Raw genomic sequence first — 56,253 nt, forward strand, 5'->3', positions numbered from 1 at the left:
CTCTTCGATTACATCAAGCGGTAACGTTAATACGCTATGAGGCAAATATAGATTTTGTACGTAATAGTCTTTTGGTAAATATTCTTGTTTTACTCCCGTACTTGCAAAAAGCGCTCTAATATTCGGATGCCCTTTTTCTTCGATTTGGTTGTAAATTTTAATAGCGTTAAAAAATCCGACTCTATCTTTTGCAAGATTTTGCATTGCAAGTTGCGGATTTAGTTTTCTATCGAATCTACTCACAAAAATTGAAATAACTCCGTCGATAGTTCTCGGACCTTTGCTTATCGCTTCAAGAGCTCTCATGGCTTGGTTCGGTGAAAAGACAAGAGTTGCGTTGATATTGATACCTCTTTTTGCAAGCTCTTCCATTGCTTTATACCCGGCTTCGTTTGCCGGAATTTTAATCATAACGTTATCTCTTTGTATTTTATCATAAAGTCTTAGAGCTTCGTCAATAGTTCCTTTTGCATCGTTAATAAGTCTCGGGTCAACTTCTATACTCGCATATCCGTCATCACCCTCTTCGTATTTATCTTTTAAAATATCGCAAGCAAGTTGAATATCTTTTACGGCAATCTCTTCATATTTTTCTTTTGGAGATTTTCCTTTTAGTCTTTCAAAATCCTCTTTATAAATATCTTTTTTTAAAGCGTTTGCAAAAATAGCCGGATTACTCGTAAGCCCGTTTACCAGACCGCTATTTACCAAATCTTTGAATTCGCCTTGCAAAAACTCCCTATCAAGATAATCAACCCAAATACTCGTACTCATTATTACTCCTTATCATTTTTTCGATTTTATCAAATTTACATTATAAAAAATTAACCCTCTCAACAAAAGAGCAAATTTCTACAATTTCACTAACTAACTCACAAAAACTCAAGTATTTTCGTCAAATCTTTTTCTTCTATAATTATATTGGCTTCTTTTTTCAAAACTTCTTTAGCACAAAAAGCAACTCTTGTATTCGCATGTTTAAACATGCTCAAATCGTTCGCACCATCACCAACTACCATAGTCTCTTCAGGACTTACCCCCAAAATATTTTGAATTCTAACAAGCATATCGCCTTTTGAATGACTAAACATCATCTCACCGCCTACAAGACCTGTGAGTCTTCCGTCTTTTGCGTGTAATGTATTACTAAAATCGGCATCAAATCCCAATTTTTCTCTTGCATAAGAAGTCGCGTTTCTAAAGCCGCCGCTAAAAACAACCACTTTTATATTATCTTTTTTTAAAGCCTTAATCGTCTCATCGGCTCCGGGCATAAACGGAAGATTATGACAAATTTCATCTACTTTTTTCTCTTCCAAGCCTTCAAGAAGTTTTACTCTCATAATAAGACTTTCAAAAAAATCAAGCTCGCCTCTCATTGCCATTTCGGTAATTGCGGCAACTTTATCTTTAAGTCCTAAAGGTTCGGCTAAAAAATCTATAGTCTCGCCGTCCATTAATGTCGAATCGAAATCAAAAACAGCCAATTTCAACATTTATCGCCTTTTTTTATTCAAATTTTATCAAAGAATGCCACCATTTAATCATTTTATGTTAAAATTCTCTAAAATCTCAATTTAAAGGAAACAAAATGGGTGTAAGTACTTGGCAAATTATCGTAATTTTATTAGTGGTATTACTTCTTTTCGGTGGTAAAAAAATCCCTGAACTTGCTCAAGGTCTCGGAAAAGGTATCAAAAACTTCAAAGACGCTGTAAAAGAAGGCGAAGAAGAAGCGTCTGTAAAACCTACTGAAAAAGTAGAAGACAAAGCAAACACTACAACTACTCAAAATACTCAAAACACAACACAAAACAATGCTTGAAGATTTAAAACCGCATATTGCCGAGCTCCGCTCTCGGCTTATTAAAATAGTAGTAATTTATTTCATATTTTTCATATTGGCGTTCGTATTTTGGAAAGAGATATTCCAATGGATGAGCCAACCTCTATTAGAAGCGCTTAAAGTATCCAAAAACAGCGAAATTATCTTTACCGGACTTGCCGAGCCGTTTTTTACGGCTGTGAAGATTTCGCTTTTTGCGGGACTTTTTATGTCGCTTCCTTTTATCTTATATCAAATATGGGCTTTTATTGCGCCCGGATTATACGAACACGAAAAAAAACTTATCATTCCGTTCGTTTTTTGGGGAACGGTAATGTTTGTAGCCGGAGCGGCGTTTGCGTATTATGTCGTATTTCCGGTCGGGTTTAAAATGCTTATTCAATTCGGTGGTAGCGAATTTACGGCAATGCCGAGAATGAGCGAATACGTAAGTTTTTTCGGCAAACTGATGCTCGGATTCGGTATAGCGTTTGAAATGCCGGTAGTAACGTATTTCTTGGCAAAATTGGGTCTTGTTACCGACAGAACGCTAAAAGATTTTGCAAGATATGCAATTGTTATTATTTTCATCTTAGCGGCCGTTTTAACACCGCCGGATTTATTCTCACAACTTGCAATGGCAACTCCTTTGCTCGTACTTTACGGGGTATCGATTATTATCGCTAAAATCGTAAACCCTGAAAAAGAAGCGCCTCAAGAATCTCAAGCCCCTAAACAAAAAGAAAAAGAATAATTTTTCTTCTTTTTTTCTTTATTACATTAAATATTATTAAACTATACTTTTTTGCCGATTTTGGTTAACATTTCACTTTAAATCCTCCGACCTGCTCTAGCCAAAACAAAAGTTTAGTCATATTGACTAAATAAAAATTATATGTTAAAATTGCAAAAAAATTAACAGGAGGCGCGCAATGATTATTAAGAAAGAAGCAGCAAAAATTATATTGGAACTGCTTAACAGCGACACAAAAACAATTAAAACGGAAGCTTTAAACAATGAAGCTGTAGAAGAGTTAAACCTTGGTGGAATTATCAGATTCCCAATGCCGGCGGTAGCTGAATTTACATATTCGGGTGCGATTGTAGCCGATGTACTTAACAGAGTTAAAGACAAAATCGAAAACATCGACGAATGGAAAGATAACTTCAAATGGGTAAGTAGTGAAGTTATCGCAATGATTGATGCTGCTGTAAAAAACAAAAACAAAACGACAAAAATTTCAAACGACGAACTTGAAAAAAGAGGATTTGCAGAAAATGGTGAATTAACTCAAGAAGCACTTGATTTATACGAAGCATACAAAATTACAAATCCTGAGCTTGTAATTGATGCGGAGCTTGCAGAATACATAAGAAAATCACCTATGGGTCCGACAGATGCTCATTATCTACCGGTAGAAGGTAATAAAAAAGACTTACTTGAAGCGATGAGACTAATCGCATACTCTATTCCAAACGGAGAATTCTTCACATTCACCGAACTTGGACAAGCGGTAAAAGAAACATTAACTTACGGTGGATGGGCAAGTGAAGGAAGCGTACTTGATTTATCAATTTTAGAAGATATCGCAAAAGTAGCTGACGGAGAAGAAATCGACCTTGATAGTCTTGCGAATCTTGAAGCTTTAGGATATGTTGCCGATGTAGACGAATTAACAAAAGCCGGAGAAAAAGCTCTTGAAGTTTACAGAATCTACAAAGACAAAACAGAAAAACCTTTAAAAACATTCGCAATTTCTGAAGAAGAAGTTGAAACACTAAAAACTATTAAACATATTTGGGATGAAAAAGTTCCTGAAAACCCTGAAGAAACACCGACATTTAACGAAATTAAAGCGGAATTACTTGAAAGAAAAATCAGAGAATATAAAAAACTCCTTGAAAAATACGGTAGAAGACTTGATGAAATGCCTAAGAAAAAACAAGAAATCGCTAAAAAATTCGCTGATTTGGCTGATAAGAAAAAATGGTTTGATGAAAACTTCGATTTAAGAGAATACCTATACAGCCTTGAAGCGTTCGGACTAATTACTGAGGGTGTTGATGAAAAAGGAAAAGCCGTTTATTTCGTAACACCTGACGGAGAAAAAGTAATCGAAGATCAAAACTATGACGAAAGAGCGATTCACAGCTGGTCTGTTAAAACACTCGCTATTTCAAACAAAATCTTCAGCGCTCCGAATAGAGAGTGGGTGGAAGAAGCAAGAAGAGAAAGAATTCTCGGTACATATGAACCAAGCAAATCTGGACTTATGTATGAAGAACTTGCAACTCATCCGAAAATGCCTTATATGACAAGATATGAAATGGATATTTTCAAAATGATTCCGGATGCGGGAATTGCTTGTGAAAACATTCTTGAAGGTAAAGATGAAGACGAAAGAAGAAAAATTCTTGAAGCTATCGACAAACTTGAAGCAAAAGGATTCATCGAAGTTATGCCTGACGGACATATCGTAGAGACTGAATATGGAAAAATGATGGATGAAGCGATGAGCGGTGTTCCTGAAGGATTCGGAGCTCCTATTAATCCGACAATTTACAGAGTTGTAAAAGCAATTGCGGATACGGGAAGTATGTATGTAAAAGAACAAAAAGTAAGAATTCTTCCTGAAAACATTAAAAAAGCCATTAAAGCTTCAGGACTTAGCAAAGAAACATTCGATAAAGCGTATATCGCAGCAAGAGAAGCGAAATATCTCGGAAGAAATAGCGTAAACGAAGCTGGATTATTAATGCTAAAAGCGGTAGAAGCACTAAACGCTTAATCTTCTCCGCTTTTTTTTATTAAACAAAATATATCTCTGACACCACTTTCAAGGCGAAAAGAGGCAAAAAGCCAAAAGGCTATTCGCACTCTTCAAGAAGTTTATTTATATGAGAGTCGTCATACGGGTCTGCATGAATATTTATAATCCACTTTTTATCAGGGTCGATTGCTCTTATCTTATCCTCTACGTTTTCGATTATCGTATGGGCGAGTTTGAGTTTCATATCCGGAGTCAATACCAAATGAACGTCAACAAAGTTTCTATTTCCGGCTTTTCTGGTTCTTAAACAATGATAATCAAGCACTAAAGGCTCTTTTTTTATTATCTCTTTTATCTTTTCAACCGTCTCAAAATCCAAAGACACATCAAGAAGTATCTCAAATCCCTCTTTTACGATTTCACTTGCTTCTTTAATAATATAAATACCTATCAAAATAGACAAAATAAAGTCGATATAATACCAACCGGTAAGTTTTACAACGATTAAAGAAACCAAAACCGCACCGTTTGTTAAAAGGTCCGTTTTGTAATGAAGTAAATCGGATTTAATTACCAAATGATTTGTTTTTTTAACCACATAAGCCAAAAACAGCACCAAAGCAAGAGTGGCCAGCATAGAAAAAAGCATTACGTAAATAGAAATATTTATTTCGGTAATAGCTTCGTGGTGAATTATTTTTCTGATACCTTCATAAATAATAAAAAGACCGCTTGCACTAATAAAAAGCCCCTCGAAAAGTGCGGCAAGCCCTTCAATCTTACCTTTTCCGTAATTAAATTTATGGTCGGGCTTACTCTCACTTACCCTAACGGCGATATTGTTGAAAATAGAAATCACCATATCCAAAATCGAATCAAGAGCACTTGCAATAACAGCCACACTTCCGCTCATAAAACCTACAACAACCTTTGCAACGGCTAAAACCAAAGCGGTAAGAGTGGCTACCGTAGTAGCCAAACGAGGTAAACTCATCAAAATCCTTTTTTGCGTGAAATATTATTTATTAAATCGTTCCAAGTCAAGATAATTTAATACCGTTTTTTAAAATATCTATTAAAACGGTAGCGTAAGAGCCTTTTGGAAGCGTAAAAACTATTTCGTATTGTGCATAATCTTTTAGATAATTTTTCTCTAATATTTCAGGAAAAATCCACGCAGCTCTTCTATCGCCTTTTGCCGGAATAAGCTCGTCGTATTTTTCTTCTATTTCTCTTGCTTTGTCCTTAGCTCTTAGAGCTTTTTTACCCGGCAAAAGACCCGTTACGGTAATGTCTTTATTTAGAAATCTTTCGGTATCTTCTACATTTTCCAAATAAAAGAATTTACCCACCGGATAGTGACTCATCACGTCTCCCGGTAAAAGTTTAAACGGATGTTTTTGAGCTTTTACAAACTTTATAAGCTCTTTATCATATCCGGCAAACTGAAGCTCTTTTTCGCTTAAATCAAAAATGTTACTAAGTTTTATTCTCTCATTTAGCCAATCGTTAAAGAGTTTTGATTGATAAGCGCTTATTAAAAATTTTTCAAGTTTTCTGTTCTTTACGAATTTGTCACCTTCGATTATAGCCTTGCCCTCTTCCCAGTTATTTCCGAATTTTCCGAATCTTTGATATCCGAAAAAGTTCGGAATTCCGTATTTTTTAATCTCTTTTAACACATTATCAAGCTTCTTTGCATCCACAGGAAGTACTTTTTTTAACCTAACAAAAAACTTATTACCTTTTAAATGTCCAATTTTAAGCTTATTTCTATGCAAATCCTGCTCGACGATTTTAATTTGTTTATCTTGAAATTTATTTATTTCGTCTCTATATTTTCTCGGCACGCTTATCCATTGAATAGTCATACCTTCTTTATCTTTAAGACCTGCATAACCCATCTCTTTTAGTTTGATACCTGTAGCACTTGAGATTCTTTTTAACATCTCATCGGTTGTTAAACCTTTTTTTCTAACCTTTAGCATAAGCCACTCGCCCGTATGAGCGAACGGATAAAGAGGTATCTCCTCAACAACGAAATTTTCGCTGTTTTTATTAAAATGAAAGTTTATCGGTGCATGAGAATATATCATTTCTCTTCCTTTAATTTTTTTAGTACGAAGTGCGTCATAAACACTAATTGAAAAGTATATCCAAATAATGAAACAATAGGTATGAAATAAACGATTGAGGTTAAAAATACCAAAGCCCAAATTCTGGAATTATATTTTTTCTCTATTTCATCCGGATTTGCAAAAAGATAACTACTATCAAAAACAAGAGGCTTTTTATTTAGCAAACTCCACATAAAAAGCTGATAAAAAATATTTACAACCGGAATAAATAAAAAGAAAAACGTAAAAATAAAAATAACAAAATAGATTAAAAATGATTTTATAGAAACCAAAACACCTTTTAAAGTATCATTAAAAGTCGGTTTTTTAGGTGTGAGATTATAGTGTTTTTCGTTAATTCTAAGAACGATATGATCGATAAAAAAGCTTGAAAACACTCCTAAAGTCGAGATTACAGCCAAATAATAAAAAATAAAAATCACTAAGCCGCTACCGATTGTAGCAAGAAAATTTTTTATACTCTCACCAAAAGGAATATAAGAGACATACCCTTCTAAAAAAGCGTAAATATTATCGCTGAAAAAATAAAAAACCACACCCCAAAATAGTATCGACAAAATAAATGGTAAAAAAGTGTATTTTAAAATTTTTCCGTCAAACAAATCGACAAGAGCTTTCATAAACTTTCCTTAAAAATGATTTTCTTTACAAATACTTTTGTATTTTCCTCTTTTCGTTACGGCAAAAACGGTTATTTTTGTTTTTGTCAGTTTCGCAAGGTTTGAAATTATAGACAAGTTTCTTTTAGGGAATGTGAAAAGTATTTCATATTCTTCGCCGCTACACCCCATATTTTTAGGAATTTTTTTTAAAAACTCATATCCGACATTCGAAATATTAGATATTCTCTCAAGCTCTTTAAAAAGCCCGTCGCTTATATCGCAAGCCGAAGTGATGTATTTTGAAGCTTTGTAAAAAAATTCATCTCTTAATTTAGGTGTTATAAATTTAGAAGTTTTAGGGATTTTTCCACCTCTTAAAAGAGTCTTCAAATCCCTATCAACACTTCCTAAATCTCCCGTAAAAGCTACGTATTCGTTTAGTTTCGCTTTTCTAAATACAGGTCTTTTACTCTCACCTATAAAAGTCATCGAAATTGCTATTTTTTCATTTTTTATAGTATCGCCGCCTATTATTTCATATCCGAACTCTTTTGCGGCTTTGTTAAATCCAGAAGCTAAAAGTTTAATTTCATGCAAACTAAGACTTTTTGGAAAACCTATATCAATAAGAGCATATTTAGGCTTTGCATTCATTACGATTAAATCGCTTAAATTAACAAGAGAGGCTTTGTAACTTATCTCATCAAGCTCAAACCACTCTCTTTTAAAATGTATATCTTCAAAAAAACTATCGCTCGCATAGACTTTACCGTCTATAAAAGCTCCGTCATCACCGATATGTTTAGAGTTTATCCGTTTTATAAAAAACTCTTCTTTCATAAAAACGCATCCGCACTATCCGGTAATTTATCTAAAATATCCAGCAAATCTACTTCCCAACTTTTAAGCGTATTTTTTGCTAAAAGTTCCGCTTTTCTCATACCTTTATATAATTTATAAGCTTCTTGAACTTCTTTTCTTGTCGGTTCGCGTCTAACGGCAACATATCCCGCAATTTTCGAAGGATCATTTACTACATTTCCATTTTCATCAATAGGATCAACATGAACGTCAACCCAATAATGTTTTCCGTCTTTTCTTAAATTCATAACCATACCGCTCCAGTGTTCGCCTCTCTCAATAGTATCCCACATATCTTTAAATGCAGCTTCGGGCATAAATGGATGTCTAACGATAGAGTGAGGACTACCTATCAATTCATTTTTATCAAATTTAGTCATTTTTCTATATGCAAGAGAAGCGAATGTAATAATACCTTTTAAATCGGTTCTTGTAATTAGCGCCCTTGCATCAAGACCTTCACTTTGAAACGTTGCTTCTTTCCATATCGGTGTAACTTTTGGTGTTGCAGCCATTTATTGAATCCTCCCAGCTTTTATTACTATTATTTTATCTAAAAAAAACCATTAAAATCCACTCCACCCATATTAGCACCGAACGATTCGCTAAACGGAGGGTTTTTATCTTTTGTCTGAAGCATTTTAATGTCGTTCATCGACGAAATGCCCTTCGGACATACCATAAAACATTTTTGACAACTAACACATGAATAAAGCGATTTATCTTTTGCAAGCTCTATTCTTTCTTGAGTATCGCGTTTATCTCTACTGTCATATACAAAACGATAAGTTTTAGTAAAAGCAAAAGGCCCTGCGAAGTTTTTATCATAATCAAGCGCTTCACATTCACTATAACACGCCATACACATAATACAATCGGTTTGTTTGTCATAAAGTTTTAAAAGTCCGGGGCTTTGTAAATTTTCCATATTTTCATCAATCTCATCGACAAACCAATTTTCAAGCTCTTTTATTGACTTTTCCAAATAAGAATGATCAACAACCAAATCTCTTAAAACTTTAGTATTTTTTAAAGGTTCGATTACAACTTCGTCTCCGAATTTAGAAAGTTTTTCTTTACATGCAAGCACGCTTTGTCCGTTTACTCTTATAGCACACGTACCGCATATACTGCTTCTACAAAAACTTCTATAAGTCAAACTTCTATCTTTGTTTCTTAATTTATCGAGCACTTCAAGAATGGTTTCGTCTTCTTTTACTTCAATTTTATATTCTTGAGTAAACTCTTTTTCTCCGTCAAATCGTTTTATCAATAACTTCATCAAGCACCTTTGTAATTATCTCTAATGATTTCTTCGGGTTTTCTTTGTATAAAGAAATAAGATAATTCAAGTCCTTTTTATCAAAATTCGAATCACGATGCAAGTAATATCCGATAATTTGTAAAAAATTTCGAGGATTTTCACTAAAAACGGCTCTTTCAAAGTCTAAAAACTTTACCGAATCTTCAGTTTTAATAATATGATAATATCTACCGAGCTGTTTATGAAACACTCCTAATCTATCAAGCTCGTAAGCTCCTTTTAGTGCTTCTTTTATCGTTTCGTAATACTCTTTTTTTCCTATAAGTTCTTTTAACGGCTTTCCCTCAATCAATTCCATAACCAAATATTTTTTACCCCTAAAAATAGGTTTTGGAGCAAACGTGCCTTTTAGATAATTTAAAATTTCCCACTCTTTGTCTATCTCGTAAGACTTAGACCATTTTAAAGCTGCAAACACCCCGTTTTCAAGACGAACTTTATAAACTTCGCCCCTATTACCTTCGCCTATTTTCTCAATAACGTCATATCTCATTAAAAAACAACCTTAAAAAATTTTTGGAATTATATAAAAAGAGGAGAAAAAAGAATTAAGAGAAAGTAATTTTTACTTTAGTTTTATTTAAATCCCAAAACGCATCTTTAGGATCGGTTCCGCAAGCTACGTTTATAAGCTGAGTAACTTGTAAAATTGGCTCTTCATATCCGTCCATAGCTTTATGACATAAAGGACAAGGAGTAGCCACTACGTCCGCTCCCGCTTCTTTTGCTCCCTCAAGTGGTTTTACTGCAAGTCTTTCTTTTTGTTCAGGGTCAGTAAATCTTGCGTGATATCCACAGCAAGTGTTTTCGTTTTGATACCCTTCTACAAGCTCACAACCAAGAGGTTCTAAAATTTCTTGAAGAACGGTAGGATTTTCCGGATCGTCAAGTGCAACTTCATTAGGTGCCAATACGTGACATCCGTAGTAAGGTGCGATTTTTACTCCGTTGAATTTTCTTTTGATTTTACTTTTATAAGTATCCATACCGATAAAGTCTCTAATTAAATTCAGAGTATGATAAATTTTTGCAGTACCTTTATATTCAAGCCCTTCTTCAGCCAAAATTTCATTTATTTTAGCTTTTAATTCAGGATCGCTGTCAAGTGCAAGTTTTGTTTTTGCGATAATCATATAACATGTATTACAAGGAGTATATAAATCTACTCCTTTTTCTTCTGCAAGTGCGATATTTCTTGCATTTAAACCATAAACAATATTTTTGTTAGTTTCATCAATCACTCCACCTCCACAACACGCACTTCTTTCGAGTAATACGCCTTCAACTCCCATTTTTTCTAAAAAATCGGTAGTGATGTCATAGTTATGAATATCAGCTCCCTGGAAACAACATCCCGGATAAATTCCTATTTTTTTCATGAAAGTTCCTTTTGAATTTTTTTGATGAAGTTTTGGAATTTTTTAATATCTTCAAACGGTTGAGGGCCAAATTCTTCTTCTTTCATACCTCTACTTCTAAACTCTTCTTCAAGTTTCTTAGTAACCGCTTCACCTTTTTCGTCTCCAAATGCAACTTCAGGTAAGTGCCATTTATCGATTTGTCCTGTTTCAAATACAGTTTGGAACCAGAATTTCGCTCTTCTTGTAGCGATATTATCTTCACCCGTTACGTCTTTTGCAATACGTCTAAGCTCAAGAATATCATCTCCCGGTGCAATACCTTTAGGACACGCCGCAAGACACATTTGACATTGTACGCATTCCCAAATTCCGTGATCTTCCGCTAATTTTATTCTCTCTTCTACATCCATACCGTCTCTTGTATCCATTATAAATCTGAAAACTTTAGTAAGTTGGAACGGTCCTAAATATTTTTCATCACCTTCAAGTGCGTTACACTGACCGTAACACGCCATACATAAAATACAATCGGTTTGTTTATCGTATCTCGCAAATTCTTCAGGTAATACCAAAGATTCGCTTCTATCATTATCAGGTACCACTTTTGGATCCGGCTCAAGATAAGGTTTGATTTTTTTGAGTTTATCAAATGCCGGTTCTTGATCAACCACCAAATCTCTAACAATAGGTAAATGATGTAAAGGCTCTATTTTAATTACGCCGTTTTTAATTTTATCTTTCGCTTGAATTTTACATGCGAGTCCCGCACGACCGTTAATAATCATTGCACAACTACCGCAAATCGCACTTCTACAAAAAGCTCTAAAAGTTAAAGAAGCATCGATTTTATCTTTTATATACATTAAAAGTTCAAGAACAGTTAAGCTATCCTCAACCTCAACTTCAAAACTTTCCCAATAACTCTCATTCGTATCGGGATTATATCTTTTAATCTTTGCTGTATACGCGATTTTTTTCATTTTCCATCCTTTTGATGTCTATTTATTATAGCAAAAATTTTTCAAAATCAGATAAATTTTATCTTATATAATTTTTACTTATGATATGATATAATTTCATCTCTCTCCCGGTAGCTCAGTTGGATAGAGCGTCGGATTCCTAATCCGAAGGTCGTGGGTTCAAATCCCGCCCGGGAGACCATGTTAAGTGAAAAGTGTAAAGTGAAAAATGTAGAAGTTCACTTTTCACTCTTCATTTTTAACTTTTCACTAATATTTTCTTTCTGCCGGCTCATACAAGCTTAAATCAACTTCACCTTTTTCATAATTGAAACTACCATCGCTGTTTTTAGTAATCATTGAGTGATACAAGAAGTTCTCATCGTCTCTTTTCGGATAATCGTCTCTGTAAAAACTACCTCTTGATTCTTTTCTTTGTAATGACGCATAAGCAAGTACGTCGGCAATTTCAAGCAAGTTGAAAAATTCAAGAGTTGCTTGCAAGTCAAGGTTAAATACTTTTGATTTATCTTCAACTCCGAGGTTTTTATGAGCTCTTTCGATTAAGTTTTTAAGTTTTTCATACCCTTCTTGCATCTCTTTTTCATTTTTAAATACACCGAAATGTTTAAACATAATCTCACCGAGTTCGTCTCTTAAATCACCGAGAGTTTCTTTAGATTCTTTGTTCATTAGTTCCGTAATAAATTTAACGTCGTCTTGAAGCTGCGCTTCTCCTCCTGATGCGAAGTTTGTAGCTTCTGCGTATCTTACGGCCTCTTTTCCTGCTACGTTTCCGAAAACTACGATATCAAGAAGTGAGTTTCCTCCAAGTCTGTTAGCTCCGTGAACACTGACACATTGCGCCTCACCCGCAGCATAAATACCTTCTATAGGAGTTTCGCATTTTACGTTTGTATGAATACCACCCATAGCATAGTGAGCAGTTGGCTTAATTGGAATCGGCTCTTTTATAGGATCGATACCTTCAAAATCTATTGCAAGTTCTCTAATTTGAGGTAGTCTTTCTTTAATTTTTTCAGCTCCTAAATGAGTCAAATCAAGATGAACGTATTCTCTTCCTTCTTCGTCTTTAAACCCTCTACCTTCTCTAATTTCGGTCATAATACTTCTACTCACCAAATCTCTTGGCCCTAATTCCATTTTTTCAGGGGCGTATTTACTCATAAATCTCTCACCCTTATTATTCAAAAGATGTCCGCCCTCACCTCTTGCCGCTTCCGATACTAAAATTGCCGATTTTCTAAGTCCTGTCGGGTGGAATTGTAAAAATTCCATATCTTTAAGCGGAAGTCCGGCTCTAAGTGCCGCAGCTGTTCCGTCTCCTGTACATCCAAGAGCGTTTGAAGTATATCCCCAATAAATTCTACTATGACCGCCCGTTGCTAAAATAATTGATTTTGCTCTAATAAGTTCAATTTTACCGGTAGCAATATTAATCGCAGTAACTCCGATAGCTCTTCTTCCGTCATGAACGATATTTAACATAAACCATTCGTTTAGAAAATTTACGCCTTCTTTTATACATTGTTCGTATAAAGTATGAAGCATTACGTGCCCCATTTTATCGGCACTATAACAAGTTCTGTCTTTACTTGCCCCACCAAAAGGTCTTTGTGCGATTTTTCCGTTGTTAAGTCTTGAGAAAGGTACTCCCATATGCTCCATTCTTCTGATAATTCTCGGAGCTTCGTAACACATATATTTTACAGCTTCTTGGTCCGCTAAATAATCGCTTCCCTTAATCGTATCGAACGTATGTAACTCTTCGCTGTCACTCGGGTCTACGTTTGCAAGAGCGGCGTTAATACCACCTTGCGCCGCACCAGTGTGCGAACGAGTCGGATAAACTTTCGTCAATACAGCCGTATTCAATGCTTTGTTTTCTTTTGCCGCGCTTAACGCCGCATATAATCCGGCACCGCCGGCACCTACGATTAATACATCAACTTTCATTGTGCCCCTTTAAGTGAATTTATCAGCATTATATCTAATAAGTTTTACTTATATCTAAAAAATAAAATAAAAATTAAAAGGGAAAAAGAGAGTTGTTACTATATGAAACTTTATTAAAATTTAGAGGTTACCTGATAGTAAAGATTCAATAGAAGTTTTTGAATTTGAAGGTCAATAATTTTTTGATTAATTTGCATAACTTTATATGAGTTTTCTAAAATCTTAAGATCTAAAACTGTCGCATTTCCGGCTTTTATTGATTCTTTTGTAGATTCTATAAGATTTGCATACGCTTTTTCGTTCTCTTTATAAATCTCCTTTTTCTTTTGTAAGGTTTTAATTTGAGAAATTATCATTGCATAAGTATTTAAAAGATTTCGTTTAGTATCGAGTGTTTCGTATCGTGACTTAATATAACTAAGTTTTGTTTGTTTGACTTTATCCGTAGACGTCACATCAATCGGCAATGTAACGCTTAAACCTACATTATAATAATTATTTGTATCATCCCTATATTGAGGAGTGTTGTCAGTATAATCGGTATTTTGATAATTATAGCTCGCATTAAATGCTATAGTCAACAGTTGATTTCCAAGCTGCATTTTGTAAAGGTCGTATTTGATTTTATCGTTTATTTTCGAACTTATAAGTTGTAAATTGTTATTAATAAAGTCATTTTTCGAAATAATTTTAAAATACGGAAGTTTTACCTTTTCAATATCCAAATCCGAAAGATTTTTAAAAGAAAATTTTAGTTGTTTTTCATTAAATTTTAAATCTTCGTAGCCTAATTTTATATTGTTTAAGTTTATAATCGCCTGGTTTAAAAACGTAGAATCGCCCGTGCCGTTTAAAAAGTCCTCTTTTTTCTTTTTGACATCTATTTTTGCATTTTGAATATTTAGCAGTGCAATTTCTTCATTTAATTTATTGATTTTATAATCATACACAAGTTCGTATGCTTGTTTGATTAAAGCTCTTTTTTGAAGTTCTATCTGTTTTAGATTATAGTTTTTTAGATTTTTTGCATATTTAATCGAATAATAAATTGCCCCCGTTTTAAAAATCGGCTGGTTTATCGAAACGGAAAAAGTTTGAATATTTTGTTTTGTGATATGTAAAGAGTTGTTTTGAGATATCGAATATTGAAGAATTATAGGATTAATCCAACTCTTTTGAGTCTCTTTTGCCGAATAAATAGACCTTTGTTCGTCTAAATTTAAAAGTTTTAGCTTCAAATCCGAAAGGATATTTTGATTGGCAAAAAGAAAAACGGGAATTAAAAAAGCTGTTTTTTTCATCTACTTCCTTATTTAATCGATTCTTTTAATCTGTCAAAACCTTCGTCAATCTCTTCTTTCGTAATTGTTAAAGGAGGTAAAAATCTTACCGATTTTTCACCGGCTTTGAGTACTAAAACTCTGTTTTCAAACGCTTTTTTCACAACTTCGTCTCTAACTTCCACACTATGAGCTCTAAGCGCTCTCATAAGCCCGAATCCGCTTACACTTTCGAACTTATCAGGAAACTCTTTTACAATCTCAAGCAGTCTGTTTTCAAAATATTCCGTAGTCTCTTTTAACATACCGCTTTCATAATATTCATCCAAAATCTTAATTACCTCAAGCCCGGCTCTTGTGGAGAGATAGTTCCCACCAAAAGTACTTCCGTGGTCACCAGGCTTTAGTACGTCACTAAGCGTTGTAATCACCGCACCGATAGGTACGCCTCCTCCAAGACCTTTTGCTAATGTTACTATATCAGGATTAATTTTATATAAATTACTCGCTAAAAATTCCCCCGTTCTATATATTCCCGTTTGTACTTCATCTACGATAAGTAAAATATCTCTTTTTTTAAGCTCTGCACTTAATTTTTGAATCTCTCGGATATCAAAAGGATTAACCCCTCCCTCTCCTTGAATAAGTTCGATCATAACGGCTATCGTTTTATCATCGATTTTATTATAGATATCTTCTATATTTTTCGCATACGTAAATCCGTCGGGAAAAGGTCCGAAATATTGATGAAATTTAGGCTGTCCTGTAGCTTTTAGAGTCGAAATGGTCCTTCCGTGAAAAGAGTTTTCAAGAGTTATGACTTTATATCTTTTAATCTCCCCGTTTATTTCTCCGTATTTTCTTGCGATTTTAAGAGCCGTTTCGTTTGCTTCCGCACCGCTGTTACAAAAGAAAACGCCCCCGTTTTCAAGTCCGCTTTTTTTTACCAAAATTTCAGCCAATTTTTCTTGAGGCGGAATTCTATATAAATTCGAAATATGAATAATATTTCTTGCCTGTTCGCAAATTGCGTTTGAGAGTCTAACGTTTCCGTGTCCAACGCTTACAACTCCGATACCGCTTGTGAAATCTATATATTCGTTATTGTCTTTATCCCACAATGTCGCACTCTCTCCTCTTACGAACTCAACGTCGAATCTTGCGTATGTGTTTAATAGGTATTGCATTTTCTCTCCTTATCTTTCGTAAAAAGTTATTTCGAATTCACTAATATCGTTTTTACTAAAAACGCCTATTTCTTTATTTTTAAGCATTGCAAGAAAGCTCATTAAATTTTCAATCTCTTCTTCTTCCGCATCACCCAAAAAAAGGCTGATTTTCTTTGCGGAATCGATAAGATAAAGCACTCCCGCAACTTCTTCAAGAGTCGTATCGTGATTTTGTATCTCTTTTTTAACTCTTAAAGATTTTAGGGCGATTTCCACAAAATCTTCAAAATCCATATCCTCTTTTAACTCTTCGTCGTATATATCAAAAACATATGCGAGTCTTCCGAGCAGTAAAGGAAGTTGTTTTGAGGTTTTAGGAATATCCACTTTTGAAAATTCGTCTCTTCCGCCAAGTACGACATAATCTTTTAAAACGTGTTTTGGGGTTTCGTTATAAAATATAACCAAGTCGCTTTCATTCAAAAAATTTTCGTCTTTATTGGTAAAAAAATCGCCTTTTTTTTCAAACATTTTTATGTCCTTTAATTATGGTATAATTCGCGCCCTAAAAATTTATAAAGGATTATACTTGTTTTCAAAAATTTTACAAAATTATAACGCAAAAAACACTAAAAACGACATTTTAGCGGGTATTGTGGTATCCGTCGCATTAATTCCGGAAGTTATCGCTTTTAGTTTCGTAGCGGGTGTTTCTCCGATTGTCGGGCTTTATACCGCTTTTATTTTAGGACTTATTGCGGCAGCATTCGGTGGAAAACCGGGAATGATAAGCGGGGCTGCGGGAAGCGTAGCGGTCGTGGTAGTTGCACTCGTTCAAAAATACGGAGTGGAATATCTCTATCTTGCGGCGATACTTGCCGGAATTATTCAACTATTAATCGGTATTTTAGGGTTTGCAAAATTTATACGTCTCGTACCGATGCCCGTAGTTTACGGATTTGTAAACGGACTTGCTATCGTTATTGCCTATTCTCAGTTTCAGTTTTTTAAAGGCGAAAGTTATATTATTTATATTTTAGTAGCACTAACAATGGCGATAATGTACTTTTTACCGAAATTTACAAAAGCCATTCCGGCAGGACTAGGAGCTATTATCGTAATAACCGCAATAGTTTGGGGATTCCACCTACACACCAAAACAATCGGCGATTTGGCTCATATAAAAGGTGCTTTTCCTACTTTTCATTTGCCGGACGTTCCTTTAAATCTTGAAACGTTAAAAATTATACTTCCGTATTCTATCGTTATGGCTCTTGTAGGGCTTATCGAATCGCTCTTGACATTGGAAGTTTTGGAAGAGATGAGCGGTGAGAGAGGAAACGGAAACAAAGAAGCAAAAGCTTTAGGTGCCGGAAACGCACTAAGCGGAATGTTCGGAGGAATGGCGGGATGTGCTATGATAGGACAGACGATAATCAACCACACTTCCGGAGGACGCGGAAGACTTAGCGGAATAACGGCTGCCGTTTTAATTATTTTGTTTGTCGTTTTCTTTTCAAAATATATCGAAAAAATACCTCTTGCCGTGCTAATCGGGATTATGTTTATGGTGAGTATAGCTACTTTTGAGTGGGCAAGCCTTGATAAATTAAAAAGAATCCCCAAAGAAGACGCATTTGTCCTAATAGTAACCACTTTAATTACGATTTTTACCGACCTTGCGGTTGCGGTAATCAGCGGCGTAATAATCTCAGCACTTGTTTTTGCATGGAAACACGCAAAAGTATATTTTAAAACGAAAATGGAAGGCGATAAAAAAATCTACGAATTCGAAGGACCTCTGTTTTTCGGAAGCACGAGAAGTTTTCTTGAGAGTTTTGATGTTAAAAACGACCCGAAAGAAGTTGTAATGGACTTTAAAAACGTAAGAGTAATGGACGCAAGCGGGGTTGAGGCGATAGATAAAATAACAAAAAGATATCTTGAAGCAGGTAAAAAATTAACAATCAGACATCTAAGTAACGAATGTAAAAAACTGCTTGAAGTGGCAGGTCCTTATTGTACCTATGAAGAAGACGACCCGAACTACAAAGTTGCTATCGACCCTGAAAAACTTAAATAAAACTCACCGGGTCCATATCCGCTTTTGCGACTTTTAAATCTATACACGGATAGATTATTTTGTGAAGATTTTTTCCTTTAAAAAGAACTTGGAAACGATATCTGTTTTGAAGTTTAAATATTGGAGCTTCTCCATATCCCATAAGCTCTTCTTTTTCTCCTATACAATTGACGAATCTCATCATATTTTCTTTTGCAATTTCCAATTTTTTATCACTAAATTCAACTTTACACATCCTAACAAACGGAGGATATCCCAAATCTTTTCTAAACTCAATCTCTTCTTTATAAAATTCTTCATAACTCCTATCAAAAAACTCGGGATTTAAAGTCTGAATAATAACTTCTCCGTCTTCCTTTCTTCCGGCCCTTCCCTCAACCTGCCTCGCAAGCGCAAAAGCTCTCTCTCTTGCTTTGTAATCGGCACTATTTAACAAAAAGTCGATATCAAGTACGATAGATAATGCAACATCCGGATAATCGTGTCCTTTTGCAAGCATTTGAGTACCGACCAAAATATCAATCTCTTTATTGGCGAATCTTTTTAAAAGTTTATCGATTCTGCTTTTTGAAGTTACTATGTCTCTATCGAATTTTTCAATTACGGCATCAGGAAAAAGCTCTTTAAGCTCTTCAACTATTTCACTCGTACCTTTTCTTTCGTTTAAAAACTCTTCACTTCCGCAACTAGGACAAACATTAGGAATAGGAGAAGTAAAATTGCAATAGTGACATTTTAAAGCCAATTTATCTTTATGAATACTCATTGCCACATCACAATATTTACATTTAACCGCTTCCCCGCAGTTTTTACAAATCATATACTTAAAATGAGCTCTTGTCGGTACGAAAATAATAGTCTGTTTTTTTTGTTTTAGTTTTTCTTCGATTTTAGAAAGAATAAATCCGTCAAAATGCTCGGTAAAATATCTTTTTTTAGTGGTGTTAAAATATGTCCCCTTAAGCCTAAAATGAGGAAATTTATACAAATCGCTAACAAGTGGAGTCGCACTTCCCAAAACCACTTTGGCATTTAGTGTTTTTCCAAAAAGAACGGCCAAATCTTTTGCGTTATATTTAGGAGTCGATTCGCTTTTATAACTATCGTCGTGTTCTTCATCCACAATAATCAATCCCAAATCGTTATAAGGTAAAAAAAGAGCGCTTCTGGCACCCGCTACGACCTTAATTTTACCCTCTGCCAACTCATTTAAAATTTTTTCTTTTGTTTTTTTAGTAACCTTACTATGCCAAATTGCTACGTTTTCTCCGAAATGTTTTTTTAATCTCTTCTCCATTTGAGAAGTAATAGCAATTTCAGGTAGTAAAAACAGAGCTTCTTTATTTTCATTTATCGTTTTTTCTATAAGCTTAATATAAATCTCCGTTTTACCACTCCCCGTATCACCGAAAAGTATCGAAACTTCGTTTTTTTCCAAAAAATCATATGCTTCTTGCTGTTTTGGAGTAAGAACGATTTGCGTTTTAACAGATTGGAAAGCTTCTTTTTTCGGAAGTTTTGGTGGCAAATAAAAAAGCCCGGCAGCTTCACCGATAGAAGAAAAATAATAAAAACTTATGAATTCGATGATTTTCATATATTTTTCATCAAACTCATAAATTTTTGAAATAATATCTTTACATTCAAATTCAGGTTTTTCAACTTCTTTTAATACAACACCTTGAACTTCCCTATTTTTCAAAGGAACAACTACAACATCACCTTTTTTATATCGGTTTTTACTTCGGTAAGTGAAAGTATTAGGAGTATTAAGTAACGCTATTTCGTAATATCTCATCATTGAAGTTTATTGCATAAAGGTCCGTTAACACAACTAAAAGGACATCCTAACGAAGAATTTTTCTCATAAGTGAAATTTCCTTCTTGATTATCAATCGTTAAAGTATAATTTGTTTCCGTTGAAGAATTATTATCATATCTCCAATTCACATCGCTTTGATTTTCCGGAATACCGCCTTGAACTACATTTTCAAAAACTTTCACATCTGTAATACTTCTCTCAAGCTCCGGACATTGATCAGAATTTCCTGCGAGGATATTTTTAGAATAAAGTGAAGAAATACCGCTTCTTACGGTCGCTATTTGAGTTTTTGCTTTAGCAAGCTTTGCATCACTAATACCCGTAAAAAGTCTTGGAAGTGCCACTGCGGCTAATATTCCTATTACGACTATAACAAAAATAAGCTCCATCATTGTAAAAGCTTTTTTCACCCAATCACCTTTTTATTTAAATAGAAAAAAAGAGGAAAAATCATCCTCTTAATTTAATTATTTAAGGATATCTCCAGTTGCTGTCGTACCACTACCAGTAAATGTAGCACTTGTAGTTGATTCAGTAATAGCTGAGTTATTAGCTTCACCTAATTCAGCTGTAGTTAATTCATTTGTTGGTGCTGTTTGTCTTAAAAGTAAAAATTTAGGCGCATGGTTTGCATTACCACCTATACAAGCTATAAAATAGTTTTTACCTGCAACGTTTTTATCCGCCCATCCTACAATTTTGTAGTTATCTGGATCGTCACAGAATGAAAGGTTCATATCTTTAACTTCTTTTGGAACGTCAGTATACTCTGTTAAGTTTCCGTCGTTTCCTTTATAATATTCAAGGTCAGTGTACGAAATGTTACCGTCTTTTCCGTCAGAAATTGATTTACTCCAAAGTGTTGGCGCTACAGTTCTGTTTAAAGTACCAACGAATGATTTTAGGTTTCCTTCATGTGCTTGTTGAGCTACACCTAAAAATTTAGGAAGCGCTACAGCAGCTAAAATCCCTAAAATTACGATTACGAAAATCAGTTCGATCATTGTAAATGCTTTTCTCATTTTTAAAACTCCTTACTTAATTTTTTCAACCCCTAAAGTAATTATACCATATATAAATCGACATAAAAATGACTTTTATTAATTTTATCTGAAAAAAATTACAGGTGTTACAATTTTCAATTATTGTCTTTGACACAAATTAATTTAAACTTAGGAAGCATTACGCTATTACCATCCCTACAAAGTATAACATATTTCGTATTTCCCAGTTTTTTTTGATATATGACATTAAACATTTCATTACCACATTGATGGATATTTAATTTACTAAAATTTATTTCATCTGGAATTATGACCCTATTTTTAAATGTAAAGTCTTTAATACTACCGTTTTTGCCGTCTCTTAAACTTTTAGACCATAAAATAGCACTAGTTTCGTTTAATCTTTTTACGAAAATTTTTATATTTTCTTCTTTTCCCATTGAAGATATTTTTTCAATTCGAGGGATTAATGAATACGCAAGAATAAAACTCCCTACCAATAAAAGCATAATTTCGACAAATTTAATACCACCCTTTTTCATCCTTTCCCCCAAATATTTAAATTATCGGTTAATCTCTACTCACTAATATTTTATTATCCTCCTTTCTTATCAATCTAAAATATGGTGCCGAAGTTGCGTTTCCGTCTTTACACAAAATATCATAAGCTTTTCCTGCGACACTAATATTGGCTTCAGCAATTTTTTGATATGTATTCGTTCCGCAATTTGCCATGCTAACATCAGTTCCGTTTACTTCTCTAGGTATATCGGTATACGTTTTTATAGAAGTAAAACTTTTAATACTTCCGTTTTTACCTTCTGCAATACTTTTAGCCCAAAGTTCTTCTCCGACAGTCCTATTTAAAGTTCTAACAAAAGAAATTAAATTTGACTCATGAGCATGTTGTCCTACTAAAAAAAATCTTGGAATAGCAACTGCAGCTAAAATACCTATAATTACAATAACAAATATTATTTCAATTAAAGTAAATCCCTTTCTCCCCATTCTATCCTCTTAAAAATTAATTAAGTTCTTTTTCAAGCCTTTTTAAAATCGATTGAAGTTTTTTCTCGGTTTCAAATTTTTCTTTGTTTTTTTCAAGAACGAAAAAAAGAAGGTCACGCGGAGTAGGATTTTGGATTTTAATTAAATCTTCTTTTGCAAATTCCAAAAATTCCTCTTCCATTTCAAGTTCGAATTTTTCTCCCATTACCCATAGGGATATCTTTTTTTTCATTTACTTTCCAAGAATAGATTCGATTTTTGCAAGTACTTCTTCAAGTTCAATCTCTTTAAGAGCCATTTGCTCTTTACATTCCAAAAGTTCGCTCTCTTTTTCTTCGAGTTCTTGCTTTAAATTCGCAAGTTCAGTGTTTAATTTTGCGTTTTCTTCTTGCACTTTTTCATATTTTTGAATCAGACTCTCAATCTTTTCGTTTAATTTAGCTAATAAATCCATCTTTTCCCTTTTTATATCATTTGTTATAATTATAATAAAAAGGAGCGATTTGTTCAAATTAAATTCTAACTTCAAACCAACGGGAGACCAACCCCAAGCTATCGAGAAACTCAGCAATTGCATAAAAAAAGGAAGCAGATATAATACTTTAATTGGTGTTACCGGAAGTGGCAAAACCTTTACTATGGCCAATATTATACAAAAACTTCAAATTCCGACCTTAATTCTAACGCACAATAAAACATTAGCGGCGCAGCTTTACAGCGAATTCAAAGAATTTTTCCCACAAAACCACGTAGAATATTTCATAAGTTATTACGACTATTATCAACCAGAAGCCTACCTTCCAAGACAAGATTTGTTTATCGAAAAAGATAGCTCTATTAACGCGGAGCTTGAAAGGCTTAGAGTCAGTGCAACGGCAAGTTTGCTTGAATACGACGACGTTATAGTGGTTGCTTCCGTCTCAGCGCTATACGGTCTTGGTAACCCTCTTGAATATAAAAAAATGGTAGCGAAAATCGCCGTGGGCGATGAAATAAATCAACGTGAGTTTATGCTTAGACTCCTTAGTATGGGGTACACAAGAAACGACAAATATTTCGAAAGAGGAAATTTCAGAGTAAACGGAGAAGTAATAGACATCTTCCCGACATATTTCGAAGATGACGTAATAAGAGTCGAATTCTTCGGAGATGAGATAGATAGAATCTATACTATCGACTATATCACAAATGAAAAATTACAAGACCTAAAAGAAATCACAATTTATGCTGCAAATCAATTTATCGTAGGTCAAAACCGCTTGGCAGAGGCGATTCAAAATATCGAAAAAGAGCTTCAGGAAAGACTAAAAGAGTTTGAAAAACAAGGCAAAATTATAGAATATCAACGCTTAAAACAAAGAACCGAATTTGATCTTGAGATGCTTGAAACTACGGGTACTTGTAAAGGAATAGAAAACTACGCAAGACACCTAACGGGCAAAAAACCGGGCGAAACGCCTTATTCACTACTTGATTATTTCGAAATAAAAGGAAAGCCTTATTTGGTAATTGTGGATGAAAGTCATGTAAGTTTGCCGCAATTTCGCGGAATGTATAACGGAGACAGGGCCAGAAAAGAAGTGCTTGTGGAGTATGGATTCAGACTTCCAAGCGCGCTTGATAACAGACCTTATAAGTTTGACGAATTCATAAATAAAGCGCCTCATTATCTATTCGTATCGGCAACTCCCGGAGAATACGAGCTTGAAATTTCAACATGCGTAGCAGAACAAATCATCCGTCCTACAGGTCTTCTTGACCCTATCGTAGAGCTGCTGCCAAGCGAAAACCAAGTAGCCACGCTTTATGACAGAGCAAAAGAAGTAATTGCAAGAGGCGAAAAAGTACTTGTAACGACCCTAACAAAAAAAATGGCCGAAGAGCTTCAAAAATATTATCTTGAAATGGGACTTAAAGTAAAATATATGCACTCAGACATCGACGTAGTTGAGAGAAACGAAATAATAAGAGGACTTAGGTCGGGTGAATTTGATATGCTAATCGGAATCAACCTGCTTAGAGAAGGACTTGATTTGCCTGAAGTTTCGATGGTGGCAATTTTAGATGCAGATAAAGAGGGATTTTTAAGAAGTGAAACTTCTCTAATTCAGACGATGGGAAGGGCTGCTCGTAACGTAAACGGACGGGTTTTGATGTTTGCAAGCAAAATAGAAGAGCCGATAATTCTTGATGATGACCTTGAAGTACTTGAAAAAATAAAAGATAAAATAACTGGCTCGATGTATAGAGCGATTAAAACCACCATTTCAAGACGTATCAAACAAAAAGAATACAATAAAAAACACGGTATTACACCAAAAAGTACCGTTAGAAAACTTGATAAATCCTTAAAAGAAGAAGGTTACGAAGCAATTGCAAAAGAGCTTAAAAACAAAAATAAAATTCCGGCTAAAGAGAAAAAAGCGATAATCGCAAAACTGAGAAAAGAGATGCAAGAAGCTGCAAAAGCACTTGAATTCGAAAAAGCGGCAATGCTAAGAGATAAAATAGAAGAGCTTAAAAAAATGAAATAAGGAGAGGTAATGATTTTACGCTACAAAGACGATTTTCCAAAAATTCATCCGAGTGCCTGGATTGCTCCGAGTGCCGATATTATCGGGGATATCGAAATAGGAGAAGACAGTAGTGTTTGGTTCGGGTGTGTTGTTAGAGGCGACGTTCATTATATTAAAATAGGAAAACGCACATCCATTCAGGATTTGAGTATGATTCACGTAACTCACTATAAAAAAGAAAAGAAAATCGGAGACGGATTCCCGACTATTATAGGCGATGACGTAACAATCGCGCACCGCGTAATGCTACACGGCTGTAAAATAGGAAATGCTTGTCTTATAGGAATGAGTGCGACTATTCTTGACGGAGCCGAGATAGGAGACGAGTCGATTGTAGGAGCCGGCGCGCTGGTTACGGGCGGTAAAAAGTTTCCTCCAAGAAGCCTTATTTTAGGAAGCCCGGCAAAAGTAGTCAGAGAACTCACCGACGAAGAAGTCGAAAATATATACAAAAACGCACAAAATTACGTCAAATACAAAAACGAATATATTGATTTTATAAGGTAGCAAATGGTAAAAAAATTAGATTTAAGCGATTATATTGCAAAACTCTCTTCTCTTTTCGCAAGAGAAAAAGAGTATTTTTTGCAAGGGGATATAAGAAAAAATTACGAATATTTAAATAAACTATCAAATAAAGATTTCAAATCACCTCCAAGCGTCAAAAATTTAGATACGGAAATTATGCACCTAAAAAAATTCGGAACACTAAAACACGACCAGATTTTCGAATTCGTAAAAATAATCAACTACTTCAAATATCTAAAAAGCAGAAACTGGTCCGATTTGGCGGAGTGGTTCGATAAGATAAAAATACCTGAAGATATCGAAAATTTGATTAAACATTATAACGAAAAAGGCGAAGTTATCGGCTTTGAAGATATAGACCTTATAAACGAAAAAATAAAAGAAGTAAAATCCTCAATCAGACAGCAGTTATATAAATATCTGAATTCAAAAAAATTAGAACCTTTTTTGGTTGATAGACAAATACATCTTCAATCGGGTGAAGAGTGTCTGCTTGTCAGAGGCGGATACAATAAAGTCCTTGATGCCGAAATTTTAGGAAGAAGCCAAGGGGGATTTTTTTACGTTTTTCCAAGAGGAATCGAAAAACTAAAAAAACAACTTGACGAACTTGAAAGTAAAAAAGAGGAAATTCTTTACGAAATAGCCAAAAATTTCAGCGAAACTCTAAGAAAATGGGTTAAGTTTTTGGAGTTTATAAATAATGAATTCGACAAATTCGACGCTCTTCAGGCAAGAGTTTTTATGGCGAAAAACGAAAATCTCGAATTTATTATGCCTACATTTAAAACCAAAAAGATGTATTTAAGAGATTTTTGTCATCCGGCACTTCACGATTGCAAACCCGTAACTCTTGAATGGGATAAGCAGGTTTTGATTATTACGGGTGTAAATGCCGGAGGAAAAACTATGCTTTTAAAATCCATTCTCAGTGCGGCGTTTATGAGTAAATATCTTCTTCCGATGAAAATAAGAGAAAATTCCGTAATTCCTCATTTTAAGGAGATAGTCCCTATCATAGACGACCCTCAAAACGTAAAAAACGACATCTCAACCTTTGCCGGGAGAATTAAAGAATTCAAAGAAGTTTTCGCAAAAGAGAATTATCTCATAGGAGTGGATGAAATCGAGCTCGGGACTGACGCAAACGAAGCTGCGAGTCTTTTTAAGGTAATAATCGAAGAACTTATGAAAAAAAATCGTATAGTTATCACGACTCACCACAAAAGACTTGCAACTCTTCTTGCTCAAAACGAAGAAGTTGAGCTTTTAGCAGCGATATACGACGAAAAAAAAGAAAAACCGACATACGAATTCATAAAAGGAACTATTGGAAAAAGTTATGCGTTCGAAACGGCAAAAAGATATGGAATTCCTATTAATATCATTCAAAAAGCAAGACAAGAATACTCCGAAGACCTTGAAAAATTAGACGTTTTAATCGAAAAATCGGCTAAGTTAGAATTCGAACAAAAACAAAAAATAAAAGAACTTCAAAGCGAACTTGAAAACGTAAAATTGTTAAAAGAGTCTCTCATAAGACAAAAAGAGGAATTCAACGAAAAAATTCAAAAAGAAAGAGAAAAACTACTTCGCGAATACAACGCCGCAATAAAAGCCGCAAAAGAAGCTATAAAAGCAAAAGACACGAGAGAAGCACATAGAAAACTTAACGAAGCTCATAAATTACGCTCAAAAATTAAAATACAAAAAGAAGAAATAAATAGAGAATTCAAAATCGGAGATAACGTAAAATACGGCAACAGCGTCGGGACCATTGTAGAAATCAAAGGTAAAAACGCTCTTGTAGAATTCGACGGCAAAAAACTTCTTATTTCAAAATCGGCACTAAAGCCGTACTTGGCGCCTGTAAAAAAAGAGAGCAAAATCTATAAACCTAAACCTCAAAAAGTTGATATTAAACTTGACTTACACGGTATGAGACTAGAAGAAGCTCTTGAAAAAACCGAAGAATACCTAAACAACGCAGCACTTGCCGGACTTGAAGAAGTATGGATATATCACGGAATGGGAAAAGGAATTTTAGCCAAAGGAATAACCGAACTTTTAAAAAATCATCCTTTAGTAAAAGAGTTTCACGACGCGCCTCCTCATATGGGAGGATACGGAGCGAAAATCGTAAAACTATGATTTGACAAAAATAAATAAAGTTGATACAATCACACTAAAAATATCGGAGGGGAATATGGAAACAATAGTAGTGGCTTGTCCTCATTGTAAAGCTTTAAACAAATTACCGAAAAAAGATAGTTATAAAAAAGCGGTTTGTGGAGTTTGTAAAGGGAATTTGCTTGACAACAAACCTATAACAATCCAAAACGCCGCTGAATTCGAAAAAATCGTAAAAAACGTAAGCGTTCCTGTAATTATAGACTTTTGGGCAGTATGGTGCGGTCCATGTCAAATGTTTGCGCCGACTTTCCAAAAAGTGGCGGCAAATTATCCTTTAAAAGCTAACTTTTTAAAAGTAAACACCGAAGAAGTACCGCAAATCGCGGCACAATACGGAATCAGAAGTATACCTACAATCGTAGCGCTTAAAAACGGAAACGAAATTGATAGAGTAATGGGTGCGTTACCTGAATTTCAATTTGCGATGTGGGTAGATAAGATAGTTGAAAGTTAAAAATATAAAGTGAAAAGTGATTTAAACTTTTCATTTTTAACTCTTCATTGTACACTCATATAATAAGCATAGCATCGCCGTAGCTATAGAAGCGGTAATTGTTTTTTATCGCTTCTTCGTAAAGCTTAAGAGTCTTTTCTCTTCCTATAAACGCCGCAACAAGCATTATAAGCGTAGATTTTGGCAAATGAAAATTTGTCAGAAGATGATTAACCCTAATCGGCGGATTTAACGGATTTAAAAACAAATCGCATTCACCAGATAACTTTTTGGTTCTTGCGTAATATTCTATCGTTCTTGTAGAAGTTGTACCTACAGCTACAATTTCCTCATCACTATCTAAAATTTCTGCGGTAGTTTTCGGTATTTCAAAAAACTCGCTATGCATTTTATGCTCTCTTATATCTTCAACCTCAACGGGTTTAAAAGTTCCAGCTCCCACATGAAGAGTTAAATACGCTTTTTTTTCTATTTTTTTCAATAGCTCGTCCGTAAAATGCAAACTCGCAGTAGGAGCCGCTACGGCACCTTCTTTTTTTGCAAAAACGCTTTGATATTCGCTTTCGTCTATTTTTTCATCTTCTCTTTTAATGTATGGAGGCAAAGGTACGTGACCTATTTCTTCTAAAATTTTTACAAGCTCTAAAAAGTCCAAATTTTTCATTTCGTTTTGAGTTTTTAATTTAAACTCAACCACCCTGCTTCCGTCTTCCAATAACTCAACAACTTCGGCAACCAATCCTTTATCAAAATATAATTTGGTACCGACTCTGACTTTTCCTCTGATATAAACAAGATATTTATCCCCAAAAGGTCTGTTCAAAAGAAGTTCTATCTTCCCACCGCTTTCTTTTTTGCCGTAAATTCTCGCTTTTATTACTTTCGTATTGTTAAAAACAAATCTCTTATCTCCCACAAAATCCAAAATATTTCTAAAAACGGTATGAGTCACTCTATCTTTTTTTCTGTCATAAACCAAAAGCTTGGCACTGTCTCTTGGAGTAACTGGATATTTGGCTATTAAATGCTCGGGAAGATTATAATCATAAGAAGAGACCAAAAGGTCTTTATTTAAGCTCAACCCTAAACTCCGATAAGTTTTCTAAGCTCTTCGGGTTTAGTCGTATAAGCCATAGCGGTTTCTTTTGTGATAAAGTGTTTTCTAACATACTCGGCAAGTACCTGATTCATTGTTTGCATTCCGGTACCCGCTTGGTTTAGCTGCATTTGAGAGTAAATTTGAGCAATTTTATTTTCACGAATCAAGTTTGCAATAGCCGGATTGTTTATCATAATCTCATGAGCGGCAATTCTTCCGCCTCCGACTTTCGGTAAAAGTACTTGAGAAATAACCGCAGCAAGCGCCATTGATAGCTGAGTTCTAATCTGGTCTTGTTCTTCTGCCGGGAATACGTTTACGATTCTGTTTATCGTCTGGTCCGCACTGTTTGTATGTAATGTAGCAAATACCAGGTGTCCCGTTTCAGCCGCCGTAATAGCCGCACCGATTGTCTCTTTATCCCTCATCTCACCGATTAATATAACATCAGGGTCTTCCCTGAGTGACGCTCTTAAGGCTCTAATAAAAGATTTCGTATCACGCCCTACTTCTCTTTGGGAAAAAAGAGATTTTTTATGCTCGTGCACAAACTCAATTGGGTCTTCGATAGTAATAATATGCTTATAAAAAAATTCGTTAATTTCATTAAGCATAGCGGCAAGAGTAGTTGATTTACCGCTTCCCGTAGGTCCGGTTACTAAAATAAGACCTTTTTCTCTTTTAATAAGTTGTTTAAAAATCAAAGGCGCTTTTAATTCATCCAAACTCAAAGGTCTCTCGGGAATAATTCTGTAAGCAGCGGCGAGATTTTCTCTTTCATAGTAGTAATTAGCCCTAAATCTCGCAACTCCAGGAATTTCAAAAGAAAAATCAAGCTCAAGTTCTTCTTCCAAAATAGCTTTTTGTTTATCGGTAAGCACCGAATAGCACAAATCGATAATTTGTTCATTTGATAATTTTGGTAAATTTAATGGTGTTAATTTTCCGTCGATTCTTAGCATAGGCTCGGAATTAACATTCAAATGCAAATCACTCGCATTGTATGCTTTTATACTCTTCAGTAACTGTTCAAGTGTGAAAGGTAGTGCCATAAATATCCTTATTCAATTATTTTAGGAACAATGAAATAACCGTCTTTAGCTTTTGGTGCGTGAGCTAAAACTTCTTCAATTATATCACTTTTGTGAGGTTCGTCTTCTCTTAGAGGTGTCGGATTATTTAAAGTTGAAAACGTAGCGTCTATATTTTCGGTATCAAGTTCGTTTAACATTTCCACAAAAGCTACGATTTCTTCAAGGTCTTTTGCCATTTTTTCTTTATTTTCGATTTCTACCATAGATAAATTTTCAAGTCTTTGAATTAATTTCTCATCAATTTTCATCGCAAGCCTTTTTTTGTATAATTTTAACAAAAAAGGAAAAAATATGGGAATTTTTCAAGAAGCACAACAATATATCGTAGGTGGTGTTAACTCTCCTGTTAGAGCATTCAAAAGCGTTGGCGGTGAGCCTCCTTTTATAGAAAGAGGAGAAGGTGCGTATATTTGGGATATAGAAGGTAATAAATATTTGGATTATATTCAAAGCTGGGGACCACTGATTTTCGGTCACTGCGATAAAGACACTCAAGAAGCGATTATAAAAGCGGTAAAAAAAGGAGTTAGTTTCGGCGCTCCTACAAAAGTGGAAGTAGAACTTGCAAAAGAGGTACTTGAGCTTTTCCCTCATCTTGATTTAATCAGATTCGTAAACAGCGGTACCGAAGCTACGATGAGCGCTATTAGACTTGCAAGAGGATATACCTCAAAAGACGATATCATCAAATTCGTAGGATGTTATCACGGTCACAGCGATAGTCTGCTTGTTAGTGCCGGCAGCGGGGCGGCAACATTCGGTGTACCAAGCTCTCCCGGAGTTCCTGCTGATTTTACAAAACATACACTACTTGCCGAATACAATAATATCGAAAGCGTAAAAGCAGCATTTGAAAAAGGTGATGTGGGATGCGTAATTATCGAACCGATTGCGGGAAATATGAGTCTTGTTCCTGCAAAAAAAGAGTTTTTGGAAGAGTTAAGAGAACTTTGTAATCATTACGGAGCCGTTTTGATTTTAGATGAAGTAATGAGCGGATTTAGAGCAAGTCTTAGAGGAAGTTTCGATATTTACGGAGTTGAAGCGGATATCGTGACATTCGGAAAAGTAATAGGAGGCGGTATGCCTGTAGGTGCTTTTGCAGGTAGAAAAGAAATTATGGAAAAACTCTCACCCGTCGGTCCTGTATATCAAGCCGGAACTCTTAGCGGAAACCCGGTAGCTATGAGTGCGGGACTTGCGGTTATTAAAAAACTAAAAGAAAACCCAGAAATTTACAAAGAGCTTGAAAAAAAAGCAAAAGCGTTAATGGAAGGTTTTGAAAAAACTTCAAAAGAAAACGGAATCGATTTTACATATAACGTTGTCGGAAGTATGTTCGGATTTTTCTTTAACCCTAAAAAACCTGAAAACTTTGCGGATGTAGATAGCAGCGATACTCAAAGATACGCAAAATTCCACAACAAAATGTTAAATAAAGGATTTTATTTCGCACCGAGTGCTTATGAGACCGGATTTATCTGTACTCCGATGAGCGATAGCGATATCCAAAATACGATAAAAGCATATGAAGAAATTGCTAAGGAAATATGAGGAAGAGTGAAATGGGGAAAGTCGGAAGAGATGGGGAAGAGAGAAGGCTAGAGAGGGAAAATGATGGTGAAATTGTGAATTTGTGAAATTATGAATCAGTGAGTTAGTGAAATTAAACAACCCGAAACAATTACAAAATTTAATGGAAAAAAAGCATTAAAAAAAGCACACAAGCTTGAAAAGGTCTGTGCTTTTTAGCTTTTTTGTAGTGGCTAAAATTTGCTCTCTTGTTGAGGGTGATTAATTTTTTATATTGTGATTTGAAACTATGAATTGTGAAATTGAAAATAAAATATAAAAAGTATCGAAAGAAGGAAAAATGGACGTTGAAAAAAAAGGAAGAGTCGGAAAAAGCGTTTGGGGAGCTGAAAAGCTCTCTCTTGGCATTTCCATAGTCGTAGCTATTTTAATGGGAATTGGTCTTGGTATATGGATGAAAAATCTTTTTCATCAAGCTTGGCTTTTATGGCTCGGAGTGTTTTGGGGCGTGGCAGCTGCTATTATGAATATTAGAATTGAATATAAAAAACTAAAAAAAGAGCTTGACGAAGCGGCAAAAGACCCAAAATATAAAAATTACAAAATAAAAAAAGAAGAAGACGATATTTTAGATGAGTTTGGAAAGTAATTAGCCGATATTTCTCGCGGCGTTTGCCAAATCCCACATCGGTAAGAAAATACCAAGAGCGATTAAAAGCACCAAACCACCGATAATAGTTAGCATTATAGGTTCGATTGAAGCTTGCATATTGTCGATAATATCTTGGAATCTGTCTTCATAATATTTTGCGGCGTTTTGAAGCATAACGTCAAGTTCCCCCGACTCTTCACCCGCACTTATCATTCTAAGAGCTACGAAATTTACCAAATCGACCTCTTTTAACATCTCCGTAAAACTTCTACCTTGATTAATACCTTTTATAATATGTTTGATTTTATCTTTAATAACTTCATTGGAAATAATACCCTCACTAATTTTCAAAGCGTCTAAAAGCGGAATACCGGATCTTAACAATGAAGCTAAAGTAAGCAAAAATCTATGTAACGAAGCGTATTCTATAATCTTATTTATAAGATATGTTTTAAGTAAAAGCGCATCAACTTTTCTTTTGAATGAAATTGAGGTTTTATAAAAGAAAATAATTAAAACAACCGTAACTATAAAACCTATTAATACGTAAAGTCCGTATTCGGTCAAGATTTTTTCTATACCCAATAAAATTCTAGTAGGAAGAGGTAGTTGAGCGTGAAGTTGCTCAAACATAGCTTTAAATTTAGGCACAACTAATAAAATCAAAAAAACAAATGCCACAGCAATAGCTACTAATGTAATAATCGGATAACGCAATGCTTTTACCATTTTACGTCTGTTTTCATACATATTTTCATATATATCAGCTAACGATTCAAGAGCCATCACCAAATCCCCGGTTTGCTCCCCTAACCTAACCATTGCAAGTGAAATCCCACCTACATATTCTTCATATTCGGCAAAAGCATCCGTTAAACTTTTACCACTGTCTATTGCATCCGCAGCATATAAAAATAGCTCTTTTACTAACGGGTCTTTTGTGTTGTTACCTATATCTTCCAAAGCGTCTTTTAAAGAAATACCCGCCTTAATCAAAACCGCAAGCTGCCTAATCGAACTTATATAAGAAGGGTAATTAAGTTTTTTTCTTAAAACTTTAGTTTTAACGATATCCTTAAAAACTTTTAACCTCTCTTCAAAAGGCATTGGAACTTCTTCAACTTTTACAAGTAGTCCTTTTTTTAATTTTTTAGCATCGATTATCGCTTCGGACTTATTTAATGCTTTTATAATTGTCTCCGCCTGTTTTCCTTTATAAAAAAACGTTATTTTATAGTACTTCATGGTTTTGCCACCTTATAGATTTCTTCTAATGGAGTTATTCCTTTTGCAGCTTTTACTAGTCCGTCATAAAACATATTTTTAAAACCTTTATGAGACTTTAAATAGTCTAATATCTCAACTCTTTCTTTGTTTTTTGCAATCATACCTTCAAGTTTTTCATCATTTAAAAAAATTTCGGTTATAAGAGTTCTACCGGCAAAACCGGTCATATTACATTTTTCACACCCTTTTCCTCTGTAAAATTTTACGTTCTTAGGTAAAAGGTGTTTAATAGGCTCCAAATACGCTTCGCTCGGTTTATACTCTTCTATACAATATTTACAATTCGTCTTTACAAGTCTTTGAGCTTCCACTCCGATTAAAGAAGCCCCCACCATATAAGGCTCCGCTCCCATATCAATCATCCTATTTATCGCACTAACAGAATCGTTGGTATGAAGTGTAGATAATACTAAATGCCCGGTTAATGCGGCTTTAATTGCAATTTCTAAAGTTTCAAGGTCCCTAATCTCCCCTATCATTATCTTATCCGGGTCTTGTCTTAAGATACTTCTTAAAGCATCGGCAAAAGTAAATCCTGCTTTCGGATTTACCTGAACTTGCTGAATTCCTCTAAGTTTATACTCCACCGGGTCTTCAACGGTAATAAGTTTCGTTTCAACTCCTACAAGTTCGTTAATAGAAGCATATAAAGTAGTAGATTTACCGCTTCCCGTAGGTCCCGTTACAAGAAAAATTCCGTTCGGTTTTGAAAGGCCTTGTCTTAAAAGTTGGAGATTTTTATCGCTTATTCCTATATCATCAAGCTTTTTAAGAATATTTCTTTTATCTAAAATCCTAATAACGATACTCTCACCCCAAACGGTCGGCAAGGTAGAAACCCTAAAATCGAACTTATTTCCGTTAAATTCAAGAGAAAAAGCACCGTCTTGAGGTTTTCTTTTTTCACTTACGTCCATTCCGGCTTCAAGTTTTATCCTTGAAGCGATTGCGTTAAATACGTCATCATCAAAATCTAAAAATTCATATAAAGTACCGAAAATCCTAATTCTGACAATCGCTCCTTCTTCTTCCGCTTCTATATGAATATCACTCGCTTTTCTTTCAATTGCGTTTTTTATGATATATATAATCAAGCGCATAATAGCGGTCTGATGACCTGCAACTACATCCTCACCTTTTAGTTCTTTTTTAATGTCGTTAATAATTTGAGAAATCTGATATTTATTTTCTATAAGTTTCAAAACCTTTTCGATATCTTCTTTATGAGCCAATACGAATTCTAATTTTTTATCCGGAAAAAGTCTTTTAAAATAAGCTTGAGCATTCCAATTCAGAGGATCTTCCATGGCTATAACGACTTTATCGTATTTAACTTCAACAGGAACAGCTCTTGTTTGTTTTAAAACGTTAATAGGAATTTTTATGTCTCTTAATCTGATTTCATTCAGATTATCAACATAAGGAATTTCAAGTTCTTTTGAAAGTTCTTTTAAAAAAATGTCTTTTGAAATATATTTGAGGTCATATAAAATATCAAGAAGTTTTTTACTCGGATGTTGTTTTTTAACTTCAAGTGCTTTATTAAGTTGTTCTTGCGTTATAAGTCCTTGTTGTAATAAGTCCGCTCCTACCAATATTTTTCCTTTTTAATTAACTTACCGTTTTGATATATATCGATTATTATATTATTTATATAAGGTTTATAAGTAATTATATAATGTTTTTCGTCATCCGATACCTCGGTTTGATAATTTTTTACTTCAGGTTTTTGTTTTTGTATCAAATAAAAGACATGAGCCAACAAATCGTTATTAATTTTAGGCAAAGTCACTTCCAATAAACTATTTTCATTATTTAAATATTGAATCAATAAAAGTTTCATCATAAAAAGTGTAGTGATATAAGTCGAATTTATTCTTCCTTCTTTTGTCATTCTTAAAACTTTGGATAAATCAAGTGCCGGAGTCAAAAAATGTTTTTTTAGACATGAATATGCAACTAAAGAGAGCAAATCTTCTCTTTTCTTTTCATATTTATTAATGTATATCCACCTATGCATACAAATATAAGTGTAATATTGCTTTTTGAAAAGTTCAATCACTGAGAGATTTTTTAAATTAGGCTGTGCAAAAATATATGTGAAGAATGAAACTATTAACAGCAGCTTTTTCAATTGCAAAATCCTTTTTGAAAAATTATATCAAATTATTTTGTTATAATTCCACAAAAAAGGAGACAATAATGTCATTACCAATATATTATGACAAAGATTGTGACATTAATATCATTAGAAGTAAAAAAGTTGCGATGATCGGTTTTGGTAGCCAAGGGCACGCTCACGCGCTTAATCTTAGAGACAGCGGAGTTGACGTAGTAGTAGGTTTGAGACCGGGAAGCAAATCTTGGGAAAAAGCTGAAAAACAAGGTTTTAAAGTACTTCCTGTAGCTGATGCTGTAAAAGAAGCTGATGTAGTAATGATTCTTTTACCTGATGAAATTCAAGCAGACGTATATTACAACGAAATCGAACCTAACCTAAAAGAAGGCGCTACAATCGCATTCGGTCATGGATTCAATATCCATTTCGGTCAAATCAAGCCAAGAAAAGACTTAAATGTAATTATGGTGGCTCCTAAAGCTCCGGGGCATACTGTAAGAAGCGAATTTGTTAAAGGCGGAGGAATTCCTGACTTAATCGCTGTATATCAAGGCGGTGAAGAAGCTAAAAAATTGGCTCTATCTTACGCAAGCGCTATCGGTGGCGGTAGAACGGGGATTATCGAAACTACATTCAAAGACGAAACTGAAACTGACCTATTCGGAGAGCAAGCCGTACTTTGCGGTGGTGTAACCGCTCTTATTCAAGCCGGATTCGATACACTTGTAGAAGCAGGATATGCTCCTGAAATGGCATATTTCGAGTGTCTTCACGAATTAAAACTAATCGTTGATTTATTATATGAAGGCGGAATGGCGAATATGAGATACTCAATCTCAAATACTGCCGAATACGGAGATTACGTATCAGGGCCGAGAGTAATCGGTGAAGAGAGCAGAAAAGCTATGAAAGAAATCCTAAAAGAAATCCAAAACGGAAAATTCGCAAAAGATTTCATTCTTGAAAGAAAAGCCGGATATGTAAGAATGAACGCTGAGAGACAATTAACTGAAAATAGCTTACTTGAACAAACAGGTAAAAAACTAAGAGAAATGATGCCTTGGATTACTAAAAACAAAATCGTTAATCCTGACGAAAACTAATCTCTTGCCCTTTTGGGCTACTTGCAAAGTTCACAAGCGTGAATTTCGCAAGTAAAATAAAAGGAGAAAAATTGGGTACTGTTATTACTATTACGAGTGGAAAAGGCGGTGTCGGGAAATCAACTACAACCGCAAATATTGCAACGGCTCTTGCTTTAAGAGGTAAAAAAGTAGTTGCGGTGGATTTTGATATCGGTCTTAGAAACTTAGATATGATATTAGGACTTGAAAACAGAATCGTTTACGACGTTGTGGACGTAATGGAAGGAAAATGCAACCTTTCTCAAGCGATTATAAAAGACAAAAGAACCCAAAACCTACACTTTTTGCCTGCAAGCCAAACAAAAGACAAAACCGTACTTGACAAACAAAAAGTTGAAAAATTAATTAACGACCTAAAAGAAAAATTCGATTATATCCTTATCGACTCGCCTGCCGGAATCGAAAGCGGTTTTGAACACTCCATATATCTTGCCGACAGAGCGCTTGTGGTAACAACTCCTGAAATCAGTGCGGTAAGAGATGCCGATAGAGTAATAGGAATTATCGATGCAAAAAGTAAAAAAGCCCAAGAAGGCGAAGAAGTACAAAAGCATATCATCATCAACAGACTAAAACCGGAACTCGTAGAAAAAGGCGAAATGCTAAGCGTTGAAGACGTGCTTCATATTTTGGCGTTACCTTTAATAGGTGTCGTTCCTGATGACGAAGATATAGTAAAATCAACAAACTTAGGAGAACCTATCGTACTAAACGAAAAATCTCTTGTCGGAGAAGCGTTTAGAAGAATCGCAAGAAGAATCGAAGGTGAAGATGTTGAATTTTTGGATCTGAAAAGCAAAAAAGGTTTTCTTGATAAATTAAAAGGACTATTCAAATGAGTTTGTTTGATATTTTCAAAAAGAAAAAATCAAAAGACGTCGCAAAAGACAGATTAATGATGATGCTTGCATACGAAAGAGCCAATACTAAAATAGAAAACCTTGAAGAGATGAAAAAAGAGCTTATCGACGTAGTAAAAAAATATCTTCACGTAAAAGATGTCGTAATAAAAACCAATTCCAACCAAGACATCGAAACTTTGGAAGTAGAAATTATTCTTGATAAATGAAAAAGAAAAAAACAACCAAAAAAACTCAACCGAAAAAGAAGACTGTAAAAAAAACACAAAAAACTTCCAATAATTTAATCTTAAAATCCATAGTTTTCGTACTTATTTTGGTAATTTTGGGACTTGGAGCTTTTCTTGGAAAACTTATTTACGAAAATAAAGAGACGAAAAAAGAACTTGCAAAAACTCAAATTAATCTAAAAGAGCTTCAAAACAAAGTTTCAGTTTTAGAAAAAGAGCTCTCAAAACCAAAACCAAAAGCAAAAACCAAACCCGAACAAACCACTTATTCTGAAATAAAAGATTACGAACACGCAGTAAAAACACAACCTCCGAAAAAAAAAGAAAAACCAAAGCCTATAGTAAAACTCACAAAAAAACCTAAACTCGTAATAATCATTGACGACGTTTCTTTTAAAAATCAGGTAAAAGCTATAAAATCAATACCTTTTGCAATAACACCTTCGTTTTTCCCGCCTAATAAATATCATCCGAATACGGCAATTTACGCAAAAGAGTTCAAAGACTATATGGTCCACGTCCCTATGGAAGCAATAAGCTGGAACAAACCCGAAATTCATACGCTAAAAACAACATCAAGTTACTATGAAATTTACACTACGATGGTGAAAATAAAAAAAGAATTTCCTAATGTAAAATTTATAAACAACCACACCGGAAGCAAATTCACCTCGGATACCGCTTCTATGAAAAGACTTTTTAAAGTACTTCAAATAGAAAATATGGGGTTTGTAGATTCAAAAACCACTCCTCATTCAAAAGCCGCACTTGCAGATAAATATTACGATATTCCGCTATATTCAAGAAACATTTTCTTAGACAACAAAGAAGACATAACCTACATCCATAATCAATTAAAAAAAGCCGTAAATATAGCAAAAAGAAGAGGTTATGCAATAGCTATAGGACACCCTCACAAAATCACTTTCCAAGCTCTAAAAAGCGCCGCTCCTATTTTAAAAGGAGTGCAAGTCGTCACAATAGACCAATTATATAAAAGTCAAAATGGAAAAAATTAAATATTTAGACTTCGAGCTTTTCTATAAAGGAGATTTATCTCTTTTGCAAAAACCCAAAATAGCAATCGTCGGAAGTAGAAAAGCTACAAAATATTCAAGAGATATGACAAAACTACTTGCAAAAAAACTCTCTTCAAAATTCACAATAGTTAGCGGAGGAGCTCTTGGAATAGATACCCATGCACATCAAGGAGCATATCCCAATACCATAATGGTTTCTCCCTTTTCTCTTGATATTTTTTATCCCAAAACAAACGAAAACCTTATAAAAGATATGCAAAAAAATGCTCTTGTAATCTCAGAATATGAAAAAAAGTATCTCCCAAGAAAATACAGCTTCGTACAAAGAAACAGAATAATTGTAGCGATAAGTGATTTTTTAATTATAGCCGAAGCCGAAAAAAACAGCGGAAGTATGAGAAGTTTCGAGTGGGCTCAACAATACGGAAAAAAAGTTTTCGTACTTCCTCATAGAATCAACGAAAGCAGCGGTACAAGATATCTCGCCGCTACGAATCAAGCCGAAGTTATTTGGGATATTGATGAATTTTGTGATAATTTAGGTGTAAAAAGCGATGAAAAAATATTAACCCTAAACGATGCTTTAAAAAAATACGGTTCTATTTTGTATGAAATGGAACTTGAAGGAAAAGTGGAAATAAAAAACGGAAAAGTATATTTTAATGGGTAATATAGTTGTGAAATAGTAAAATGATGAATCAGTGAAATTGTGAGTTTGTGAGTTTGTGAAATCGAAAAATTGTAAAATTAAACAACCAAAGACAATTGCAAATAATGGAAAAAAACGTAGGGTTGTTATTAGTTAAAATTTGATATAGTGAGTTTTGAAGTTGTGAAATTATCGGGAGGAAAAAAGTGGAAAAATTAATTCATCCGTTCAAACCTATAATTTTCGATGATAGTGAAATTTTAATACTCGGAACTTTCCCTTCTATAAAATCGTTCGAAAACAATTTTTACTACTCTCATCCGAAAAATCAATTCTGGGATATTTTAGCGATAATATTCAATGACAAAAAACCCGAAACCATAGAAGAAAAAATAGAGTTTTTAAAAAAACACAAAATAGCTTTATGGGACTCTATATGCGAATGTAAAAGAAAAGAGGGAAACTCACGAGATGATAATCTTGAAATCATAAAACCTTGTAATATTAATAAACTTTTAAAACAATATCCGAATATAAAAAAAGTTGCCGTAACATCAAGAACGGCGGAAAAAGTCATAAAAAAACATTTTCCGAATATCAACATAATATACCTAACAAGCCCGAGTCCTCTAAATGCAAGACTAAAAACTCATCAAAAGGCGGAAATATGGAAAAAATTATTGCTATCGACGTAGGATTAAAAAGAATAGGAGCGGCTTATACTCCAAACGGCTCGGTTGTAGTCCCCTTACCTGCTATTATCAGAAAAAACAGAAACCAAGCCGCAAGAGATGTGAGTAATTTGTTAAAAGAATATCAAGCAGATATTTTGGTAGTAGGTATTCCTTTTACAAATGAAGAGATGCAAAGAAGAATAAAACATTTCGTAACTTTAATTGATTTTGACGGAAAAATAGAATTTCAAGACGAAAGTTTCACAAGCGCTATCGTAGAAGAAGAGATAAAAGGCCAAATAAAACACAAAAAAGACGGAAGAATCGACTCTCTTGCCGCTAAAAAAATTCTTGAGAGTTATTTAGCTAAAAAATAACCTTGTTTCTTCCGGTTTTTTTAGCGATATATAGTTTTTCATCCGCTTCTTTAAAAGTTTTTTCAAAATTTCCGTTAAACTGACTTACCCCTAAAGAGATAGTAATTTGAATATTTCCGAAAATTTTTGTCTCTTCAACTTTTTTTCTGATTTTTTCGGCGACTTCCGCCGCATTTTCATATGAAGTATGAGGTAATATAATCAAAAACTCTTCACCTCCCCATCTACACACAATATCATTCGCTCTAACACTGCTTTTTAATAACTTTCCAAACTCTTGTAATATTTTATCTCCGATATCATGTCCGTAAGTATCGTTTATCTGTTTAAAATGATCGATATCTATAAGAATAATTGAATAATCTTTATACGATTTTAAAAATTTTTCGCATCCTCTTCTATTATAAATTTGAGTTAATTTATCCAAATCAGCCACTCTTTTTACAACCACAAATCTATAATAAAGTATTAAGAAAAAGAGAATAATAAAATATATTACAGCAATCAAGATTACGGAATTAGTATAACTCAAACTAATATCTTTTATCTCTTTTATCGAGCTTATAGGAATAATTTTTATAAAATAACCTATTTTTTTATTAAAAGAATAAATCGGATAAGAAAACACTATGTAATTTCCTAATATATTTATATGTTTATTAAAATCCACTTTTACGTGAACTTTATTAAAATATTTACAAACGTCTCCATCAATAACGTAATTTGGATTTAATTTACACAGAGGCATTTTGGAATTTGGTAAAAACTTTTTATCTATTAAAAAAGCAATGTAATGTCTATTAAACACATGCATCAAAAAATCTCTATAATTAAATGCAATTTCAATATTTGCTAAATGTATTCCTTCTTTATACAAAGGAAAAATATTTACGAATTTTAATCCCTCTTTGGTTAAAATAAAACCGCTAAAAGGTTCTTTTTTAAACTTTATATAATTTGCAGCTTTTGCCATTTCATTTACTATATCTCCGAATTTATTTACATCGTTAAATCTAATAAGAGAAGCACCGTTTGGCAACATCAAATGAAATTGAGACACTTTATATTTTTTTAATACCAAATATTTGGGAAAAAGTTCTACAATTAAATCATCCCGAGTTTTTTCACCGGGATTTTGAATATAATCTTCTATCATGGAAATGATTTTTTTATCGAAAATCAAATCTTTTATCAGTTCGGCTTCCGAAAAAATCATTTGTTTTTCGCTAAGAAAAAGATCTTTTTTTTCAACATAAAGGTTGTTAATAATTGAATTTATCTTTTCACTTTTTTTCTGCTCAACGAAATAAATAAAAATAATAAAGCCAAAAGTCAAAGAAACAATTAGTGTGATTAAATTTTTTTTATTTAACTCCATTCCTCAGCCTCAAATAATATTGGTTGATAAAATCGCTCTTTTTAGCAAGATATCCGGTTAAATTTTCAACCTCGGTTTTATTTCCTTTTTCAAAATCGATTTGCATACTCATTTTACTTTCATACGGAATATTTAAAGCCTGTTTTATTACTTTTTCTTTCTCTTCACTTAAATCAACACCCTCTTCTTTTGCAATTTTTATCACTTCATCGAGAAATTTTTCAACCTCATCTCTTTTTTGTTCCATAATCCAACCGGTAGGCTTTTGATAGTAGCTTTGAAGGGTAGCGAAAGTAGATATAAAAAGATATTTTTTCCAAATATCTTTTTTAATATCTTCACTAAACTTAACTTTTAAATCACACCCCTCAAAAGCTTTTCTAACTACCTCGTCATCCTCCACACACAGATAAAAAAGAGGAGTTTTTTTATGGATAACGTTAATATCTTTTTTGTTTGAGAGGATATAAATACACGCTTTTAATAATTTTACGTTTAAATTTTCAAACTTTTCAAAATGCCCTATTCCATTTAAAATAGGAACGACTCTTGTATTTTCATTTGAGTGATTTTTTATTAACGGCAAAATATTATCGATATTATATGACTTTACCGTGACAAAAATTAAATCGTAAATTCCTTTTATCTCCGTCTTTGGAAAAACAATCTCTTCTTTATCGACATCTATAACTTTTAAGCCCTCTTTTTTGATTGTTTCTATCGTTTTTTTAGTCGCGCTAATCGTTACGTCTTTGTTGCATTTTATAAGTTTATAAGCAAGATATCCTCCGACTCCTCCAACACCGATTACTAAAATTTTCATTTTTTACCCTTTATTTTTTCAGCAATTATTACACCTATCGTAATTCCCAAAAAAAACAAAACCAAAAAAATCTCACCTACCAAATCCTTAAATTCCATTTATTACCTTATCCCTTATCCATTTTTTAATCATTTTCCAATTTCCCAATTTCACAAACTCACTATTTCACTATTTTTTTCACTATCTCTAACATTTACTAATTTACACAAAAATTAACCACCCTCAACAAAAGAGCAAATTTCGACCACTACAAAAAAGCTAAAAAGCACAGACCTTTTCAAGCTTGTGTGCTTTTTTTACGCTTTTTTTTCATTAAAATTTGCAATTGTTTCGGGTTGCTTAATTTTACATTTATATCAACTCTTCAATTTCACTAACTCACAAATTCACAAACTCACAATATCACCATCTCTTCCCCTCTCTCACCCATCTCTCTCAAGAACTACTCCGCACTCCATATGATTCGTATAAGGAAATTGATCGAAAAACGCAAAAGCTTTTATTTTTCTACCTTTGGCAAGAGTTTTCAAATCTCTATGCAAAGTTTCGGGATTACAAGAGATATAAATAATATTTTCAAAACTATTAACAAACTCTCTTGATTTATCATCAAGTCCCGCTCTTGGCGGGTCGATAAGTACGTTTTTTAAATCATAAGAAGAAAGAAGAGGTGAGTTTTCTTTTTTAAGTTGAGAAAATTCAGCCGCACTCATTGCCAAAAAAGTAATATTATCTCTATTGTTAATTTCGGCATTAAACGTTGCGGCTTCTATTGATTCTTTATTTATTTCTGTTGCAATTACTTTTTTGAAGTTTTCACTAAGAGGAATGGTAAAGTTTCCGTTTCCGCAATAAAGCTCGACCAAATCGCCTTTTAAATGAGACGAATTTCTCAAAGCCCACTCTATCATTTTTTGATTCATTTGACGATTCGGCTGAGAAAAGGTATTTTCGATAATTTTATATTTGTAAGTTTTACCGGCTACGTTTAATTCTTCTATTAAATAGTTTTTATCAAAAACGTATTTTCTGCCCTTCTTTCTAACGATAAAATCTACGTTTTTAAATTTTTCTTTTAATTTTTTAATATCTTCCGCAATGCTCTCATCAACTTTTTTGTGGTATATCAAAGTTACGATAAGTTCGCCTTTCGAATTACTTAAAAAATCAATTTCATAAAGCTTGAATCTAAGATTTTCGTTTTTTTCTATTTCTCTTAAAAGCGGATTCATTATCTCGTATATCGCTTTATCTACGATTTTACATTCCTCAATAGGAATAACGCCTCTGCCGTCTTCTTTTCTCTTTCTCATGGCATAAAAACTTTTATCTCCCTCATGCCAAACTCTAAACTCTGCTCTTGCTCTAAAATGCTCGTCACTTCCGTGAATCACTTCGATTTGAGGAATCTCAAAATCACTAAACATCTCTTTTAATCTTTCGCTTTTCATCTTAAGCTGCTCGCTATAAGGCATCTGCCATAATACGCAACTTCCGCACTTTCCAAAACTACTACAAGTCATTTCACTCCTTTAATTTGCAATTATTCATTATCGATTTTCCATTAAAAATTGTCAATTTTTACTATATTTTCCCAATTTCACAAACTCACAATTCCACTACTTTACCATTTCCACTACCTAAAACTCTGCACCAACCCCATAACAATCAAATTCCACCCGTCAACAAGTACGAATATGAGAATTTTAAAAGGAAGAGAAATCATCACCGGAGGCAACATCATCATCCCCAAACTCATAAGAATGGAGCTTACGACCATATCTATAATCAAAAACGGCAAGAATATCAAAAACCCTATCTCAAAAGCGGTTTTTAATTCGCTTATCATAAAAGCAGGAACCAAAATAGACAAAGGTACGTCGTTTATGCTTTTTGGATTCGGGAGATGTCTTATTCTAAAAAAAAGCGCCAAATCTTTTTCGCGCGTGTTTTTTAGCATAAATTTTTTAAAAGGAGTCACCGCCTTTTCAAAAGCCTGCTCATAGCCTATTTTGTTTTCCATATACGGCTTTATTCCTTGATTGTAGGCTTGTTTTGCATACGGCTCCATTATAAAAAAAGTAAGTACCAAAGATAATGAGACCAAAAGCGTAGTCGGAGGCGATTGAGGTGTCCCTAAAGCCTGACGCAAAAATCCGAAAACCACAAGAAGTCTCACAAAAGAAGTGGTCACAAGCACGATACTCGGTGCAAGCACCAAAAAGGTCATTAAAAGAGTAATATTCAAAACCGTTACGAGTTGTTTCGGGTTTTGCGGTGCCGTAAGAGATAGATTAACGCTTGGAATCTGCGGCGCCGCCGCTAAAAGAAGCAGGGGAAAAAGTATTAAAAGAAGTTTTCTCATTTAACCTTATCCAACACCGATTGTTTTATTTTTTCTTTGTCTTTTTTTGCAAAAAACCATATTTCGACTCTCCTATTTTTCGCCCTACCCTCAGGGGTGTTATTACTTGCTATCGGATGATACGGTCCGTATGCCGCAGCGCTTAATTGTTTCGGATTCACTCCGTCTTTAATCAAAATTTTAAGTACCGCCAACGCCCTTGCCGCACTAAGTTCCCAATTATCTCTATAAGGGCTGTTTTTCGGCGGCGGTTGATTATCGGTATATCCTCTAACTTGAATATCGATATTTTTCGGTAAATACTCTTTTATAATTATAGCAATTCTTTTCAAAAAGAGTAAGCTGTCTTGATTATTTATCTGAGCGCTACCCGGAGCAAACGTAATATCGGCAGGCAATCTAATATAAAAACCTTCCTCTCCTTCTTCAAGAGTGATTTGAGGACCTTTTCCACCCTGAGTGAATTGTTTGAATTCGGCAATTGCTTTTGAGAGTCTATTAACGGTTTGTGCGGTTTCGTCCGTTTTTTCAATCGGTGTTGCTTTTTGGATTCTGTTTCGGCTGACTTCGGTTTGGGTACCTCCCTCAAGAACGCTTAGAGCACCCGCAAGAGAACCGATAGCCTCTTTTACTTTTTTGGCGTCCATTGTGGACATCGAGAGTAAAAGCACGAAGAAACATAACAAAAGGCTCATCAAGTCCCCGAATGTAGCAAGCCATTCGGGCATACATTCGGGACATTCGCATTTACATTTTTTTTTCGCCATTTTCAGTCCTATTCAAATTGTGATTTTCTTTGGCTCGGCGGTAAGAAACTTAATAATTTAGCTTCCAAGGTTCTCGGGTTATCTCCCGCTTGAATAGACATAATACCTTCGATTATCATCGTTTTTGCCAATATTTCGTCGTCGTTTCTAATAAGAAGTTTATTTGCAACAGGGCTTCCGAAAATATTACCTATCATAGCCCCGTAAAGTGTGGTCAAAAGCGCAACCGCCATTGCCGGACCGATTGCTGAAGGGTCGGACATGTTAAGAAGCATCGCAACAAGCCCTACAAGCGTACCGATCATCCCCATAGCCCCGGCAAGCCCGGCCCAGTTACTAAAAATAGACGCCATTTTTTTATGTCTTGCGTCCATCTGTTCTATATCTATTTCAAGAAGTTCTCTTATCGTATCGGGCTCATTGCCGTCCACAGCCATTGAAAGACCTTTTTTTAAAAATTCGTCTTCTTCGTTTGCGGCGGCTTGTTCTAAAGAGAGTATTCCGTCTCTTCTTGCCTGAGTGGCGTAATCCACCAACTTTTTAATTAATTCTTCGTAATTGGGTTGATATGAAGGTTTTATCGCAATCATAAAAACTTTTGCGAATTTTGTCATCATATCCATTTTATTGGAGATAAAAAGGGTCATAATAGACCCCAAAACAACGATTAAAACTGATTGCGGGTCAATGTACGGTCCGATACCCACCCCCATTGCCATAGCGGCGATAATCAAACCTAAAGCCCCGACAATTCCTATGACGGTTGCTAAATCCATTCTTCACCTTTTAGAGTGGTTTTTGTTATTTTGATATAATATCGGCAAAAAGGATATAAATGTTACAGGTTATCATTCTCGCAGCGGGAAAAGGTACCCGTATGAAATCCAAAACCGCAAAAATACTTCATAAAATCTGCGATAAACCAATGATAGAATATGTAATCGAAGAATCTTTGCGACTGACACCCGAAGTTGACGTCGTGCTTAATTTTCAATACGAAAAAACAAGCGAAATCGTAAAAAATTATCCCGTAAACATAATAAAACAAGACCTCGAAAATTTCCCGGGAACCGGAGGAGCCGTTAAAGAAGTGCCTATTCGCGGGGATAAAGTGCTGGTACTTAACGGAGATATGCCGCTTATCGAAGCGGACGAGCTTAAAAAATTCTTAGACATCGACGCCGATATAGTTATGAGCGTTATGAAGCTTGAAAATCCGGACGGATACGGAAGAGTAGTAATAGAAAACGGAAACGTAAAAAAAATAGTGGAACAAAAAGACGCAAGCCCTGAGGAGCTTAAAATCAAATATGTCAATGCCGGAGTGTATCTTTTTTCGAAAGACGTTATGAAAAAGTATTTGCCACTTCTTAGCAACCAAAACGCTCAAAAAGAGTATTATCTAACAGACATAATAGAAATGGCGGTAAAAGACGGACTAAAAGTAGCCGCTATCGAAGTAAACGAAGAAAACTTCAAAGGCGTAAACTCAAAAAAAGATTTAGCGCACGCAGAAGAGATTATGTGCAGACGTATAAAAAACAGATGGATGCAAGCGGGTGTTATTATGCATCTGCCTGAAACCATTTATATCGACGCTTATTCGAGTTTTGAGGGAGAGTGTGAGATTGGAAACGGATGCGTTATTAAAAAAAGTGTAATCATCGAGAGCGAAATAAGACCTCTAAGCGTTATCGAAGAAGCGGTAATTAAAAACAGCGGCGTAGGACCGATGGCGAGAATAAGACCTAAAAGCGAACTCGTAGATACTCATATCGGTAACTTCGTAGAAGTTAAAGCCAGCAAACTAAAAGGCGTAAAAGCCGGACATTTGAGTTATCTTGGAGATAGCGAAATAGACGAAGGTACGAATATCGGAGCCGGTACGATTACGTGTAACTATGACGGAAAAGCGAAATACAAAACCAAAATCGGTAAAAACGTATTTGTCGGAAGCGACACTCAACTAATCGCTCCTGTCGTAATAGAAGACGACGTAATGATTGCGGCTGGCAGTACGGTAAATAAAGACGTACCAAAAGGCAGCTTGGCTATAAGCAGAGCTCCTTTAAAAATAGTAAAAAACTTCTATTACAAATTTTTCGGTAAAAAATAACGTTTAAAGGGGTGAAATGAAAAAATTAAACGTCCTAATAGGTGTCACCGGCAGCATTGCTATATATAAAACTTGCGAGCTTATAAGACTTTTTGTAAAAAGAGGAGACAACGTAAGAGTAGTAATGACAAAAGCGGCTTCAAAATTCATTTCACCCCTTACATTCGAAACGCTCACTCGCCAAAAAGTCTTAATCGAAGAAAACGAAGATTGGAGCAGCGAGCTTAATCATATCGATTATGCAAAATGGGCCGATATTTTTATCATAGCACCGGCAACGGCAAACACTCTAAATAAAGCTTTTCACGGAATCGCGGATAATCTTTTGCTACAAACATACCTTGCGACAACCGCCCCGGTACTTTTCGCACCGAGTGCGAATACCAATATGTATCTTCATCCCACTACCCAAAAAGCCATCAAAAACCTCAACTGCATAGAAGCGAACACCGGACTTCTTGCGTGCGGTGATGAGGGTATCGGAAAAATGGCCGAGCCTAACGAGATATTTTTAAGGGCTTTAAGAGAGGTTTTTAAAGATGAATTTTGGGAAAACAAAAAAGTAGTCATAACTGCCGGCGGAAGTATTGAAAAAATAGACGATGTCAGGTATGTGAGTAATTTTTCAACCGGTAAAATGGGAGAAGCTCTTGCAAAAGCTTTTTATATAAAAGGCGCAAACGTCGTATTGATATCAAGCAAAGAACACGACCTCTCAAAAGAGATACCTCAAATAAAAGCCCAAAGCGCTCAGGATTTTTACGAAAGAATAAAAGAACAAAACCCCGATTATCTCATAATGGCCGCAGCCATTGCCGATTTTAAGCCGAAATATACTCCGGGCAAATTAAAAAAAGATAAAATCGGTGAAAAAATGGTACTCGAAATGGAAAAAAACATAGACGTTTTAGAATCACTAAAAAACGAAAAATTTATACGCATAGGTTTCAAAGCCGAAAGAGATGAAAAAAACGCTCTTAAATACGCCAAAAACGCTCTTAAAAAGAAAAATCTTGATGCCATATGCCTAAATCTTTTAACAAAAAACGATTTCGGAAGTGATGAAAACGAAATTATTTTCATAACTAAAAATCAAGAGATAAAAATACCTCAAGACACAAAAGAAAACATCGCATTAAAGCTAACCGATGCCATTAAATCTCTCTAAATTAGGAAAAATTCTAAAAACTCTAAACCGCTTGGAAACACCCGCGACCTTTAACGTTTCTTTGCCCGTAAAACTTGAAGTAAAAAAAGAGCTTAATCCGATAACCTATTTGGTAAAAATAGGAAATAAAGAAGTAGAAACCAAAAGCGATATTCCTCTTGCGGTCGGAAAAAAATATTTCGCTCAGATAAAAGAATTTAAAAACTCCGTTCAAATAACAAATTTAAAAGAATATCCCAAAATCCTACAAACACTTGATAAAATTACACTTCCAAAAGAGTTTAGTTCTTTAAAAAAAGACGAGGTCTTACACCATTTGGCAAATGCAAAAAACAAAGACGAGTTTTTATTTTTTATGAATATTTTAATTGCATTTGAGAAAAAAATACATCATCTGATAATAAACGAAAAAAGAAAAGCTTTAATGCAATATAAATACGAAAAAAATTCACTTAAATTTTATGCGGTTTTTAGCAATTTAGGAGAAATAGAGGGGGTTATCACACAAACAAGATTAACTGTTTATTCACCCTATGATGCTACAATCCGCTTAATTCAAGAATACAAAGACGAAATAAACCTGATAGTTCAAACGATAAAAAAAGAAGTAAAACCGATATATGATTTTTCAAATTCACTACTTGACTTAAGGGTATGATATGCATGTGGCTATTATTATGGACGGAAACGGTAGATGGGCTAAAAAACGAGGCTTAAAAAGAACTGAGGGACACAAAAGAGGTGCCGAAGTCGTAAAAGAAATTACGACATATTGTGCGAATAATCCTGAAATTTCGGTACTTACGCTTTACGCTTTTTCGACTGAAAATTGGAAAAGACCGAAAATGGAAGTCGATTTTTTAATGAGACTTTTGGATAATTGGCTAAAAAAAGAACTTCCGACTTATATACAAAACGAAGTAAAATTCGAAGTAATAGGAGATATTTCAAAGTTTTCTCCGGCTCTTAGAAAAAGAATAGAATACACTAAAGAAGTAACAAAAAATTATAAAAAATTAACTCAAGTACTCGCTTTAAATTACGGAAGTAGAGACGAGATAACAAGAGCTGTAAAAAAAATGATAGAAAAAAACGAAGAAATAACACCCGAAAACATCCAAAAAAATCTCGATATCAGCAGAGATGTCGATTTGCTTATAAGAACGAGCGGAGAAATAAGAGTCAGCAACTTTTTACTGTGGCAAATCGCATATGCCGAGATGTTTTTTACAAAAACGCTTTGGCCCGATTTCACGCCTGAGGAATTAGACGGTATAATTACCGAGTTCAAAAAAAGAGAAAGACGTTTCGGAGGAATTTAGATTGGAAATATATACTTACATCGTTTTGTTTTTACTTGGAATTTGTATAGGTAGTTTTTTAAACGTCGTAATTTACAGAGTCCCTTTAAATAAAAGCATAATATCACCACCAAGCAGTTGTCCAGCGTGTGACCAGAAGATAAAGCCGTGGCATAACATACCGATTTTAGGCTGGCTTATCCTAAAAGGGAAATGCGCAAACTGCGGTGCTAAAATATCAATAAGATACCCTATTATCGAATTTTTAACGGGTCTTTTAGCAGTAGCGATTTATTATAAAATGCAAACTATAGATATTTTTTATTTGGTAAATTTCGCTATTTTCGCTACTCTTTTAGCCCTTAGTATGATAGATTTCGATTACAAAGCCGTACCCGATAGCCTCAATCTTTTAGCTTTAACGCTCGCTTTTTTTTCTTCTGCCGATATTATCGAAAACTTCAAAAACGCTCTTTTAATGATGGGTGGAATGAGCCTTATTAGGTTTTATGTTTCGTATCTCATAAAAAAAGAAGCGATGGGAGAGGGAGATATTATCGTTGCCGGGACAATGGGAGCGGTGCTCGGGATAAAACTCTCTTTAATCGCTATATTTTTAGCCGCCGTGCTTGCTATAATTCCTTCGTTATATAATCGTTTTGCAAACAAAGACATCGAATTGCCTTTTATTCCGTTTTTGGCAATGGGAATGTTTTTGGCATGGTTTTTCGATTCATATTTTTTAGAGTTATGGAGCAAGCTGTATGGATAAAATTTCGAAATATCTCTTAAAAGAATTTTTTCCTCTCTTTTTCACTCTTTTTTCTATTATCGCACTTATAGTATCATTGATATTTATTATCTCCATTTCAAATATAACTGCAGGGCTTCAAATAACATTCATAGAGCTTTTAAAACTATATCTTTTATCCTTGCCTCAAATAGTTTTTATCGCAATTCCTCTTGCATTTTTCATTTCAGCCTCATCACTTTACGCAAGGCTTAGTGACACTCAGGAATTAATAGCTCTCTTTTCGTTAGGATTCAAACCTATAAAACTATTAAAAGTTATCATTTTTTTAGCGCTCGGAGTTTCTCTTATCAATCTTTTCATACTTTTCGTCTCAATCCCCTACTCCAAAGTCGCATTCAAAAACCTAAAAAACGAAAAAAAACAAGAAGCCAAATTTAACTTTCAAAGCTCTCAAATCTCACAGCAATTCGGAGAGTGGTCAATCTTTGCCACAAAATCAAAACAAAAAAGCTATTCCGATTTATATCTCTACAACTCAAAAACGGACAGATTCATAATCGCTAAAAACGCAAACCTCAAAAACGACAAAGGTTATTTGCAATTCACCCTAAATAACGGAAATATTTACGATTTCAACAGCAGTTTTTATATTAATTTTAAAGAGATGCAAATCAATCAAAAAATTCCGAAAATAAAAATCTCGATTTTTAATTTTTCAAACTATTTCAACTACAACAAAAAACTTTTTACTAAATATCTACCTTTTGCTTTGATTCCTTTATCACTACTATTTTTCATACCGCTTATAAGTTTTTTTCATCCAAGACTCAATAAAAAACACACTTTAGGCTATTCGATACTGATTTTGGCAATTTATATCGTAGCAACATTTGCAAACAAAAGCTTTTTTATAGCTCTTATAATTCCGCTACTATTTTTTATCATCGGAGGGATTTTATATAAATGGAAAGTCAAGTTTTAAAAGCGGTAATTTCTTATGACGGCAGTAAATTCTACGGAATGCAAAAACAGCCCGGAAAAAAAACAATCCAAGGCGAGATAGAACACGCACTAACTAAATTAAATATTATCTCCGAAGTAAAACACGCAGGAAGAACGGATAGAGGCGTTCACGCTCTCAATCAGGTAATAAGCTTCGACTCACCCTATTTTTGGGAAATAGAAAAACTACAAAATAGCCTTAATAAAATACTTCATCCTTACATTCACATAAAAAAACTCTCCAAAGCACCCCAAAACTTCAATCCGAGATTCGATGCCAAAAAAAGAAGCTACAGATATTTAATAAGCCCTATTTTTTCTCCACATACGGCGGATTACGTAACATATTATCCCAAAAATATAAACTATCCGCTTTTAAAAGAATCGCTTCGAATTCTTAAAGGCCGACACAATTTCGAATATTTCGCGAAAACAGGAAGTAGTGTCAATTCTTACGTAAGAGAGATATATCATACCGATATTTTCGAATATAAAAACTTAACGGTTATCAAGATTGTAGGAAACGGCTTTTTAAGAGGTCAAATAAGAATAATAGTCGATTTTTTACTAAAAATAAACGAAGACGTCTTAAGCTTAAACGACCTAAAAGCACAGCTTAACGGAAAGCTCATATCAAAACATCTCGCACCACCTAACGGATTATATCTTGAGAGAATTTGGTATTAAAATGCTGAGTTATTAAGCTTTAGTGTCAGAGAGTTTTAGTCTTTAAATTTTTTTGGTTGCGGGGGTGGGATTTGAACCCACGACCTCCGGGTTATGAGCCCGGCGAGCTACCAGGCTGCTCTACCCCGCGTCATTCAAATGGCTGGGCTGGGAGGATTCGAACCTCCGAATGACGGAGTCAAAGTCCGCTGCCTTACCACTTGGCGACAGCCCAATGTCATTTGGTGATGAAATTGTAGTAAAAAAAGCCCGCCAAGTCAAGAGTTTTAAAGCAAATTTCGACAAAATTTCATAAAAATTAAATTCTAAGTCAATCTATATCAAGAAAGTTAAATTTTTTGATATAATTATATAAAAAAGGAGAAAAATGGCAACGATTGAATCACTTGATAAAGTACTAAATGAAGTGGAAGAAGAACTAAAAGAAGCGCTATTCGAAACTGAAAAAATTAAGGTAAAATATACAAAAGCATCGGCAAGAAGACTAAGAAGACATCTTGATAATTTGGCAAAACTGAAAGTTACGTTAAGAAAGGAGATGTTGGAGTATGAAAAAAACCACCTCTGAAATGATAGAGGAGTTAAAAGCAAAAGGTTTTAAGGATATATTCATTTGGAGCGATAGCAAGGGTACATATTACGATTGGCATAAACACCCTTATGACGAAATAAGAGTAATGCTTAAAGGCGAAATGATAATAAATACAAAAGAGAATCAATATCACCTAAAAGCCGGGGATGTTTTAAACGTCCCTGCCGGCGAAGTACATGAGGCGTACGTACTTGAAGATTGCGAATATATTTGCGGCTCTAAATACTAAAATTTGGTATAATTATATATAAAGGCACACCGGGAGGCTGCTGGGAAACCAGAGGAAAGTCCGGGCTGCAGCAAGGCAGGGGTCAGTCTAACGGACTGCCGCCGAAAGGCGAGGGAAAGTGCCACAGAAAACAGACCGCCGATGGAGCCTTCGGGCTCACAGGCAAGGGTGAAACGGTGAGGTAAGAGCTCACCAGAGGGTATGGCGACATACCCTGCTTGGTAAACCCACCCCGCAGCAAGGAGGGATGGTAAAGCCTTGCGTCACTACCCTCCGCATGAGCGGCACCGCAAGGTGCGCGCCGAGATAAATAGCCTCCGAAACAGAACCCGGCTTACTGGTGTGCCTATTACTTCATACATCTACAAAATCCCGCTTACTTGATATAATTTCACAAAAATTTCCAGGAGGGGAAATGGATTATTATGAAATTTTAGGCGTTAGCAAAAACGCGACAAAAGTGGAAATAAAAAAAGCATATAGAAAACTCGCAATGAAATATCATCCGGACAAAAACCCGGGAGATAAAGAAGCGGAAGAAAAATTCAAACTGATAAACGAAGCTTATCAAGTATTAAGCGACGACGAAAAAAGAGCGATTTACGACAAATACGGAAAAGAAGGTTTAGAGGGCAGAGGATACAAAACGGACTTCAATTTTAACGACATCTTCGATATGTTTAATGACATTTTCGGTGGCGGCGGATATGAAGAATTTCATATGCCGTACGATATGGATAGAGCCGTGGAAGTCGAACTTGAATTTGAAGAAGCGATATACGGAATAAGCAAAGAAATAGAGATAGATTATTATGCGCTTTGTCCAAAATGTAAAGGTACGGGTGCCGAAGAGACGATAACGTGTCCGAGCTGCCACGGAAGAGGAAGTATTGTAGTCGGAAACGGCTTTATGAGAATATCCCAAACGTGTCCTCAGTGTAGCGGAAGAGGATTTATTCCTAAAAAAGTTTGTAACGAGTGTAGAGGTCGCGGGTATGTGATTAAGAGCGAAAAAATAAAAGTGGATATCCCTGCCGGGGTTGATAGCGGTATGAGAATGAGAGTGAGAGGACACGGAAACGAATATCCAAACGGCAGAGGAGATTTATATCTGATATTTAACGTAAAACCTTCAAAAATCTTCCAAAGAAAAGGAAACCATTTAATAGTAGATGTCCCGGTATTTTTCACAAGCGCTATTTTAGGAGATAAAGTCAAAATTCCTACTCTAAACGGAGAAAAAGAGATAGAAATCAAACCGAATACAAAAGACAACACCAAAATAATCTTCAGAGGCGAAGGTATAGCCGACCCGAATACGGGAAGAAAAGGCGATTTGATAGCTATAATAAACATCGTATATCCTAAAAAACTTAACGACGAACAAAGAGAACTTCTTGAAAAATTACACGAAAGCTTTACTGGCGAGATAAAAGAGCACAAAAGTTTCTTGGATGAAGCGATAGAAAAAGTTAAAGGCTGGTTTAAAAAATAACCGCCTTTAACTTAAAAGCCAAGCAATAATAATTTTTGCCGGCATAAAGATATAATCGCTAAGCGGCGTAAAAAGAATAATCATCAAAATTATCATTCCGTAAGGCTCTATTTTGTTATAAAACCTCACAATACTTTCCCACCTAAAATGTAAAGAAAGATATTTTATAGCGTTCGCTCCGTCAAGCGGAGGTACGGGTATTAGGTTGAATACCGCCAAAATTACGTTTACCACCACCATATAAAATAAAAACATAAAGAGAAACGCTTCTATCAAATTGTTCGGAGGATAAACAAACCCGATAATACTCGAAGCGATAAGCGCCATAATAAAATTATACGTCACTCCCGCCAAGCTAACAGCCACGGCAGCCAAATATCCTCCGTTTTGCACTACTGTAAAAATATTAACCGGCACGGGCTTAGCCCACCCGAAAATTATAGGATTTTCAACGCCTACGAGTTTCTGCGAAAGATACAAAACTATCGGAAAAACGATACTCCCGAAAGGGTCGATATGTTTTATCGGATTGATAGATAATCTTCCTTCCCTACTTGCCGTTTCGTCTCCGTAATATTTTGCAACAAGTCCGTGCATAATCTCATGCCCGATAATCGCCACCAAAAAGGCTAAAATCATAGCCGAAAATTTAATAACAAAATCCATTAATACCCTTCACATCCTGCGGTTTTATAAGGTTGTTTTCCTTCTCTTAACTCTTCTTCGATTTCATTGATAGTTTTTCCTACCCTATTCCATCTGATAGTGAAATCTTTATCCCAGCTCATATAAATAAACCAAGGCTTTCCTACTACGAGTTTATAAGGCACAGGTCCCCAAAATCTACTATCAAAACTCTCGTCTCTGTTATCACCTATCATT

The 56,253-nt window shown here is 34.7% G+C and carries 63 protein-coding genes, 3 tRNA genes and 1 other RNA gene (2 of these 67 running past the window's edge); 29 read left to right on the plus strand and 38 right to left on the minus strand.

From position 1 onward, the window contains the following. Together EDC58_RS03975 and serB are read right to left on the minus strand one after the other, a co-directional pair. Positions 1-774, minus strand: the 5' portion of a protein-coding gene (locus EDC58_RS03975) for a transaldolase (RefSeq protein ID WP_123352221.1). It extends 180 nt beyond the left edge of the window; only the first 774 of its 954 coding nucleotides appear in the window; it begins with the start codon at positions 772-774; its stop codon lies off the left edge, out of view. Positions 775-872: 98 nt separating this feature from the next. Then, positions 873-1,496: a phosphoserine phosphatase SerB gene (gene serB / locus EDC58_RS03980; protein ID WP_123352222.1), complete on the minus strand. Its 624-nt coding sequence runs from the start codon at positions 1,494-1,496 to the stop codon at positions 873-875. A 95-nt stretch (positions 1,497-1,591) separates the two neighbouring features. On the opposite strand from serB, the gene tatA reads away from it, so the two are divergent. From tatA to EDC58_RS03995, 3 genes are all read left to right on the plus strand, one after another. Beyond that, positions 1,592-1,825 carry a twin-arginine translocase TatA/TatE family subunit gene (gene tatA, locus EDC58_RS03985; protein ID WP_123352223.1) on the plus strand — a complete coding sequence of 78 codons (234 nt, stop codon included), beginning with the start codon at positions 1,592-1,594 and terminating at the stop codon, positions 1,823-1,825. Then, positions 1,818-2,579: a twin-arginine translocase subunit TatC gene (gene tatC / locus EDC58_RS03990; protein ID WP_123352224.1), complete on the plus strand. Its 762-nt coding sequence runs from the start codon at positions 1,818-1,820 to the stop codon at positions 2,577-2,579. The genes tatA and tatC overlap by 8 nt, the downstream gene beginning before the upstream one ends. Before the next feature lie 178 nt (positions 2,580-2,757). Continuing rightward, a complete protein-coding gene (locus tag EDC58_RS03995) occupies positions 2,758-4,614 on the plus strand; it encodes a DUF505 domain-containing protein (protein WP_123352225.1) in 1,857 nt (618 codons plus the stop codon). A gap of 79 nt (positions 4,615-4,693) precedes the next feature. Here EDC58_RS03995 and EDC58_RS04000 read toward each other — a convergent pair whose 3' ends face one another. The 9 genes from EDC58_RS04000 to EDC58_RS04040 are packed head-to-tail and all read right to left on the minus strand — an operon-like array spanning position 4,694 to position 11,862. Next, positions 4,694-5,590 carry a cation diffusion facilitator family transporter gene (locus EDC58_RS04000; RefSeq protein ID WP_123352226.1) on the minus strand — a complete coding sequence of 299 codons (897 nt, stop codon included), beginning with the start codon at positions 5,588-5,590 and terminating at the stop codon, positions 4,694-4,696. 46 nt (positions 5,591-5,636) lie between these two features. Beyond that, on the minus strand, positions 5,637-6,692 hold the full coding sequence (truD, locus tag EDC58_RS04005) for a tRNA pseudouridine(13) synthase TruD (protein ID WP_123352227.1): 1,056 nt from the start codon (positions 6,690-6,692) through the stop codon (positions 5,637-5,639). Beyond that, positions 6,689-7,354, minus strand: a complete 666-nt coding sequence (locus EDC58_RS04010) for an EI24 domain-containing protein (RefSeq protein WP_123352228.1) — start codon at positions 7,352-7,354, stop codon at positions 6,689-6,691. Before EDC58_RS04010 ends, truD begins: the two co-directional genes overlap by 4 nt. 9 nt (positions 7,355-7,363) lie before the next feature. Beyond that, positions 7,364-8,176 (minus strand): thiamine-phosphate kinase, encoded by an 813-nt coding sequence (locus tag EDC58_RS04015; protein WP_123352229.1) that lies wholly within the window; start codon positions 8,174-8,176, stop codon positions 7,364-7,366. Next, on the minus strand, positions 8,173-8,712 hold the full coding sequence (locus EDC58_RS04020; protein ID WP_123352230.1) for a PAS domain-containing protein: 540 nt from the start codon (positions 8,710-8,712) through the stop codon (positions 8,173-8,175). The genes EDC58_RS04015 and EDC58_RS04020 overlap by 4 nt, the downstream gene beginning before the upstream one ends. A gap of 38 nt (positions 8,713-8,750) precedes the next feature. Then, positions 8,751-9,479: a succinate dehydrogenase/fumarate reductase iron-sulfur subunit gene (locus EDC58_RS04025; protein WP_123352231.1), complete on the minus strand. Its 729-nt coding sequence runs from the start codon at positions 9,477-9,479 to the stop codon at positions 8,751-8,753. Then, positions 9,454-10,014, minus strand: a complete 561-nt coding sequence (locus EDC58_RS04030; RefSeq protein WP_123352232.1) for an RIO1 family regulatory kinase/ATPase domain-containing protein — start codon at positions 10,012-10,014, stop codon at positions 9,454-9,456. The genes EDC58_RS04025 and EDC58_RS04030 overlap by 26 nt, the downstream gene beginning before the upstream one ends. 55 nt (positions 10,015-10,069) lie before the next feature. Next, complete coding sequence (locus EDC58_RS04035) at positions 10,070-10,900, minus strand: CoB--CoM heterodisulfide reductase iron-sulfur subunit B family protein (protein ID WP_123352233.1); 831 nt, start codon at positions 10,898-10,900, stop codon at positions 10,070-10,072. Then, positions 10,897-11,862 (minus strand): succinate dehydrogenase/fumarate reductase iron-sulfur subunit, encoded by a 966-nt coding sequence (locus EDC58_RS04040; RefSeq protein WP_123352234.1) that lies wholly within the window; start codon positions 11,860-11,862, stop codon positions 10,897-10,899. Before EDC58_RS04040 ends, EDC58_RS04035 begins: the two co-directional genes overlap by 4 nt. Positions 11,863-11,966: 104 nt before the next feature. Between EDC58_RS04040 and EDC58_RS04045 the strand changes: the two genes are divergently transcribed. After that, positions 11,967-12,043, plus strand: a tRNA-Arg gene (locus EDC58_RS04045). Between the two features lie 68 nt (positions 12,044-12,111). On the opposite strand, the gene EDC58_RS04050 is transcribed toward EDC58_RS04045, so the two are convergent. The 4 genes from EDC58_RS04050 to EDC58_RS04065 form a co-directional block, all read right to left on the minus strand. Continuing rightward, positions 12,112-13,818 (minus strand): FAD-dependent oxidoreductase, encoded by a 1,707-nt coding sequence (locus tag EDC58_RS04050; protein WP_123352235.1) that lies wholly within the window; start codon positions 13,816-13,818, stop codon positions 12,112-12,114. A 113-nt stretch (positions 13,819-13,931) separates the two neighbouring features. Then, positions 13,932-15,119: a TolC family protein gene (locus EDC58_RS04055; protein ID WP_123352236.1), complete on the minus strand. Its 1,188-nt coding sequence runs from the start codon at positions 15,117-15,119 to the stop codon at positions 13,932-13,934. Between the two features lie 8 nt (positions 15,120-15,127). Next, positions 15,128-16,285, minus strand: a complete 1,158-nt coding sequence (locus EDC58_RS04060) for an aspartate aminotransferase family protein (protein ID WP_123352237.1) — start codon at positions 16,283-16,285, stop codon at positions 15,128-15,130. Positions 16,286-16,294: 9 nt separating this feature from the next. Then, entirely contained in the window at positions 16,295-16,798 is a 504-nt protein-coding gene (locus tag EDC58_RS04065; protein WP_123352238.1) for a hypothetical protein, read from the minus strand. 58 nt (positions 16,799-16,856) lie between these two features. Here EDC58_RS04065 and EDC58_RS04070 point away from each other — a divergent pair, with 58 nt between their 5' ends. Then, positions 16,857-18,350, plus strand: a complete 1,494-nt coding sequence (locus tag EDC58_RS04070; RefSeq protein WP_211325227.1) for a SulP family inorganic anion transporter — start codon at positions 16,857-16,859, stop codon at positions 18,348-18,350. Here the strand turns inward: EDC58_RS04070 and EDC58_RS04075 are convergent. The 7 genes from EDC58_RS04075 to EDC58_RS04105 form a co-directional block, all read right to left on the minus strand. Continuing rightward, positions 18,343-20,148, minus strand: coding sequence for a primosomal protein N' (locus EDC58_RS04075; protein ID WP_123352664.1), 1,806 nt, complete (start codon positions 20,146-20,148; stop codon positions 18,343-18,345). The two genes, EDC58_RS04070 and EDC58_RS04075, sit on opposite strands and share 8 nt — an antisense overlap. Next, complete coding sequence (locus EDC58_RS04080; RefSeq protein WP_123352240.1) at positions 20,148-20,582, minus strand: type II secretion system protein; 435 nt, start codon at positions 20,580-20,582, stop codon at positions 20,148-20,150. The genes EDC58_RS04075 and EDC58_RS04080 overlap by 1 nt, the downstream gene beginning before the upstream one ends. Positions 20,583-20,639: 57 nt before the next feature. After that, a complete protein-coding gene (locus EDC58_RS04085; protein ID WP_123352241.1) occupies positions 20,640-21,194 on the minus strand; it encodes a type II secretion system protein in 555 nt (184 codons plus the stop codon). Positions 21,195-21,310: 116 nt separating this feature from the next. After that, positions 21,311-21,718, minus strand: coding sequence for a hypothetical protein (locus EDC58_RS04090; RefSeq protein WP_123352242.1), 408 nt, complete (start codon positions 21,716-21,718; stop codon positions 21,311-21,313). Positions 21,719-21,746: 28 nt separating this feature from the next. Continuing rightward, a complete protein-coding gene (locus EDC58_RS10245) occupies positions 21,747-22,184 on the minus strand; it encodes a prepilin-type N-terminal cleavage/methylation domain-containing protein (protein WP_235823172.1) in 438 nt (145 codons plus the stop codon). 16 nt (positions 22,185-22,200) lie between these two features. Continuing rightward, positions 22,201-22,416, minus strand: coding sequence for a hypothetical protein (locus EDC58_RS04100; RefSeq protein WP_235823173.1), 216 nt, complete (start codon positions 22,414-22,416; stop codon positions 22,201-22,203). Then, positions 22,417-22,638 carry a hypothetical protein gene (locus EDC58_RS04105; RefSeq protein ID WP_123352243.1) on the minus strand — a complete coding sequence of 74 codons (222 nt, stop codon included), beginning with the start codon at positions 22,636-22,638 and terminating at the stop codon, positions 22,417-22,419. 49 nt (positions 22,639-22,687) lie between these two features. On the opposite strand from EDC58_RS04105, the gene uvrB reads away from it, so the two are divergent. The 4 genes from uvrB to trxC are packed head-to-tail and all read left to right on the plus strand — an operon-like array spanning position 22,688 to position 27,935. Beyond that, on the plus strand, positions 22,688-24,718 hold the full coding sequence (uvrB, locus tag EDC58_RS04110; RefSeq protein WP_180937086.1) for an excinuclease ABC subunit UvrB: 2,031 nt from the start codon (positions 22,688-22,690) through the stop codon (positions 24,716-24,718). A gap of 9 nt (positions 24,719-24,727) precedes the next feature. Further along, entirely contained in the window at positions 24,728-25,267 is a 540-nt protein-coding gene (locus EDC58_RS04115) for a gamma carbonic anhydrase family protein (RefSeq protein WP_123352245.1), read from the plus strand. Positions 25,268-25,270: 3 nt separating this feature from the next. Continuing rightward, positions 25,271-27,439 carry an endonuclease MutS2 gene (locus EDC58_RS04120; protein ID WP_123352246.1) on the plus strand — a complete coding sequence of 723 codons (2,169 nt, stop codon included), beginning with the start codon at positions 25,271-25,273 and terminating at the stop codon, positions 27,437-27,439. 55 nt (positions 27,440-27,494) lie between these two features. Further along, positions 27,495-27,935: a thioredoxin TrxC gene (trxC, locus tag EDC58_RS04125; protein WP_180937085.1), complete on the plus strand. Its 441-nt coding sequence runs from the start codon at positions 27,495-27,497 to the stop codon at positions 27,933-27,935. Between the two features lie 55 nt (positions 27,936-27,990). Here trxC and queA read toward each other — a convergent pair whose 3' ends face one another. Genes queA through gatC form a run of 3 tightly spaced genes read right to left on the minus strand, consistent with a single transcriptional unit; the run spans position 27,991 to position 30,376 of the window. Further along, a complete protein-coding gene (gene queA / locus EDC58_RS04130) occupies positions 27,991-29,016 on the minus strand; it encodes a tRNA preQ1(34) S-adenosylmethionine ribosyltransferase-isomerase QueA (RefSeq protein WP_235823174.1) in 1,026 nt (341 codons plus the stop codon). A 2-nt stretch (positions 29,017-29,018) separates the two neighbouring features. After that, positions 29,019-30,086: a type IV pilus twitching motility protein PilT gene (locus EDC58_RS04135; protein ID WP_123352247.1), complete on the minus strand. Its 1,068-nt coding sequence runs from the start codon at positions 30,084-30,086 to the stop codon at positions 29,019-29,021. A gap of 8 nt (positions 30,087-30,094) precedes the next feature. After that, complete coding sequence (gene gatC / locus EDC58_RS04140) at positions 30,095-30,376, minus strand: Asp-tRNA(Asn)/Glu-tRNA(Gln) amidotransferase subunit GatC (RefSeq protein WP_123352248.1); 282 nt, start codon at positions 30,374-30,376, stop codon at positions 30,095-30,097. Positions 30,377-30,419: 43 nt separating this feature from the next. Here gatC and hemL point away from each other — a divergent pair, with 43 nt between their 5' ends. Continuing rightward, positions 30,420-31,682: a glutamate-1-semialdehyde 2,1-aminomutase gene (gene hemL, locus EDC58_RS04145; RefSeq protein WP_123352249.1), complete on the plus strand. Its 1,263-nt coding sequence runs from the start codon at positions 30,420-30,422 to the stop codon at positions 31,680-31,682. A gap of 319 nt (positions 31,683-32,001) precedes the next feature. Further along, complete coding sequence (locus tag EDC58_RS04150; protein ID WP_123352250.1) at positions 32,002-32,310, plus strand: AtpZ/AtpI family protein; 309 nt, start codon at positions 32,002-32,004, stop codon at positions 32,308-32,310. On the opposite strand, the gene EDC58_RS04155 is transcribed toward EDC58_RS04150, so the two are convergent. Genes EDC58_RS04155 through EDC58_RS04165 form a run of 3 tightly spaced genes read right to left on the minus strand, consistent with a single transcriptional unit; the run spans position 32,311 to position 35,734 of the window. Then, positions 32,311-33,558 (minus strand): type II secretion system F family protein, encoded by a 1,248-nt coding sequence (locus tag EDC58_RS04155; protein WP_123352251.1) that lies wholly within the window; start codon positions 33,556-33,558, stop codon positions 32,311-32,313. Continuing rightward, positions 33,555-35,195 carry a GspE/PulE family protein gene (locus EDC58_RS04160; protein ID WP_123352252.1) on the minus strand — a complete coding sequence of 547 codons (1,641 nt, stop codon included), beginning with the start codon at positions 35,193-35,195 and terminating at the stop codon, positions 33,555-33,557. The genes EDC58_RS04155 and EDC58_RS04160 overlap by 4 nt, the downstream gene beginning before the upstream one ends. Then, positions 35,189-35,734: a hypothetical protein gene (locus EDC58_RS04165; RefSeq protein WP_123352253.1), complete on the minus strand. Its 546-nt coding sequence runs from the start codon at positions 35,732-35,734 to the stop codon at positions 35,189-35,191. The genes EDC58_RS04160 and EDC58_RS04165 overlap by 7 nt, the downstream gene beginning before the upstream one ends. Before the next feature lie 68 nt (positions 35,735-35,802). Between EDC58_RS04165 and ilvC the strand changes: the two genes are divergently transcribed. From ilvC to ruvX, 7 genes are all read left to right on the plus strand, one after another. Continuing rightward, entirely contained in the window at positions 35,803-36,822 is a 1,020-nt protein-coding gene (gene ilvC / locus EDC58_RS04170; RefSeq protein WP_123352254.1) for a ketol-acid reductoisomerase, read from the plus strand. 71 nt (positions 36,823-36,893) lie between these two features. Continuing rightward, positions 36,894-37,703 carry a septum site-determining protein MinD gene (gene minD / locus EDC58_RS04175; RefSeq protein WP_123352255.1) on the plus strand — a complete coding sequence of 270 codons (810 nt, stop codon included), beginning with the start codon at positions 36,894-36,896 and terminating at the stop codon, positions 37,701-37,703. Beyond that, positions 37,700-37,933, plus strand: a complete 234-nt coding sequence (gene minE, locus EDC58_RS04180) for a cell division topological specificity factor MinE (RefSeq protein WP_123352256.1) — start codon at positions 37,700-37,702, stop codon at positions 37,931-37,933. Before minD ends, minE begins: the two co-directional genes overlap by 4 nt. Further along, positions 37,930-38,973, plus strand: a complete 1,044-nt coding sequence (locus EDC58_RS04185) for a divergent polysaccharide deacetylase family protein (RefSeq protein ID WP_123352257.1) — start codon at positions 37,930-37,932, stop codon at positions 38,971-38,973. The genes minE and EDC58_RS04185 overlap by 4 nt, the downstream gene beginning before the upstream one ends. After that, positions 38,960-39,664 (plus strand): DNA-processing protein DprA, encoded by a 705-nt coding sequence (locus EDC58_RS04190; protein ID WP_123352258.1) that lies wholly within the window; start codon positions 38,960-38,962, stop codon positions 39,662-39,664. Before EDC58_RS04185 ends, EDC58_RS04190 begins: the two co-directional genes overlap by 14 nt. Before the next feature lie 185 nt (positions 39,665-39,849). Next, the gene (locus EDC58_RS04195) at positions 39,850-40,338 is read left to right on the plus strand and encodes a DNA-deoxyinosine glycosylase (RefSeq protein WP_123352259.1); all 489 of its coding nucleotides are present in this window, start codon (positions 39,850-39,852) and stop codon (positions 40,336-40,338) included. Next, positions 40,311-40,694: a Holliday junction resolvase RuvX gene (ruvX, locus tag EDC58_RS04200; protein ID WP_123352260.1), complete on the plus strand. Its 384-nt coding sequence runs from the start codon at positions 40,311-40,313 to the stop codon at positions 40,692-40,694. The genes EDC58_RS04195 and ruvX overlap by 28 nt, the downstream gene beginning before the upstream one ends. Here ruvX and EDC58_RS04205 read toward each other — a convergent pair. The 6 genes from EDC58_RS04205 to EDC58_RS04230 form a co-directional block, all read right to left on the minus strand. Beyond that, the gene (locus EDC58_RS04205) at positions 40,684-42,072 is read right to left on the minus strand and encodes a diguanylate cyclase (RefSeq protein WP_123352261.1); all 1,389 of its coding nucleotides are present in this window, start codon (positions 42,070-42,072) and stop codon (positions 40,684-40,686) included. The two genes, ruvX and EDC58_RS04205, sit on opposite strands and share 11 nt — an antisense overlap. Then, positions 42,059-42,895 (minus strand): ketopantoate reductase family protein, encoded by an 837-nt coding sequence (locus tag EDC58_RS04210; RefSeq protein ID WP_123352262.1) that lies wholly within the window; start codon positions 42,893-42,895, stop codon positions 42,059-42,061. The genes EDC58_RS04205 and EDC58_RS04210 overlap by 14 nt, the downstream gene beginning before the upstream one ends. Before the next feature lie 422 nt (positions 42,896-43,317). Beyond that, positions 43,318-44,418, minus strand: a complete 1,101-nt coding sequence (trmA, locus tag EDC58_RS04215) for a tRNA (uridine(54)-C5)-methyltransferase TrmA (protein ID WP_123352263.1) — start codon at positions 44,416-44,418, stop codon at positions 43,318-43,320. A 113-nt stretch (positions 44,419-44,531) separates the two neighbouring features. After that, a complete protein-coding gene (gene fliP, locus EDC58_RS04220; protein WP_123352264.1) occupies positions 44,532-45,260 on the minus strand; it encodes a flagellar type III secretion system pore protein FliP in 729 nt (242 codons plus the stop codon). Then, positions 45,257-46,027, minus strand: a complete 771-nt coding sequence (locus EDC58_RS04225) for an OmpA family protein (protein WP_123352265.1) — start codon at positions 46,025-46,027, stop codon at positions 45,257-45,259. The genes fliP and EDC58_RS04225 overlap by 4 nt, the downstream gene beginning before the upstream one ends. Before the next feature lie 8 nt (positions 46,028-46,035). Then, entirely contained in the window at positions 46,036-46,803 is a 768-nt protein-coding gene (locus EDC58_RS04230; RefSeq protein WP_123352266.1) for a motility protein A, read from the minus strand. A gap of 59 nt (positions 46,804-46,862) precedes the next feature. Between EDC58_RS04230 and glmU the strand changes: the two genes are divergently transcribed. Genes glmU through truA form a run of 7 tightly spaced genes read left to right on the plus strand, consistent with a single transcriptional unit; the run spans position 46,863 to position 53,055 of the window. Further along, a complete protein-coding gene (glmU, locus tag EDC58_RS04235) occupies positions 46,863-48,143 on the plus strand; it encodes a bifunctional UDP-N-acetylglucosamine diphosphorylase/glucosamine-1-phosphate N-acetyltransferase GlmU (protein ID WP_123352267.1) in 1,281 nt (426 codons plus the stop codon). Between the two features lie 16 nt (positions 48,144-48,159). Then, complete coding sequence (gene coaBC, locus EDC58_RS04240) at positions 48,160-49,311, plus strand: bifunctional phosphopantothenoylcysteine decarboxylase/phosphopantothenate--cysteine ligase CoaBC (RefSeq protein WP_123352268.1); 1,152 nt, start codon at positions 48,160-48,162, stop codon at positions 49,309-49,311. Continuing rightward, entirely contained in the window at positions 49,292-49,969 is a 678-nt protein-coding gene (locus EDC58_RS04245) for a hypothetical protein (RefSeq protein ID WP_123352269.1), read from the plus strand. The genes coaBC and EDC58_RS04245 overlap by 20 nt, the downstream gene beginning before the upstream one ends. Before the next feature lies 1 nt (position 49,970). Then, a complete protein-coding gene (locus EDC58_RS04250) occupies positions 49,971-50,633 on the plus strand; it encodes a di-trans,poly-cis-decaprenylcistransferase (protein ID WP_123352270.1) in 663 nt (220 codons plus the stop codon). Between the two features lies 1 nt (position 50,634). Further along, positions 50,635-51,384, plus strand: coding sequence for a prepilin peptidase (locus tag EDC58_RS04255; protein ID WP_123352271.1), 750 nt, complete (start codon positions 50,635-50,637; stop codon positions 51,382-51,384). After that, positions 51,377-52,348, plus strand: coding sequence for an LptF/LptG family permease (locus EDC58_RS04260; RefSeq protein ID WP_123352272.1), 972 nt, complete (start codon positions 51,377-51,379; stop codon positions 52,346-52,348). The genes EDC58_RS04255 and EDC58_RS04260 overlap by 8 nt, the downstream gene beginning before the upstream one ends. Further along, the gene (truA, locus tag EDC58_RS04265; RefSeq protein WP_123352273.1) at positions 52,330-53,055 is read left to right on the plus strand and encodes a tRNA pseudouridine(38-40) synthase TruA; all 726 of its coding nucleotides are present in this window, start codon (positions 52,330-52,332) and stop codon (positions 53,053-53,055) included. The genes EDC58_RS04260 and truA overlap by 19 nt, the downstream gene beginning before the upstream one ends. Positions 53,056-53,108: 53 nt before the next feature. Here truA and EDC58_RS04270 read toward each other — a convergent pair. Both EDC58_RS04270 and EDC58_RS04275 read right to left on the minus strand, forming a co-directional pair. Continuing rightward, a tRNA-Met gene (locus EDC58_RS04270) sits at positions 53,109-53,185 on the minus strand. A 9-nt stretch (positions 53,186-53,194) separates the two neighbouring features. Further along, a tRNA-Gln gene (locus EDC58_RS04275) sits at positions 53,195-53,269 on the minus strand. A gap of 153 nt (positions 53,270-53,422) precedes the next feature. Between EDC58_RS04275 and EDC58_RS04280 the strand changes: the two genes are divergently transcribed. The 4 genes from EDC58_RS04280 (at position 53,423) to dnaJ (ending at position 55,371) form a co-directional block, all read left to right on the plus strand. Next, the gene (locus EDC58_RS04280) at positions 53,423-53,623 is read left to right on the plus strand and encodes a hypothetical protein (RefSeq protein ID WP_123352274.1); all 201 of its coding nucleotides are present in this window, start codon (positions 53,423-53,425) and stop codon (positions 53,621-53,623) included. Continuing rightward, positions 53,604-53,876, plus strand: a complete 273-nt coding sequence (locus EDC58_RS04285; RefSeq protein WP_211325228.1) for a cupin domain-containing protein — start codon at positions 53,604-53,606, stop codon at positions 53,874-53,876. Before EDC58_RS04280 ends, EDC58_RS04285 begins: the two co-directional genes overlap by 20 nt. 21 nt (positions 53,877-53,897) lie before the next feature. Beyond that, an RNA gene (gene rnpB, locus EDC58_RS04290) (RNase P RNA component class A) lies at positions 53,898-54,229 on the plus strand. Positions 54,230-54,291: 62 nt separating this feature from the next. Continuing rightward, complete coding sequence (gene dnaJ / locus EDC58_RS04295) at positions 54,292-55,371, plus strand: molecular chaperone DnaJ (protein WP_123352276.1); 1,080 nt, start codon at positions 54,292-54,294, stop codon at positions 55,369-55,371. A gap of 6 nt (positions 55,372-55,377) precedes the next feature. On the opposite strand, the gene EDC58_RS04300 is transcribed toward dnaJ, so the two are convergent. Together EDC58_RS04300 and lepB are read right to left on the minus strand one after the other, a co-directional pair. After that, complete coding sequence (locus EDC58_RS04300; RefSeq protein ID WP_123352277.1) at positions 55,378-56,037, minus strand: site-2 protease family protein; 660 nt, start codon at positions 56,035-56,037, stop codon at positions 55,378-55,380. Beyond that, on the minus strand, positions 56,037-56,253 hold the final stretch of the coding sequence (gene lepB, locus EDC58_RS04305; RefSeq protein WP_123352278.1) for a signal peptidase I. 749 nt of this gene lie beyond the right edge of the window; 217 of the gene's 966 nt are visible here — the last part of the coding sequence; its start codon lies off the right edge, out of view; its stop codon occupies positions 56,037-56,039. Before lepB ends, EDC58_RS04300 begins: the two co-directional genes overlap by 1 nt.

The organism is Caminibacter pacificus, assembly GCF_003752135.1.
GTDB classification, from domain to species: Bacteria; Campylobacterota; Campylobacteria; order Campylobacterales; family Nautiliaceae; genus Caminibacter; species Caminibacter pacificus.

What these genes read in the sequence shown, in the direction of transcription:
- serB (WP_123352222.1), bottom strand. Translation starts at nt 1,496, where the DNA reads ATGTTGAAATTGGCTGTTTTTGATTTCGATTCGACATTAATGGACGGC.
- truD (WP_123352227.1), bottom strand. Translation starts at nt 6,692, where the DNA reads ATGATATATTCTCATGCACCGATAAACTTTCATTTTAATAAAAACAGC.
- EDC58_RS04050 (WP_123352235.1), bottom strand. Translation starts at nt 13,818, where the DNA reads ATGAAAGTTGATGTATTAATCGTAGGTGCCGGCGGTGCCGGATTATAT.
- EDC58_RS04250 (WP_123352270.1), top strand. Translation starts at nt 49,971, where the DNA reads ATGCATGTGGCTATTATTATGGACGGAAACGGTAGATGGGCTAAAAAA.
- ruvX (WP_123352260.1), top strand. Translation starts at nt 40,311, where the DNA reads ATGGAAAAAATTATTGCTATCGACGTAGGATTAAAAAGAATAGGAGCG.
- EDC58_RS04015 (WP_123352229.1), bottom strand. Translation starts at nt 8,176, where the DNA reads ATGAAAGAAGAGTTTTTTATAAAACGGATAAACTCTAAACATATCGGT.
- fliP (WP_123352264.1), bottom strand. Translation starts at nt 45,260, where the DNA reads ATGAGAAAACTTCTTTTAATACTTTTTCCCCTGCTTCTTTTAGCGGCG.
- dnaJ (WP_123352276.1), top strand. Translation starts at nt 54,292, where the DNA reads ATGGATTATTATGAAATTTTAGGCGTTAGCAAAAACGCGACAAAAGTG.
- ilvC (WP_123352254.1), top strand. Translation starts at nt 35,803, where the DNA reads ATGTCATTACCAATATATTATGACAAAGATTGTGACATTAATATCATT.
- EDC58_RS04260 (WP_123352272.1), top strand. Translation starts at nt 51,377, where the DNA reads ATGGATAAAATTTCGAAATATCTCTTAAAAGAATTTTTTCCTCTCTTT.
- EDC58_RS04280 (WP_123352274.1), top strand. Translation starts at nt 53,423, where the DNA reads ATGGCAACGATTGAATCACTTGATAAAGTACTAAATGAAGTGGAAGAA.
- EDC58_RS04210 (WP_123352262.1), bottom strand. Translation starts at nt 42,895, where the DNA reads ATGAAAATTTTAGTAATCGGTGTTGGAGGAGTCGGAGGATATCTTGCT.
- EDC58_RS04040 (WP_123352234.1), bottom strand. Translation starts at nt 11,862, where the DNA reads ATGAAAAAAATCGCGTATACAGCAAAGATTAAAAGATATAATCCCGAT.
- EDC58_RS04150 (WP_123352250.1), top strand. Translation starts at nt 32,002, where the DNA reads ATGGACGTTGAAAAAAAAGGAAGAGTCGGAAAAAGCGTTTGGGGAGCT.
- truA (WP_123352273.1), top strand. Translation starts at nt 52,330, where the DNA reads ATGGAAAGTCAAGTTTTAAAAGCGGTAATTTCTTATGACGGCAGTAAA.
- EDC58_RS04000 (WP_123352226.1), bottom strand. Translation starts at nt 5,590, where the DNA reads ATGAGTTTACCTCGTTTGGCTACTACGGTAGCCACTCTTACCGCTTTG.
- EDC58_RS04245 (WP_123352269.1), top strand. Translation starts at nt 49,292, where the DNA reads ATGCCATTAAATCTCTCTAAATTAGGAAAAATTCTAAAAACTCTAAAC.
- EDC58_RS04010 (WP_123352228.1), bottom strand. Translation starts at nt 7,354, where the DNA reads ATGAAAGCTCTTGTCGATTTGTTTGACGGAAAAATTTTAAAATACACT.
- EDC58_RS04065 (WP_123352238.1), bottom strand. Translation starts at nt 16,798, where the DNA reads ATGTTTGAAAAAAAAGGCGATTTTTTTACCAATAAAGACGAAAATTTT.
- EDC58_RS04185 (WP_123352257.1), top strand. Translation starts at nt 37,930, where the DNA reads ATGAAAAAGAAAAAAACAACCAAAAAAACTCAACCGAAAAAGAAGACT.
- EDC58_RS04035 (WP_123352233.1), bottom strand. Translation starts at nt 10,900, where the DNA reads ATGAAAAAAATAGGAATTTATCCGGGATGTTGTTTCCAGGGAGCTGAT.
- EDC58_RS04030 (WP_123352232.1), bottom strand. Translation starts at nt 10,014, where the DNA reads ATGAGATATGACGTTATTGAGAAAATAGGCGAAGGTAATAGGGGCGAA.
- EDC58_RS04120 (WP_123352246.1), top strand. Translation starts at nt 25,271, where the DNA reads ATGGTAAAAAAATTAGATTTAAGCGATTATATTGCAAAACTCTCTTCT.
- EDC58_RS04300 (WP_123352277.1), bottom strand. Translation starts at nt 56,037, where the DNA reads ATGGATTTTGTTATTAAATTTTCGGCTATGATTTTAGCCTTTTTGGTG.
- EDC58_RS04100 (WP_235823173.1), bottom strand. Translation starts at nt 22,416, where the DNA reads ATGAAAAAAAAGATATCCCTATGGGTAATGGGAGAAAAATTCGAACTT.
- EDC58_RS04075 (WP_123352664.1), bottom strand. Translation starts at nt 20,148, where the DNA reads ATGAGATATTACGAAATAGCGTTACTTAATACTCCTAATACTTTCACT.
- hemL (WP_123352249.1), top strand. Translation starts at nt 30,420, where the DNA reads ATGGGAATTTTTCAAGAAGCACAACAATATATCGTAGGTGGTGTTAAC.
- EDC58_RS04020 (WP_123352230.1), bottom strand. Translation starts at nt 8,712, where the DNA reads ATGGCTGCAACACCAAAAGTTACACCGATATGGAAAGAAGCAACGTTT.
- EDC58_RS04090 (WP_123352242.1), bottom strand. Translation starts at nt 21,718, where the DNA reads ATGAAAAAGGGTGGTATTAAATTTGTCGAAATTATGCTTTTATTGGTA.
- tatA (WP_123352223.1), top strand. Translation starts at nt 1,592, where the DNA reads ATGGGTGTAAGTACTTGGCAAATTATCGTAATTTTATTAGTGGTATTA.
- EDC58_RS04115 (WP_123352245.1), top strand. Translation starts at nt 24,728, where the DNA reads ATGATTTTACGCTACAAAGACGATTTTCCAAAAATTCATCCGAGTGCC.
- trxC (WP_180937085.1), top strand. Translation starts at nt 27,495, where the DNA reads ATGGAAACAATAGTAGTGGCTTGTCCTCATTGTAAAGCTTTAAACAAA.
- EDC58_RS04085 (WP_123352241.1), bottom strand. Translation starts at nt 21,194, where the DNA reads ATGAGAAAAGCATTTACAATGATCGAACTGATTTTCGTAATCGTAATT.
- EDC58_RS04025 (WP_123352231.1), bottom strand. Translation starts at nt 9,479, where the DNA reads ATGAAGTTATTGATAAAACGATTTGACGGAGAAAAAGAGTTTACTCAA.
- EDC58_RS03995 (WP_123352225.1), top strand. Translation starts at nt 2,758, where the DNA reads ATGATTATTAAGAAAGAAGCAGCAAAAATTATATTGGAACTGCTTAAC.
- EDC58_RS04055 (WP_123352236.1), bottom strand. Translation starts at nt 15,119, where the DNA reads ATGAAAAAAACAGCTTTTTTAATTCCCGTTTTTCTTTTTGCCAATCAA.
- tatC (WP_123352224.1), top strand. Translation starts at nt 1,818, where the DNA reads ATGCTTGAAGATTTAAAACCGCATATTGCCGAGCTCCGCTCTCGGCTT.
- EDC58_RS04230 (WP_123352266.1), bottom strand. Translation starts at nt 46,803, where the DNA reads ATGGATTTAGCAACCGTCATAGGAATTGTCGGGGCTTTAGGTTTGATT.
- EDC58_RS04135 (WP_123352247.1), bottom strand. Translation starts at nt 30,086, where the DNA reads ATGGCACTACCTTTCACACTTGAACAGTTACTGAAGAGTATAAAAGCA.
- gatC (WP_123352248.1), bottom strand. Translation starts at nt 30,376, where the DNA reads ATGAAAATTGATGAGAAATTAATTCAAAGACTTGAAAATTTATCTATG.
- glmU (WP_123352267.1), top strand. Translation starts at nt 46,863, where the DNA reads ATGTTACAGGTTATCATTCTCGCAGCGGGAAAAGGTACCCGTATGAAA.
- coaBC (WP_123352268.1), top strand. Translation starts at nt 48,160, where the DNA reads ATGAAAAAATTAAACGTCCTAATAGGTGTCACCGGCAGCATTGCTATA.
- EDC58_RS04285 (WP_211325228.1), top strand. Translation starts at nt 53,604, where the DNA reads ATGAAAAAAACCACCTCTGAAATGATAGAGGAGTTAAAAGCAAAAGGT.
- EDC58_RS04205 (WP_123352261.1), bottom strand. Translation starts at nt 42,072, where the DNA reads ATGGAGTTAAATAAAAAAAATTTAATCACACTAATTGTTTCTTTGACT.
- EDC58_RS04060 (WP_123352237.1), bottom strand. Translation starts at nt 16,285, where the DNA reads ATGCAATACCTATTAAACACATACGCAAGATTCGACGTTGAGTTCGTA.
- EDC58_RS04190 (WP_123352258.1), top strand. Translation starts at nt 38,960, where the DNA reads ATGGAAAAAATTAAATATTTAGACTTCGAGCTTTTCTATAAAGGAGAT.
- trmA (WP_123352263.1), bottom strand. Translation starts at nt 44,418, where the DNA reads ATGACTTGTAGTAGTTTTGGAAAGTGCGGAAGTTGCGTATTATGGCAG.
- EDC58_RS10245 (WP_235823172.1), bottom strand. Translation starts at nt 22,184, where the DNA reads ATGGGGAGAAAGGGATTTACTTTAATTGAAATAATATTTGTTATTGTA.
- EDC58_RS04225 (WP_123352265.1), bottom strand. Translation starts at nt 46,027, where the DNA reads ATGGCGAAAAAAAAATGTAAATGCGAATGTCCCGAATGTATGCCCGAA.
- EDC58_RS04155 (WP_123352251.1), bottom strand. Translation starts at nt 33,558, where the DNA reads ATGAAGTACTATAAAATAACGTTTTTTTATAAAGGAAAACAGGCGGAG.
- minE (WP_123352256.1), top strand. Translation starts at nt 37,700, where the DNA reads ATGAGTTTGTTTGATATTTTCAAAAAGAAAAAATCAAAAGACGTCGCA.
- EDC58_RS04105 (WP_123352243.1), bottom strand. Translation starts at nt 22,638, where the DNA reads ATGGATTTATTAGCTAAATTAAACGAAAAGATTGAGAGTCTGATTCAA.